Here is a 55,949-nt window from a genome sequence, read left to right on the forward strand (position 1 = left end):
TGGGATACAAGAACGGGTTGGCACACAGCTTCCGAAAATGATCGATCAGCGCATCGTAATAGAGGTCGGCCCGTTCCTCTCCCCACTGAGCAAATCCGAATTCATAAAGGATTGCCAAATCACGGTCGGCCGATGCGCTGATCTTGAGTTTATACGCCCGCGGCATTCTTGAGCTTTGCCTTGGCGTCGGCGCGGATCTGTTCCGGCGTACGGTCGGAAAAACCGCTTTCTTCCGCCGCGATCAGTTTCTTGCGGATTTCTTCCATCTCCCGCGCCTTGCGGATGAGGTCGTTCACCACTTCGCTCTTGCTCGAATATTCTTCACTTTCAACCTGTGCCTTGAGCCACTCGTCGTTCGGGCGGGTCAGGGAAATACTCTGTCTCGGCATTATCCGAATCCCGTTCGGTGGAATATTTAGTTGGTGTGATTATGCACCAATTATGCATCAATGTACAGAAAACAACCGAGGGACACGACCGTAGCAGGGTCCGTTTGGCTCTCCTCGGTATGCGACCGCCACCATTGGCATTGCCTCGGAAACAGTCTAGGAAGTTTCAGGAATCGGAATGCGCATTGGCGGCCGTTATCTCAGGTCGTGCGCAGGACAGGTAGGAACGTTTCTTGATCTCGCTGCGCCCAGTCCTCAATGTGCTCGGGTTCCTTTATGTCGGTCTGGCGACCGCCATGCTGGTGCCTGCCATCGTCGATGTGGCGTCCAGGAACGCCGACTGGCGGGCGTTCGTGTTTTCAGCTCTCTTTACCGGCCTTGTGGGCATGCTCCTGTCGATCGCGGTCGGCGGATCCCTGAAAGAGGGGCTCAATATCCGCCAGACCTTCCTGCTGACGACCCTTGCCTGGGCGACGCTGCCTGCTCTCGGCGCGTTGCCCTTCATGTGGCTGGGGATCGGCTATGCGGATGCGGTGTTCGAGGCCGTGTCCGGGGTGACGACGACCGGCTCCACGGTGCTTTCAGGTCTGGACGGGCTGCCGCCGGGGCTTCTCGTCTGGCGTTCGCTGCTGCAATGGATCGGCGGCATCGGCATCATCGTCATGGCGATCGTACTCCTGCCGTTCCTCAGGATCGGCGGCATGCAGCTGTTCCAGACCGAAGCCTCCGACCGCTCGGAAAAGGTCGTCAGCCGCTCCATCGAACTGATCCGGCTGCTCGGGCTGGCCTATGTGCTTTTGACCGCCCTTTGTATCATCGCCTATCTGGCGACCGGGTTTGAGCTTTTCGACGCCTTCAATCATGCGCTGACGACGATCTCGACCGGCGGCTTTTCCACTCACGACATGTCCTTCGGCTACTACACCAACCCGGTCTCGGGCTGGGTCGCCATCTTTTTCATGGTGGTGGGCGCATTGCCGTTCGTGCTGATCGTTCAGGCCTTGCGCGGCCAGCCGCTGTTGCTGTGGCGCGATCCCCAGGTGCGTGCCCTTGTGGGCTTTCTGGCGGTCGTCTCCCTGATGATGACGGTCTACCTCGGCGCCACCATGCAGTTTTCGTTCGGCGAGGCGTTGCTCAGGGCGACCTTCAATGTGGTTTCGATCGTGACCGGGACCGGCTATGCGCTTGGCGACTATACCGAATGGGGCGGGCCGGTGGTCGGTATCGTGCTCCTGCTCAGTTTCGTCGGCGGTTGTACCGGGTCCACCACCGGAGGCATCAAGATGTTCCGCTTCCTGGTCTTCTTCGGGACGGTCAGGGCCCATTTCCGTCGCATGGTCCGGCCGAACCGGGTGATGTCGGAGGAATACGGCCGGACGCGGCTGACATCGGAGCTGTCCTTTTCCGTTCTGGCCTTCCTGGTCGTCTACATGGGGGCGGTCGGCGCCGTCACCCTCGGCCTGTCCATCTTCGGGCTCGACCTGACAACGGCCCTGTCGGCGGCGGCCACGTCGGTCGGCAACGTCGGACCGGGGCTCGGTCCCGTCATCGGCCCGTCCGGCAATTTCGCGCCGTTGCCGGATAATGCGAAATGGCTGTTGTGCGCGGCCATGCTTTTCGGGCGGTTGGAACTGTTCACCGTGCTCGTCCTGTTCGATCCGGATTTCTGGTCGCGGTAAGGGCATCTCTGAAATGGCGCCGGCAGATTTTCGTTCCGGCTCTGCAAATCAGGCTTGTTTACCTTTTGTTCTCGCGCTATTCAGGTGCCATGAAATTTTCAACACCCCTTGTCAGCGGCCGTCTGGTCAAACGATACAAGCGCTTCCTGGCCGATGTTGTCCTCGATGAGGACGGCACGGAAATCACCGCTCATTGCGCCAATCCCGGGTCGATGCTCGGCCTGAAGGAGCCCGGATCGCGCGTGTGGCTGTCGCTGTCGGACAATCCCAACCGCAAGCTCAAGTATTCCTGGGAAGTGATCGAGGCGGACGGGGCGCTGGTCGGGATCAACACCGCCCATCCCAACGGTCTGGTTGAGGACGCGCTGAAGGCCGGCATGGTTCCGGAACTCAACGGCTTTGCCAGCCTGCGCCGGGAAGTGAAATACGGCAAGAACTCGCGAATCGACATCCTGCTGGAGGGCACGGACGGTGGCCTCACCTATGTGGAGGTCAAGAACGTCCACCTGATGCGGGAACCGGGCCTTGCGGAATTCCCCGATTCGGTCACGGCACGCGGCGCCAAGCATCTGGCCGAGATGTCCGACATGGTGGCGGAAGGTCACCGGGCGGCGATGGTGTTCCTGGTGCAACGGCCGGACTGCGAGCGCATGGCGCTGGCCCGCGATATCGATCCGAATTATGGCAAGGCCTTCGATGCCGCCCGCAAGGCCGGTGTGGAGGCCTATGCGGTCGGCTGTTCGGTGACAGTCGAGGGTATCGACGTCGACAAGCCCGTTCGCATCCTGGATTGAATACGGACGGGCTGCCTGACAGAGGACGCCCGCTCAGATCAGCTTTGGAGGACGACGATCCTGGTGCCGACGGGAACGCGGCTGTAGAGATCGATGATGTCCTGGTTGAGCAGGCGGACACAGCCCGAAGACACCGCATTGCCGATGGACCATGCCTCCGCCGTCCCGTGGACCCGGTAAAGCGTGTCTCGATTGCCTTCGAAGATATAGAGCGCGCGGGCGCCGAGCGGGTTGTCGAGGCCCGGCGGCATGCCATTGCGGTACTTCTCCAGATCCGGCTCGCGGGCGATCATTTCCGAAGGCGGCGTCCAGGTCGGCCATTCCTTCTTGCGCGCGATTCGCGCCTTTCCGCCCCAGCTGAAGCCGTCGCGCCCGATACCGACGCCGTAGCGCATCGCCTTGCCGTTTTCCATTGTCAGGTAGAGAAAGCGGTTCGGCGTATCGACGATGATCGTGCCGATGGTTTCCGGGCTCGAATAGTTCACGATCTGCCGATAATAGCGCGGGTTGATCTTGCTGAGATCGACGGCGGGTATCGGAAACCGCTCCTCCGGCATGGCGCGGTACATGCGCAGGACATCGGGTGGATACCGCCGGACGGTGCCGGGCGCGGTCCGCGGGTTCGCGGGGTAGGCCCCTTGTGCCGGGTAGGTGCCGTACTCGGACGGATACCGGGCCATTTGCTCGGGTGTCGGATAGGGAATGCGTTCCCGGTTGCCAGTGGAGCAGCCGGCGAGGATGGAGCTTCCGGCTCCGATCAGGAACGAACGTCGGGTAAATTGCATAGTCTAGCCTGTTTCCAAACACGTCAGGGGGGCGCTGTGGAAGTTTCGCTTCTGAAACTTTCCCGTAGCTTTGCTGAAAGATTCAACGCATGAAGCGCGATCTGGTTCAGGAGACGGCATTCTTTGGAGGCGGTGAGGCGACGCGAACGGTCACACCGCTGACGGCTTTGCCGTTGCGTTCTCGCGCCGGGGCTTGTGCTGTCGGACGTTTCGTATCCGGCAAGAATGCAAGATGAAGGGCCGGCTGGAGGCAGATTCGTCCCTTGCACCGGCTTGAGGCGGACTTGTCGGGGTGTTTTTGCAGGGGGCCGGCCAGGGCTTGATGAAACGCGTCTGAGGACTGCGTGTTCTGGACGAGCGCAGCAGTTCCGGCGCTTTCAAGCGACCGCGTGCCGGCCAGGGAAGGACCGCAGGCCATGACAATGAGCGCGGCCAGCGTGAGTGCCCGCGCTATCATTCTGCCCATACTGAAAAATCCTGACCGATGCATGCTGTCTGCATGACCTCAAATTGTGGCCAGTCTGTGTATCGGCCCCGATCACATCCGCGTGATGGTCAGCCGGCGGAATCTTTCGCCAGCGGCGGCTGGAACTGCCAGCCCATGTCCCACGGGAAATAGATCCAGGTGTCCTGGGACACTTCGGTGACGAAGGTATCGACCATCGGGCAGCCGATCGGCTTGGCGTAGACGGTGGCGAAATGGGCCTTGGGCAGCATCTCGCGCACGACCTTGGCCGTCTTGCCGGTGTCGACCAGATCGTCGATCACCAGAACGCCGCTGCCCTGGCCTTCCTCCAGATCGACCACCTTCGGATCGACCGGTTTGATCACCTCGAGTTCACCCTGGTTTTCGTAGTCGTGGTAAGAGGCGATGCACACGGTCTCGATGGTGCGGATGCCGAGTTCGCGGGCGACAATGGCCGCCGGCACCAGGCCGCCGCGGGTGATGCAGACAATGGCTTTCCATTCGCCCTGGCCGGACAAGCGCCAGGCCAGAGCCCGGGCGTCCCGGTGGAACATGTCCCAGGAGACCGGGAAGGCTTTGTTCTGTTGGTTGGATTCCATGGGTTTTCCTTCAATTATTGTCCGGCAGCCTCGCGGACCGCGTCCGCCACGGCATCGGCTGCCCGGTTCATAACGGCTTCGTCCCGCGAGCGGACGACGATCTGGGTGGTGAAACGGCCGTCGGTCGTGCGCGGATAAGAACCGATCAGCGTTTCGGGAAACTCGTTCTGGATGTCGCGCAGGCGTTCGGCGATCCGGCTTTCGGGCAGGTCCGCATCGACCGTGCGCGACAGCATCTTCCGGCCGGTCTTCAGGGTCGGCGCGATCGCATCGAGCATCGCCTGCATGATGGAGGGAACGCCGGCCATCACGTGGACGTTTCCGATCCGGAAACCGGGCGCCTTGGAGACCGAATTGTGAATCAGGTCCGCGCCGTCGGGGATCCGCGCCATGCGCAACCGAGCCGGGGTGAGTTGGCCCGGGGGAAAATGCGCTTCGAGGATCTCTTTCGCCCTCGGGTCGACGTCGATGCCGACGCCGAAGGCTTCGGCGATGCTGTCGGCGGTGATGTCGTCGTGGGTCGGGCCGATGCCGCCGGAGGTAAAGACGTAGGTGTATTGGCTGCGCAACGCGTTGACGGCCTCGACGATCCGGGCCGTCACGTCGGGCACGATCCGGACCTCGCACAGGTCGATGCCGATCGCGGTCAGGTAATCGGCCAGAAAACCGATGTTCTTGTCCTTGGTCCGACCGGATAATATTTCGTCGCCGATGACGAGAAACCCGGCTGTGACTTCGTCCTCTGCCTTATCCGCCGCCATGGCAGACCTCCCGGAGATTGTTGGCCGGAATGTGTTGGCCGGAAATTTGTTGGGGGAAGCCTTTAGCCCAGACTGAGGTCCGGCTCAAGGTTTCGGTAGGCTAATCCTCGTTCCGCCGTGTCAGCGGGGCGGTGTCCAGCCGTAGATCCAGTCCAGGCGGGCGGACAGCCGGTCAGGGGGCATGAGTTTCATCACCATATCGCGGCCGATCGCCAGCGGGCCGCTCAAGTGATAGATGCGACCGTTCTCGGCGGCCGTCTCCTGTACTTTTTTCACCCGCTTCCTGCGCGCCGTCTCGTAAGCCTTCAAAACGGCCGGGACATCGGTGGCGGACGGCGTGAAGAGATGGGCGAGGACGGCCGCATCCTCGATCGCCATCGCCGCACCCTGGGCGGCAAAGGGAAGCATGGCGTGGGCGGCATCCCCCAGGAGGGCGATCTTGCCATCGCTCCAGGGGCCGTTCGCATCGACGCCGCACAGCGCCCATTTGAGCCAGGTATCCGGTTTCTCCAGCAAGGATAGGACGCCGAGGGCCCAATTGGCGAAGTGACCGAGCAGGGCGGCGCGGTCCGCTGTTGCCGACCAGCCTTCCTCGGTCCATTTTTCGGGCACAAGAGCCACCAGGTTGAATTCCCGGCCGGCGCGGATCGGATAGTGAACGAGATGCGCGTTCGGGCCGAGCCAGAGACCGGTGCGGGTGAGCAGGTCGTCATCGACCTGTTCGGCGGGCAAGGCCGCCCGATAAGCCGTCAGGCCGGTATATTTCGCCTGCTTGTGGCCGGGAACCCGTCCGCGGACTCTCGACCAGACGCCATCGGCGCCGATCAGGGCCTTGGCAGGGATCTGGCTGAGGATGTCGCCCGTCTGGACGTGGCATTGCACGATGCCGTCGGGGGTGTCGCCGACCTCGATGATCTCGCTTCCCAGCCGAACGTTGATCCTGCCTTGCTCCATGGCGTGGTCGAACAGGGTCTTTTGCAGATCCGCACGATGGACAACGAGGTAGGGAGCGCCATGACGTTCCGCGACCCGATCGCCGAGTTCGATACTGGCGATTTCCCGGCCCGTGCGGCCGGAACCGATGCGGACGGTGCGGGGTGCGACCGCAAGGGGCATCAGACGGTCCAGGACGTCCAGATCGTCCAGGACGCGGCACGCATTGGGCGAAAGCTGCAATCCGGCCCCGACCTCGGCAAGCTCGTCCGCTCTTTCGACGACGAGCACATCGTGTCCACTGGCGCTGAGCGCCAGGGCGGCACTTAATCCGCCGATTCCGGCACCGGCGATGACGACTGGAAGGTCCATGCTCGTTCCCGGGGAAGGGTACCGGAGGTTTCCGGTCAGGCTGCTTCCGGGGTCCAGATGCAGTCGTTCGGTGAGGATTCGGTTGGTTTCAGTGTCGCGTCGTACTTGTAGAGCGTGGAGCAATACGGGCAGACGACTTCATCGCTGTCACCCATGTCGAGGAAGACATGCGGATGGTCGAAAGGGGGATTTGCACCGATGCACATGAACTCATGTGCGCCGATCGCAATCGAATCGTGACCGCTGGTGTTCTGGAAGTGCGGGACGACATGATCCGCCATGGGGGCAATCCATTCCGTTCGTGAGTGGCAATTCGCTGCGGACCATACTGGTTTGTTCGGCAAAAGGGTAGGGGGCTGCGAGGGGAAAAATCGGTTGTCCTGTCTTCGGATTGGGGCGCGTCGAAACGGCCTTCGAGAAGGGGAGATGTGAAGAAGGCTTTACCGGACCGCCCCATTGGTCATAAGCTAACAGGCAACAAGGTTCCCTTTACGTAAGAGTAAATTCAGACGATGCCGCACTTTCACCTGGACGGACTCGATATCGCCTATCTGGACGAAGGCGCCGGCGATCCGATCCTGCTCATTCACGGGTTCGCTTCCAACAAGACGATCAACTGGGTCTATCCGGGGTGGGTCGATCTTCTGGCGAAATCGGGCCGGCGTGTGATCGCCGTCGACAACCGTGGTCATGGCGAAAGCAGCAAATTCTACGATCCGGCCGCCTACGGGGCGCCGATCATGGCGGAGGATGCCCGCAAGCTGCTCGATTATCTCGGCATCGAGCGTACGGACGTCATGGGCTATTCCATGGGTGCGCGCATTTCCGCTTTCCTGACGCTCAACCATCCGGACCGGGTCAACCGGGTGATTTTCGGCGGCCTCGGCTATGGCATGATATCCGGCGTCGGCGATCCGGAACCGATTGCGACGGCCCTGGAGGCGGAACGGCTGCAGGACGTGACCGACCGCACGGGCCGCGCGTTTCGCGCCTTCGCCGACCAGACCGGGTCCGACCGGCTGGCACTGGCCGCCTGCATTCGCTCCTCGCGGCAGAAAATTTCCGAGGCGGATGTTGCGGGTATCAAGAGGCCTGCCTTGATCGCGGTCGGAACCAAGGACGATATTGCCGGTTCGCCAAAACGGCTGGCAGACCTGATGCAGGATGCGCGGATCCTCGAAATTCCGAACCGGGATCACATGGTTGCGGTCGGTGACAAGGTCTACAAGCAGGGCGTTCTGGATTTTCTGGACGGGAGTGAGGCATGACGGGCGAGCGCGTTGAATTCATCGGAAATGAAGACAACAGGCTGGTGGCGGACCGGTATGGACAGAGAGGCCAGCCGGTCATCCTGCTTCATGGCGGCGGTCAGACCCGGCATTCCTGGGATGCGGCAGCTGAAAGCATCGCCCGCCAGGGCCACGTGGTTTACTGCCTTGACCAGCGCGGCCACGGTGAAAGCGACTGGGTGCCGTCCGGGAACTACGAGTTCCACGATTACGCCATGGATCTGATTGCTGCGGCGGATCGGGTGGCGGCGCTCCACGGTGCGCGGCCGGTCCTTGTTGGAGCCTCTCTTGGCGGACTGGCCGGAATGATGGCGGAGGGCGAACGCCAGCCCGGCGCTTTGGCGGCACTTGTCCTGGTGGACGTCACCCCGCGCATGGATCTGGGCGGGGTCAGCCGGATCCTGGGCTTCATGGCCGAGCGGGTCGAGGAAGGCTTTGCGACGGTGGAGGAAGCCGCCGATGCCATCGAGCTTTATCTGCCCAACCGCAAGCGGCCGAAGGACCTCTCGGGCCTGCAGAAGAACCTGCGTCTGCACGACGACGGCCGCTATCGCTGGCACTGGGATCCGAAGTTCATTGCTTCAAAGCATGGCAATGACAACGGGCACGCAATCGAAACCCAGCAGATCATGTTGAAGGCGGCGGCCAACCTGAAACTGCCGGTCCTTCTGGTGCGCGGACAGAATTCAGAGCTTGTCTCGCAAGAACATGTTCAGGAATTCATCGAGCTGGTTCCTCATGCGCATTTCACCGATATCAAGAATGCGGGACATATGGTTGCGGGCGACCGGAACGATATTTTCGCGGAAGCGGTGCAGTCGTTCCTGGACAAGCTTTTCAGGAATGCCGCTGCGTCCTGAAACCTTCCGGTTTCAACGCCTTAAGTCCTGTTTTTGAAATCGGGATTCCGATTTCCGGATATGGCTGGCCGATAGGACGTCGGGTTTTCATGCGCTTGTCGATATCCGTATTTTCGACGGTGTCTTCAGATTTTGCTTCAAGTCCTGGGTGCGGCCGCGTCTGGGGTCGTGGTTCGGGAAAGCAGAGTCTTTTCAACGCCTAAAGTGAAGACTTTGAGGCGTTGAATCCCCTGTTTCAAACGGTGATTCAAGAGCGATCTGAAAACGGGTCTACTGTCCCGAAAACCGCGGCACCCGTTTTTCCAGGAAGGCGTCGCGGCCCTCAACCATGTCTGCGCTCTCGAAACAGTCCAGGGCGGCTGCTTCGGACCGGGCGAGAGCGTCGCTGTCGCGTCCGGCGGCGAAGGCGTTGATGGCGCGTTTGGCGGCGCGGATCGTTAGCGGCGCATTGTCGGCAAGGGTTCGGGCGAGGTGTTCGATGCGGGCCTGCAGCGTCTCTTCGGCAACGGCCTCATCGACCAGGCCTATGCGGAAAGCCGTTGTGGTGTCGATCCGCTCCGCGGTGAAGAGCAGCCGCTTCGCCGCCGATGGACCGATAGGTTCGAGAACGTCGGCGATGGCCTCCAGCGGATAGGCGATGCCGAGGCGGGCGGCGGGAATGGCGAACAGGGCGCCTTCCGCCGCGATGCGCAGATCGCACGCAAGGGCGATCCCGAGGCCGCCGCCCAGGCAATGCCCCCGGATCATCGCCACGACGGGTTTGTCCGCGTGCTTGAGTGCCTTGAAGGCGGCGACGTTGATGGCGTCGTAAGCTCGTGCCTTTGTCCCGTCAGATCGGGTTTGTGCGAATTCGGATATGTCCGCGCCGGCACAGAAGCTGGTGTCGCCGGCACCGCGTACTACGATCACGCGGACCTGGTCATTCCGGACGAGGTCATCGATCGCAGCCGGCATGTCCTGCCACATGGCAAGGCTCATGGCGTTGCGTCTCGGCGCGTTGTCGATGACGAGCCAGCCCGTCGATCCGGTCACTTCGGTCCTTAGGGACCCGGAGGATTTCGGGGCGGTTTCAGCGGTCGGCATGGTCATTTGGGGAACTTTCACGAAAGGGCGGTATCAGGATCAAAGAAACCAGTCTGAAGGTGCTCCGGCAAGTTTGACTTTGGAATTAGCCGCAATGACCCTATTTTAGGGCAACCACGTATCACGGCTTGAAAAGGAGACAAGCCATGTCGAACCCGTCCCCTCGGCAGAATGCGGCCAATCTGGCGCTTCACGATCCCGTCTGGCGGCAACTGCGGGAAGAAGCTCAGGCCATGGTCGTCAGCGAGCCGGCCTTGTCTTCATTCGTGTATGAGACCGTCCTGAACCACGAAACGCTGGAGGAAGCGGTCGTCCACCGCCTCGGTGACCGTCTTGGGCGCGATATCGTGTCCGCGTCCCTGATCCGGCAGACCTATCTGGAAGCGCTGGCCTCTGAGCCGGAGCTTGCGGAAATCTTCCGGGTCGACATCGTCTCCGTCTACGACCGCGATCCTGCCTGCCACCGGCTGCTGGAGCCGGTGCTTTATTTCAAGGGCTTTCATGCGCTCCAGACCCACCGGCTGGCCAACTGGCTGTGGCGGCAGGGCCGTGAGGATTTCGCGCTCTACCTGCAAAGCCGGTCTTCCGAAGTCTTCCAGGTGGATATCCACCCGGCGGTTCCCGTCGGCCGCGGCATCTTCATCGACCACGGCACCGGCGTTGTCGTCGGCGGGACGGCCTCCATCGGCGACGATGTCTCGATCCTGCAGGGCGTTACCCTCGGCGGGACGGGCAAGGAGGGCGGTGACCGTCATCCGAAGATCCGCAACGGCGTCCTGATCGGGGCCGGGGCCAAGGTTCTCGGCAACCTGGAGATCGGCCATTGCTCGCGCATCGCCGCCGGATCCGTGGTGCTGAGCCCGGTTCCGCCCAACACGACGGTCGCAGGCGTACCGGCAAGGATCGTCGGCAAGGCCGGCTGTGCGGAGCCCTCGCGTTCGATGGACCAGCTCATCCAGGAAGAGAACGCAGGCAAGCCTGCCGTCAAGGAAGACGGGGAAAGCTGACGAAGACGGTTGGCTTGAGGCAAAACTTCTGTAGGGTCCGCGTCGGAACCCACCCATTGATTGCGCAGGAGATGCGACGTGAAACCCGATGAAATCCGAAAGCTCGAAGCCTATCTGAAACAGAAATTCGAGCTGGATCGCATTCAGGTCAAAGCCCGGCCGCGCAAGGACGACTCCGCGGAAGTCTACATCGGGGACGAATTCGTCGGCGTTATCTTCCGTGATGACGAGGATGAGGACCTGAGCTGGAATTTCCAGATGGCGATCCTGGAGATCGATCTGGACGAGGTCTGAGGACTTTCCGGTCCGGAACCTTACTTTTTCCTGATTTCGAGCGCGTGGACCAGCTCAATGGCCCGCCGCTCAAGCCTTCCCCAATTGGCCAGATGCGCCTCTTCGAAGCGGTAGGTCAGCAACAGCTCTCCGGACAGCACCCGCTGGGCTGTGCAGACGGCGATCGTATCGCTGAGCGACTGGCGGCAACGGGCGATGAACCCTGTCTCGCTGCCCGGTTCATAGACAATCTGATCGCGGGCGCCGATCGGGCTTGAAAGCGTCAGGACCCTGAGGCCGGCCGGCCCGGCCCCCTCTTTTCCCCTGGCCAGGCGCCGGTAGACCGGATCGAGCCGGTCGCGCATGGTTTCGCCGCGGGCGTTCCTGCTGATATCCAGAAGCACCACGTTGGAACCTTCGCCGAAGGCCGCGAACTGGTCCGCCTTGTTCTTGTCAAAGCCGGACATGGAGGGCCACATGACGCCCAGATGCAGGGTCGACAGGTGATCTCCCGTCTGTCTCAGGCCGAGCCTCTGGGCCGGGGCCCTGATCATGTTCACGGGGACTTCGAACGCCTGGTCGCCGACGAAAACGGTCCGGCTTCCCGGCTCGTCGGCCCATTCCATGTCCCCGTTCCAGTATCCCGTCCAGCGGGCGGCCAGATACGACACGTAGACCATGGCCAGCGCCGCCATGGCGGCGGTCAAATAGGTGAAAAACCTCGGGCTGACACCGCTCGAAGCGGGGAGCACAAGCACGGTCAACGACCGGCTCCCGGCGTTCCATATTGGCCGGACAACGTGCCTGATCCGTCTCGATGGGAGACGTTTGTCCCGAAACGGGATGGGATATCGCTCATCATTTTTAGCATGGGCCAGGATTTCTGTCCGGATTCGCAGGCGGGCTGGCCGGGACTCAAAACGGCACGGCGCTTGCACTTGACCCTTAACAAATTCTAAAGCAGCTTCAGCTTGTAAAAGTTAACAAAGGGTTAATGTTGTGTTGTTCCAGCTTATCGTCGCGCTGTACATCGGTTGTGCGGGGTTTGTCGCAGCAGGCGTAATTGGCAGCTTTTACCAGTTGGTCACCGATCAGCCGCCGCGTTTCAATTTTGCCGTGGATAGCGTGATCGGCACGATCGCTTCCGTTGGTGTGTGTGTGCTCGCAGGTCCCTTCATCATCATGCGCAATGCCATTCGGGGCCGCCGAATCGAAGGCAGGCCGATCGGATGGCTGGTTGCCTCGTCGACGATTGCGGGCATGTGGAGCATCTGTTCCGGCCTTCTGGTCATGCAGTGCGCGTTGAGTATTGCCGGGAAGCTGTAATCAAGACGATGTAGGAGGGGAGAGAGGCGCATGCCAATTTACAGCCTCGACGGCGTTCAGCCGGAATTTCCCGAGGACGGCCGCTACTGGGTCGCCCCGGATGCCGACGTGATCGGCCGTGTCCGGCTCGATCGGGACGCAAGCGTCTGGTTCGGTGCGGTGTTGCGCGGCGACAATGAACTGATCCATATCGGGGAACGTTCGAATGTGCAGGACGGCAGCGTGTTTCATACCGACATGGGGTATCCGCTGACCATCGGACCTGATTGCACAATCGGCCACAAGGCAATCCTGCACGGCTGCACCATCAAACGGAACACCCTGGTGGGCATGGGCGCCACGATCCTGAACGGGGCGGTGATCGGCGAGAATTGCATAATCGGTGCGAATGCGCTGATCGCCGAAGGCAAGGTTATTCCGGATAATTCCCTGGTCGTCGGCATGCCGGGGAAGGTGATGCGCCAGCTGGATGCGGCGGCGGCCAAAGGGAACACCAGGTCCGCCGAAGGCTATGTGCGCAACTGGCAGCGCTTCAAGGCGGGGCTTTCGCCGGTCTGATCGGCTGAACCCTGGAATTTCGCTCTGACGCGACCGAAAAAAGGACGGGAGCCGGCTTGCGGGGGCTAGCCGACTCCCTGGATCCGGTCGTGGTAGGGATGGGGAGGGTGGGGACGCGACCGGATCTTCCCGTTGCCCCGAAGGGCAATCCTCCAATTTCTGTTGCCTGACGTCGGGTCGGCCCGTCGGACCGAAGCGCCAGGGCTAATCGTTCACGCTGCTCACTGCCGTGACCCGCGTGTCCGCGATACCTGTCCATTTCGCCGGAGCGCGTGTGGACTGGCGCTTGATGTATCTGTACGGCGTCGAGTACCAGGGCAGGACCGCTTCGATCTGATTGTCGAGGATCATGTCCCCCTGATCGGTGCGCACGGTCAGGACCGCATGGCCGGCATTCTTCACGTCCTTGGCGACCGTGATCAAAAGAGCGCTTCTCGGCCAGCCCGCGGCGATGAGTTCGCGCTGCTTTTCGAGGACATATTCCTCACAATCGCCCGAACCGTTCACCGGATAGGTCCAGTATTCCGGCTTCCCGAAATTTTCTTCGTCGGTGACCGGCCTTATCTGGCTGTTGACCTTGTGATTCAGCGCGATCAGCTCGTTCCACCTTTCTTCCGTCAGCTTGACAACCACCGGCGCGTTGGTGCCGCCCTGGCATTCCCTGCGGTTCTCCCTACAGAACTGCACATGCCCGATCGGCGCCTTGACGATGGTGTCCATGGCCATGAAACGGCTCGGCGAAGCTTCTGCCGACCAGGACCCGACTGCCCCTATAAGAAGTATTGCAGGTAAGTAAGTGTATTTCTGATGTAGTTTCATCGTAACGCCCTCCCCAAGGCTGGCGAAACAATGACATGATCGATTTTATTTCTTGAAAATTTAAAATATCAATCAAGAATAAATCTTGAGATAGATTTGATCATTACTTGAATAAATCTGTATTCAACTTTTAAATAAATTTGCATCTAAGTTGAATAAAATTGTCTGTATCGTCTGCAAGTCTATGAAAAATAGCCAGAGTTTCCAGAAATGACGGGGACGGGGCCTTGCGTCGGAACATCAAAGGATGTCGCGGGCGTCGGTATTCGACCGTTCCGTCCCGACGATACGGGGCACTTTTTCCGATGGTTTTTGGGAGAGAAAATTAGCTGCCAGGCGTGCGCAGGGTTATCAAATTCCGAAGGAAACGCCTTTCCGGTTTCCCTTAAGGCAGATTTGCGCGTGCGGAAACGCAGGAAGCCGAAGCGCTTCTACGTAACGTTCGGCCGCTGAGCCGCTCATGATACGAGTAAAAGTGAAGCCGACCCGGTCAGTCGTCGCTGGAAATATGATGTTCCAGCAGTTCCCGGTTCTGGATGGCCGCGAATTCCACGGCGATGCCACCTTCGATGCGACGAACGACACGGGCGCGCATCTTGCCGAGCGCGATGCTGTCGCCGGGTTCCGGCTGTACGTCGGTGGCAAGGGCGGCACCGGACAGGGACACGTCGATGATCCGGCACATATGTTCCGAACCGTCCGGAAGGACGATCTTGGTGATCGGATTTTTCGGGACGAAGCGATCGTGCCGCCGGTCTTCGGGCAGATTGAGTTCGTCGCGGTTGGCAAGCCAGGTCAGGACGTTGGCGATCTTGTCGCGCTTGCGCGGCGTGTTGCGCAGTTCGACGGCGAAGCCACCGTCGAACAGGCGGGCGATCCGGCCTTCCACGCGGCTCAGGTGATCGAGATAGGCAACGACCCGTTCGCCGACACGGCCGGAAACGGGTGTGATCATGGCCATGCCGCCCGGCGACATGTCGATGACCTGGCAAGGATATTCGCGCCGGTCTTCCAGCATGAAGCGGCCGAGAATATTTACGGATACGCGCTGATGCCGACGCCGGTCCGTCGCATGAAGCGTTTTGCTTCCATCGGTTGCTGTAGCCAATCCGGCGCCCATGCGTCTAATACCCGTTTGCCCCTACGTCTGACACGTATTCCGGGAACGGGCCTCGTAGCACACGTCCCAAGGACTCGCAGTTTACGGACGTGGGGTTAACGATATGTAAGGCGCCGACACTTCGACCTACGATTTTCCACCCGAATAAACCGTCAGGTGCCCGACCTGCCGTTCTGCGCCTTGCGGAAGGCCGGAAGGCGGCAGGCTCATGCCTTCCGCGGTAAAGCGCGGCAGGATCGGATTGACGCCTTCGCCGGGCTTAAGGAAATACGGGCGCTCGTCAGGCCAGACAAGACGCAGGCTGGTGATCGACTGGCTCAAAATGGGATGCAGGCCGAGCCAGTAGGGGCGTTCCATCGGGGTGGAGGAGCCCAGGATCCGAATGCGGCCCTCTCCGGGGACATTCAGCGGCAGAAGCAGCATTTCCATGTTCAGCTGTTGTTCGCGTTCTGTGTGGCCGGCCACGCCAATGACGGCCGCGGCCGCATCCTCGGTGATGGCGGCGATCAGGCTGGCGAGCGCCTCACGGTCCTTCTCGTTCCAGCCGCGCAGGAAATTCCGGCCTTTCAGTTCCCGGCAGTGGGCCGAGCAGAGGCGGGTTCCGGCGAGCCGGTAGCGCACGTCATGCGGAGAATTCACTTCCAGGATGAAGGTATCTCCCAGGAGCGAGCGAATCCGGCCGGGATCGATTTCGCTGCGGTTGGGGGCAGGACGCGCTTCGCGCAGATCATTCCAGTACTTGTAGAGTGTTTTGGATACGCCGTTCTTCATCTGATTATGCCCCTGTCCTAAAGAGCGGTGCCGAAATCGGGCGGGTTATGGCCGCTTGTCCAAAATCGGGACACCTTCGCTTCTATCTCCGTGTTTGGGTCCTGTTAAGCAGAGGGCGTGCCAAATGGCGGAAATCCGGAACGACGGGCAGGCGCTACGCTTAATTAAGGTTAACGATTGCTTATCGTTGCCAGGGAGGCGGGGCTGCGGCACCTTAATGTTGCGTTAGGCAATCGGGGCCGTCGGGGGCTGGCCCCTTCGAAGGCCTGACCGGTGGAGTTTCCATAAAGGTTGCTCCGGGGGAGCGTGGGGACGCGACCAGCCATCGTCATGTTGGCACAAACGCCTGTCACCGGACCCGGTGGCAGGCGTTTTCTTTTGGGACTCGGGCTGTCCCGCCGCACTGTCCGTGCCCGCATGCCTTGCCAGCGCCTTCATTTGCCGTACATGTTTGTCGCGATACCGAGAAGGATTCAGATGAACCATCACGTTTTCGAGCCCGGACAGGGCGAGCCTGAAGAGAAGGGGCCGGAACCGGTCTTCAACCTGCCCAAGGTGGTGGTTTGGCTTGCAGGGATCATGATCGTCGTATTCGTGCTGCAGGCCTATGTGTTTTCCACGGCGTTGAACAATGACATCATCATCTATTTCGCTTTCTGGCCCGTGCGCTACCAACCGGATGTGTTTGCAACCGGGCTCGCTCCCGGTGGGCTTGCTGCAGATATCTGGACTTTCGTCACCTATGCGTTTCTGCACGGCGGCGTCGCCCATATAGCCTTCAACATGCTGTGGATGATCGTTTTCGGAAGTGCGGTCGCGCGCCGGTTCGGGACCTTTCGGTTTCTGATTTTCTCTGCGCTTTGCGCCGCGGGCGGCGCAGCAATGCATCTGGCCACCCATTTCGACGGACAGGCGCCGATGATCGGTGCTTCGGCCGCGATTTCCGGCCACATGGCGGCAGCCGCGCGTTTTGTGTTCGAGCTGGGCGGCCCCGTGGGCGTGATCCGGCGAACGGACGATGCGGCCTTCCGGGTGCCTGCGGCCCCGTTGCTGCAATCCTTCTCCAACAGGTCCGTGGTGGCCTTCCTGGGCGTCTGGTTCGGAATGAACTTTGTGTTCGGCCAGATCAATATGCCCATGGCCGGTGGCGCGGGCTCGATTGCCTGGGAGGCGCACATCGGCGGTTTCCTGGCCGGACTCCTTCTGTTTCCCCTCATCGATCCCGTGCCGCGGCGGCGATATTAGAGCATCGGGCGAAAACTTTGCGGCATTTGACCGGCGCGCTTTTGCCTGCTGACAAGGCGGGTCGCGTGCCGTGGTGTTTCCCGCCACAAACGCGAGCTCCACAAGCGCAAACGGCGGCGGTCAGCGGGCGAAAGAGCCCGGCCCTTCGGGTGTCAGAAAACGGCCCATCGGTTGCGTTACGCCGCTTGCACGATGTACCGCATCGCGCTTTACGGCGCTCCTGACCGAATGAACTGCTTTCTGTCATCAAATGCTGCAAAGTTTTCGCCTGGTGCTCTAACAATCACCTCATGCGACACTTTGCCTCGTTCGATTAATTTGCCATGATACCGGACCGGACGCCGTGCGTCGGTGTTCCCTCGACAAAACGGGAGGAGTTGGCAAATGACCGTTGGTATTATCTTGCAAGGCAAAGGAAGCGACGTGATTACGGCGCGCGGGACGACACCGCTGCGCGATATTTGCTCCACCCTGGCGGAAAAGGGAATCGGTGCCATCCTTGTGACGGATGCGGCCGATCACATCGAAGGCATTATTTCCGAACGCGATATCGTCAAGACGCTGGCAGCCAAGGGGCCGGAGGCCCTCAATCTGCCGGCATCGAATGTCATGACCACCGCTGTCGTTACCTGCGGGGAAGACGATGCGATCATGGATGTCATGTCCAAAATGACCTCGGGCCGGTTCCGCCATGTCCCCGTCCTCCGGGACGGCAAGGTCGTGGGTCTGATCTCCATCGGGGACGCGGTCAAATACAGGATCGCTCAGGTGGAGATGGAAGCCGAACAGATGCGAACCTACATCACGATGACGTAACCGGCCACGCCAGGGCGAATTCGGAAAACGTCATGCTGCGCCAGACAGCACGGCCGTCGTTACGGCCGTGTTTTTTTTATGGGTCTGCGACTTACGCGCCGTAGACGTCCTTCGGGTCGTAGACGCGGTCCTTTTCCACGCGTTCCAGACGAAAACCGCCATCGGCGTCCTGGACGATCTTGCGGAAGAAGCAGGAATTGAAGCCGGTGTGACAGGTGGCGCCGTTGCCGGCGACTTCGACCTTGAGCCAGATGGCATCCTGGTCGCAGTCGGTGCGGATTTCCTTCACATGCTGGACCTGGCCGGAGGTTTCGCCCTTTTTCCAGTAGGCTTGGCGGGAGCGGCTCCAGTACCAGGCTTCGCCCGTTTCGATGGTCCGGCGCAGGGCTTCGGCGTTCATGTAACCGACCATGAGGACGTCGCCTGTGGCATGATCGGTCACGACGGCGGCAATCAGGCCGTCGCCGTCGAATTTCGGCTGGAGAACCGCGCCGGTTTCGATTGCGGTCTTGTCGCCGCGCTCTGCGAAGATGGAGGTCGTCACTGGTAAACCCCTTGGCCTTTCAAAGAAGGCGGGGCTTTACCGGCTCCCGCCGCGGACCAGGCTCATGAACTTGGCCTGCTCGGCCGGCTCGTCCTGGAAAATTCCGGTGAACTGGGTGGTGATGGTGGACACACCCTGTTTCTGCACCCCGCGCATGGTCATGCACTGATGCTCGGCCTCGAGCATGACGGCAATCCCGCGCGGCGCGAGCGTGTCGTCAATGGCGGAAGCGATTTGCGAGGTCAAGTGTTCCTGGGTCTGCAGCCGCTTGGCGAAGATGTCGACCACGCGCGCCAGCTTGGACAGGCCGACGACGCCATCCGCCGGATAATAGGCGATATGCGCCTGACCGATGAACGGCAGCATGTGGTGTTCGCAGAAGGAGTTAAAGGGGATACCGCGCACCATGACGATATCGTGGTAGCCACCGACATCCTCGAAAACCCGTTCCAGATGGGAGAACGGGTCTTCGAAATAGCCGGAATAAAGCTGTTCGAATGCCTTGACGACGCGCCTCGGCGTGTCCTGAAGGCCCTCGCGCTCCGGATCGTCGCCGGTCCATGCGATCAGTGTGCGCACAGCGGCTTCCGCTTCCTCGCGGCTCGGGCGCTTGAGCTGATCGGGAGCCTTGCGCTCGAATTTCTTGCCGACTTGCTTGAGGACTGCGTCCATTTCGATCCCCGCTAATTTGCCCTGGTTACCCGTCATACGCTTTTCCCGGCAAAGCAGATCACTCCGCCGTATCTTTTCTTTTCCGGTTGTCCGGCCGTGAAAAACGCCCAGGGCGAATCCACGGAGGATTTGATCTCAGCCGGCTTGTGCCGCGGTGCTCTGAAGCGGATGATACGCCTATCTGGCTTACAGGGCGATTAATTCATGCTCTTGCAGAAAACCGACAACGCCTGATCTATATAGGGAAAGACGTGTGGGCTGCAATGCAGACGGTCATCACCCGGTTTCACGAAGAGGCGAGTATGCTTGACGATATCTACAATGCCAGGATCCTGGAATTCGCGGGAAACATTCCGCGGATCGGGCGTCTGGAGCATCCTCAGGCGACGGCAAAGGCGCATTCCAAGTTGTGCGGTTCCACTGTGATCGTGGACCTTTGCCTGGAAGACGGCGTCGTGTCGGACTATGCCCATGACGTAAAAGCCTGCGCGCTGGGCCAGGCGTCCTCGTCGGTCGTTGCCCGGCATGTCATCGGGGCCACGCCGGAAGAGTTGCGCGAAGTTCGCAAGACAATGCGCGCCATGCTGAAGGAAGGCGGCGAGCCGCCCACGGGCCGCTTCGAGGACCTGAAGTTCCTGGAGCCGGTGCGCGAATATAAAGCGCGCCATGCCTCCACCATGCTGGTCTTCGACGCCATCGCCGATGCGCTGGACCAGATCGAGGCGGAGCATGCCGGGTCCGGTGCGAAAACTGTTGCGTGATCACGAAAGCTTGTAAAGAAAACCATCAATCGGTTGCAGGGCGGCAGACTGTTGATTGTTATAAGATCCCGGCGATGACCATTCTCAAAGACCTGCCGAAATTCGTCGGGATCGGGCTGATCCGACTGTACCGGTATACGCTGTCGTCCTTCATGGGGCGTGGATGCCGCTACGCGCCGACCTGTTCGGAATATACCGAAGAGGCGATCCGCACCTACGGCATGTGGGCCGGTGGCTGGATCGGGCTTGCCCGGATCCTGAGGTGCAACCCGTGGGGGGCGTCGGGTTACGATCCCATCCCCGACCATCTTCCGAAGGGGAGAAACTGGTTCCGGCCGTGGCGGTACGGCCGTTGGACGGGCGGGCATATCGAGCAGGGGCAGCGCCTGGATTAGACATGGCCGGATACGGCCGATCCGACTGGAGAAATCCGTTTTATCCATTGACCCTGCGGCAGTCGAATGCGAGGGTCGCCCGGGTAAAATCCAACAACCCCGCAAGGGTGGAGAATTGCACGTGGAAGACTTCCATTTCGTCATGATCAAGCCGACGCATTACGACGACGACGGCTATCCGATCCAATGGCTGCGTTCCGCAATCCCTTCCAACACGCTCGCCTGCCTGAACGGCCTTGCAGAGGCCGCGATCGAGCGGAAGGCGCTGGGGCCCGATGTGCGCATCCACCTGCACACCTTTGACGAGACCAACACGCGGGTAAAACCGGCAAAGATCATCCGCATGATCCGGCAGTCCGGCGGGAAGGCCCTGATCGGGCTGGTCGGGGTGCAGTCCAACCAGTTCCCGCGTGCGGTCGACCTGGCTCAGAAGTTCCTGAAGGCGGACCTGCCGGTCGCCATCGGCGGCTTCCATGTTTCGGGCTGCATGTCCATGCTCAAGGAAATGCCGCAGGAGATGGTCGACGCCCAGAAATTGGGGATTTCCTTCTTCGCAGGCGAGGCTGAGGATTTGCGTCTGGACGACGTCTTCCGTCATGCCTATGCGGGCGAGCTGAAGCCGGTCTACAATTTCATGTCGGACCTGCCGTCGCTCGACGGCGAGCCGACGCCGATCCTGCCGTCGAAGCACATCCAGTTCACCGCCGGTTCCCATTCCAGTTTCGATCTGGGACGCGGCTGCCCGTTCCAGTGTTCTTTCTGTACCATCATCAACGTGCAGGGTCGAAAGAGCCGTTTCCGGTCCGCCGACGACCTGGAGCGGATCATCCGCGACAACTACGCCCAGAAGATCAACCGCTTCTTCATCACCGACGACAATTTCGCCCGTAACCGGCACTGGGAAGAACTGTTCGACCGGCTGATCTACCTGCGCGAGGAAGAAGGCTTCGACATCAAGTTCATCATCCAGGTCGATACGCTGTGTCACCGGATCAAGAATTTCATCGAGAAGGCGACGCGCGCCGGGGTCAACCGGGTGTTCATCGGGCTTGAGAACATCAACCCGGACAACCTGCTGGCCGCCAAGAAGCGGCAGAACAAGATCACCGAATACCGCGAGATGCTTCTGGCATGGCGCGACCATGGCGCGACCACCTATGCCGGCTACATCATCGGGTTCCCGAACGACACCAAGGAATCCGTCCTGCGGGACATCGAGATCATCAAGAAGGAACTGCCGCTCGACCTGTTGGAGTTCTTCTTCCTGACGCCGCTGCCCGGATCGGAGGACCACAAGGTGCTTCTGGAAAAGGGCATCTGGATGGATCCGGACCTCAACAAATACGACCTTAACCACCGGGTCAGCCATCATCCGACCATGTCGGACGAAGAGTGGGAGGACGCCTACCGTGCGGCCTGGGACAGCTATTACAGCATGGATCACGTGACGACGGTTCTGCGCCGGGCCGCGGCCCACCCGAGGGGGCGTCCGGGCAACAAGCTGTTCCTGATGATGTGGTTCTGGCTGATGGTCCGCTACGAAGGCGTCCATCCGCTTGAAGGCGGCTATTTCCGGATCAAGGTGCGCACCGACCGCCGGTCCGGCATGCCGATCGAAAACCCGCTGGTCTTCTATCCCCGTTACCTGACCGAGATCGTTTCCAAGCACTGGGCGATCGTCAGCAACGTCGCCAAGTTCTACTGGCGCTACAAGGCGATCAAGCGGGCATCGGATCGCAAGACTTATACGGATCTGGCGCTGACGCCGGTCGATCAGGACAATCAGAACGACCTGTCGATGATGACGGAGACCCGCGGCGGTCAGGAAGCCGTTGCCAAGGCGAAGCGCGACGCCGAATTGCGCCAGACGGGCAAGGACCGCGCGAAGGTCGTCGGCTGAGGTTCCGAATTGATCCGTGACGTTGCGGACCTTGCGTTTTTTGCAAGACAGAGCCGCGCGATAGGAGTATTGAGGCTGTCGCTGCGGCGGCAGCGGTCGAGTCTTTTTCCGGCCGCTTAACCGCCGGATCGAAGGTTCAATTTACCGGCGCCTGGACGCCGGGCTTTCGGGGCCGAATGATTGCCCGACGATGTTGCTGATCCAATCATAATCCGGGAAGCCGATCCGACCGATCTGGACGGTCTGGTTGCACTGGAAAACCGCTGCTTCGAAACAGACCGCGTGTCGCGGCGCAGTTTCAGGCGGTTTCTGGAGCGTTCGACCGCGCGGCTTCTAGTTGCCGAGATCGCCGGCAGGATCGCCGGCTACGCGCTGATCCTGCTGCGCAGCGGCACCGCGCTGGCCCGGCTCTATTCGCTTGCGGTCGATCCGGACAGCAGAGGTTCCGGGCTTGCCCGACGCCTGCTTGCGGCCAGCGAGCGCGCGGCCTTCGAGGAAGAGAGGATCGTGCTTCGCCTGGAGGTGCGTGAGGACAATGAGGCTGCGATCGGCCTTTACCGCGCCTCCGGGTACCGCTCTTGCGGGCGGGTACCCGAGTATTACGAGGACGGCTGCACGGCGCTTCGGATGGAAAAGCTGCTGCACGGACCAGGTCATGAACCGGGCCTTGGGCGCGGACGTGCGCCCTATTACGCGCAGACCACCGAATTCACCTGCGGCCCGGCCTGCCTGATCATGGCGGCGAAGCAGTTCGACAGCACCTTTCCGACCGATACATTGACCGAACTCTCGCTCTGGCGTGAGGCGACCACGATCTATCTTGCCTCAGGGCACGGCGGTTGCGGGCCTTTCGGACTGGCAACGGCGGCAGCGCGGAAGGGGCTGACGGCGGAGGTGCGGCTGTCGCCGGACGAGCCGCTGTTCCTGTCCTCCGTGCGCGATCCGGAAAAGCGGGAGGTGATGCGGCTGGTGCAGGAGGGCTATCGGCGGGACGCGCAGGCGCTGGGCGTTACCGCGTCCGATCAGCCGCTGGGCGCCCGGGATCTGGCTGCGGAGGTCGCCAAAGGGGCGGTGGCGATCGTGCTGATCTCCGGCTACCGCATGTTCGGCCAGAAAGTCCCGCACTGGATCCTTGTGCACGATCAGGACGAGCGCCATCTGATCGTTCACGATCCGTGGCTGGAACACGAGCGGCACGAAAGTCCGGCGGATGCGGCCAACCTGCCGATCCCGGATGCGGAATTCGAGCGCATGGCGCGATGGGGCCGGACGGCGGTCCGGGCTCAAATTCTTCTCAAGAAGGTATAACTGGCGATGCCGACCTGGGTCATTCTCGTCGACAATCTGAAAGACATCTCCAACGCGGATACGGCGCACAAGGTCATGACCGTCAGGGACTACCTGATGCGGCCGAAGCTGTTTACCGGCATCAATCCGAATATCCTGAACTTCTCCCGCTCCTATGCCTACCAGGGCGCCGGCTACTATGCCTCGCTGTTGGCAGAAGCGCGCCAGCACCGGGTGCTGCCGAGCGTGGAGACCATGATCGAGCTGTCGCGCAAGCAGCTCTATAACCATGCCTTGCCGGAACTGGAAAACAGCCTGAACCAGTGCTTCCGCAAGATCGGCGAGGCGGCGGCGGAAATTTCCAGGATCACCGTCTGTCTCGGGCAGACCGGCAACGACCAGCTGGAACCCTTCGCGCGGCTGTTGTTCGACTGGTACCGGACCCCCATCCTGGAGGTTACGGTCGAGCCGGGCGAATGGCGGGCGATCCGCAGGATCCGGCCGCTGGCGATCACCGAGCTGGACGCGCCCCGCCGCACCTTCCTGATCGAGGCGCTGGAGCGCTACACGCACCGCCCCTGGCGCGCGCCGAAGCAGCGCGCGGTGATGAAATATGCGCTTGCCGTGCTTTCCGATCCGAAGGAGGAGTTGCCGCCGTCAAGCCTTTCGTCGCTGAAATACATGGCGAAGGTTGCCGCGCGCCACGGGGTGGAGCTGGTGCCGATCGGTAAGGGGGATCTCGACCGGCTGGCCCAGTACGACGCCCTGTTCATCCGCGAGACCACCAATATCGACAATCACACCTATCGTTTTGCGCGCCGCGCGGTGCAGGAGCGCATGCCGGTCATCGACGATCCGGTCTCCATGATCCGCTGCACCAACAAGGTCTACCTGGCGGAGCTTCTGGAGGCGCACGGGGTGCCGACGCCGAAGACCGTGATCCTGTCGTCGCTGAAGGAGGCAGACCAGCTGGAAGACCGGCTCGGGTCTCCCGTGGTCTTGAAGATCCCGGACGGATCCTTCAGCCGGGGCGTGTTCAAGGTGACGGGCGAGGAGGCGATCCGGGACAAGCTGAAGGAGCTGTTCGAGGACAGCGATATCATCCTGGCCCAGGAATACTGCCCGACCGAGTTCGACTGGCGCATCGGCGTGCTCGACGGCGAGCCGCTGTTTGCGGTCCAGTACCTGATGGCGAAGAAGCACTGGCAGATCGTGCGCCACGAGGACGGCAAGAAGTCGGTCGAGGGCAGCTTCCGTTCCACCTCGCTCGCCGAGGCCCCGCCCGCGGTGGTGGAAACCGCCATCCGCGCCGCGCGTCTGATCGGCGACGGGCTTTACGGCGTCGACCTGAAACAGATCGGCGACCGGGTCGTGGTCATCGAGGTCAACGACAATCCCAACCTGGATCACGGCTGCGAGGATTCAGCGGAAAAGGACATCGTCTGGGACCAACTGATCCGCTGGTACCTGAAGCGGCTGGAGAACAGGTGAGGGGCACGGCGTTTCGTCATGCGAAAGATCATCGTCATCCTAAATGCAAAACTCAGAGACGGACTCGCAAAACAGAGTTGATGACGGATCATAGACTGAAGTGAACCTCCAAAGGTTGCCCCTCCCGTCCAAATCGCTTATGTGAAAGCCCGTCAATCAAACGAGAAACGCTTACCTGCCTTGTCTGCAGGAGTGAGCTGGAGAAAAGATATGATCAGCCTGACTTTCCCCGACAATTCCGTGCGCGAATTCGAACCCGGTATCAGCGGTGCCGAGATCGCCGAAGGCATTTCCAAATCCTTGCGGAAAAAGGCCGTGGCCGTCTCCATCGACGGCGAGCTGAGGGATCTCTCAGATCCGATCACCGAAAACGCCAGCATCGAGATCGTCACCCGTGACGAACCGCGCGCGCTGGAACTGATCCGGCACGATGCGGCCCATGTCATGGCCGAGGCCGTGCAGGAGCTGTGGCCGGGCACCCAGGTGACCATCGGTCCGGTGATCGAGAACGGTTTCTACTACGACTTCAAGCGCGTTCATCCGGACACCCGCGAGGACTGGCCGTTCACGCCGGACGACCTGACCGTCATCGAAAAGAAGATGCGCGAGATCATCGCCCGCAACGAGCCGTTCACCAAGGAAGTCTGGAGCCGGGAGAAGGCCAGGGACGTGTTCGCCGATATGGGCGAGGCCTACAAGGTGGAACTGGTCGACGCGATCCCGGAAGATCAGGATCTCAAGATCTATCGCCAGGGCAAGTGGTTCGACCTGTGCCGCGGTCCGCATATGGATTCCACCGGCAAGATCGGCAATGCCTTCAAGCTGATGACGGTTGCCGGCGCTTACTGGCGCGGGGATTCCAACAAGCCGATGCTGACCCGCATCTACGGCACCGCCTGGGCGAGCGACAGCGACCTGAAGAACTACCTCCACATGCTGGAGGAAGCCGAAAAGCGCGATCACCGCAAGCTCGGCCGGGAAATGGACCTGTACCATTTCCAGGAAGAGGGACCGGGCGTCGTCTTCTGGCACGCCAAGGGCTGGAGCCTGTTCCAGAAGCTGGTGGCCTATATGCGCCGCCGGCTGGACGCCGACTATGACGAGGTCAATGCGCCGCAGGTGCTGCACACCTCGCTGTGGGAAACCTCCGGTCACTGGGGCTGGTACAAGGAGAACATGTTCTCCGTGCAGTGCGCCGACACGGAAGCCGAGGACGACCGGGTGTTCGCTCTGAAGCCGATGAACTGCCCCGGGCACGTTCAGATCTTCAAGCACGGACTGAAGTCCTACCGCGACCTGCCGCTGCGACTGGCCGAGTTCGGCGCGGTGCACCGCTACGAGCCGTCAGGCGCCATGCACGGGCTGATGCGCGTGCGCGGCTTCACCCAGGACGATGCGCATATCTTCTGTACCGAAGAGCAGATGGCGGCGGAGTGCCTGAAGATCAACGACTTGATCCTGTCGGTCTACAAGGATTTCGGCTTCGACGAGATCGTGGTCAAGCTGTCGACCCGGCCGGAAAAGCGCGTCGGTTCCGACGAGCTGTGGGATCACGCCGAAGCGGTGATGGAAAAGGTGCTGAAGCAGATCGCCGACCAGTCCGGCGGCCGCATCAAGACCGACATCCTTCCGGGCGAGGGCGCCTTCTACGGGCCGAAGTTCGAATATACGCTTCGGGACGCCATCGGCCGGGAATGGCAGTGCGGCACCACCCAGGTGGACTTCAACCTGCCCGAACGGTTCGGCGCCTTCTATGTGGATCGGGACGGGGAGAAGAAGACCCCGGTCATGATCCACCGGGCCATCTGCGGCTCCATGGAACGGTTCCTCGGCATCCTGATCGAGAACTACGCCGGGCATTTCCCGCTGTGGCTGGCGCCGCTGCAGGTGGTTGTCGCGACGATCACCTCGGACGCCGACGACTACGGCCAGGAAGTCGCCGAAAAACTCCGGGCAGCCGGTCTCAAGGTGGAAACCGATTTCCGCAACGAGAAGATCAACTACAAGGTCCGCGAACACTCGCTGGCCAAGATCCCGGCGATTGTCGTCTGCGGCAAGCGGGAAGCGGAAGAGCGGACCGTCAACGTCCGCCGCCTTGGGTCCAAGGACCAGACCTCCATGGGTCTGGACGAGGCCATCGCGGCCTTCGCCGACGAAGCGGTCGCGCCGGATCTCAAGTAAGGCTTCAGGCATTCCAAGGGGAATTTGCGCTCACATCGAGCGTGAATTCCCCGTGCTGCCGGGTACGTCTTTAGACTGAAAGTGATTGCCGGACCGGATATCTTCGACGGTTCTACTGGGTCATGCTGGCGGGAGCCGCGTCGCTCGCGTTCGCCAGGACTTCCACTTCCTTGTCATCGCCCGATGCGACCTTGAACTTGCGCTGGAACAGCCTGCCGTTGTTCCGCGCGACCACCTCATATTCGCCGGCCGACAGGACGAAGGCCGGAAACGCGCCGTTTGCCTCCACGACCACGTCGCCGCCCGGGCTGAGCACGGACCAGGAGGTGTTCGCGATGGCCTCGCCACCCGGATCGTTGACGAGCTTCAGCGTGATATCTGCGGCCTGGTGATACATGGTCGCTTCGGTCAGTTTGCCGGGAAGCACCTGGATATCGGCGCGGACGACCGCATTGGCGCCGCCGTAACGGCTGACCACATGGTAGGTATCGGAATTCAGCCGCACGATCGTGCCCGGCTTGATGTCCTGGGCCACGAGATTGCGCTCGCCGCGTTCGTTGAACTCCGTGCCGTAGATGTCGAACTCGACCGAGCCGTTCTTGATCGGCTGGTCCTGGGTCAGCATGGCGTCGAGTTTTACGCCGCCCGCGTTCAGGATCACCATCTTGGACATGACGTCCCGGCCGATAACGATCCGGTTGGTGGCCGTCGCGTGGCCATAGGCGGTGTGGATCAGATAGGCGCCGGGATCGAGACGGAACTCGGCATCGCCGCCGCGGGAGGTGGCAACCAGTTCCAGTCGGCCGTCCTCGTTTGTGGTCTCGCTGTAGATGCGCCAGACCAGACCGCTTTCGAGCGCCTTGCTGTCGCGGGTCAGTTTCGCCATCAGATAGAGCGCGCCCTGCTTGGTCCCGGCAGGGAACGCGTCGCCGGGCAACTGGGTCGGCGCGTAGGGAACCAGAGCGTCGCTGAACAAAGGTTCCGGATCACGGTCGAGCAGGTTTTCGATCGGATTTGCCGATGCGGCGGCCGGTGCATTGGGATCGGGTTTTGCTCGTGGCGGCATCGGCGCGGTCTGGGCATACGCTGCGTCCGTGAAACCGGGGAGACTTCCGGCTGAAGGCGCAAATACGAGACCTGCAATGACTGCCAGGCCGATTGCTGCCGCTTTGCAAGATCGCTTCACGATTCCGAACTTGCCCATTCTTACCCCGATACCCTACGGCGGTTTCTTTTCATGACTGCCATGTCATGCATACGCTATTTTGTGCCCTTGTCTTGTGTGCCGAAAAATCGGGCAAATTCAAGACCTATTCGTTAAAAGTTGACAACCGCGTTCGATGAATTACCTCAATGCGGCAGATACTTCCACAACTCACCCCCCAAAGACAGGCGATCCCCGACATGTCGAATTTTGCGCCCCGTTGCCAGGAGGCTCTCGATTTCCTTCTCAGGCGCCGCTCGCATCCCTCCGTCACCCTGGCGGCTCCGGGGCCTTCTGAAGCGGAGCTGACGGATATTCTGACCGTTGCCGCCCGTGTGCCGGACCATGGCAAGCTTGCCCCCTGGCGCTTCGTCATCTATCGGGCGGAACAGGGCGAGCGGATTGGAGCGAAGCTGCTGGAAATCGCCGAAGCGAAGGAAGGGGCGCCGCTGGATGAAGCGCGCCGGCAGCAGGAACTGACACGTTTTACCCGGGGACCGCTCGTCGTCGGTGTCCTCAGCTGTGCCAAGGTCCATCCGAAGATCCCGGTCTGGGAACAGGAGCTATCCGCAGGTGCGGTGTGTATGAACCTGGTGAGCGCTGCCACCGCATCGGGCTATGCCGCCCAGTGGATTTCCGAATGGTATGCCTTTGACGACGAGGCAAGCCAATTCCTCGGAGCGAAGGCGGGCGAGCGCTTCGCCGGCTTCATCCACATCGGTACGCCGACCCAGGCACCGTTTGAACGCCCGCGTCCGGAACTGACGCAGATTTGCACCGACTGGTCAGAGAGCTGAAGCCCATGTTTTACGAAACGTCCAAGAACGATCACGGATTGCCGTTCAATCCTTTCAAGGCCATCGTCGCCCCCCGGCCGATCGGCTGGATCTCCTCCCTCGACAAGGAAGGCCGGCCGAATCTGGCGCCCTACAGCTTCTTCAATGCGGTCGCGGATACCCCGCCGATCGTGATGTTCTCGTCGAATGGCTACAAGGACAGTGTTGCCAACATCGACGAGACCGGGGACTTCGTCTGCAATATGGCGAGTTACCACCTGAAGGACGCCATGAACGCGTCGTCGGCGCCATTGCCGCATGGCGAGTCGGAATTCGATCACGCTGGCCTCGAAATGGCCCCGTCACGGCTGGTCAAGGCTCCGCGGGTCGCCAAGGCCTACACGGCATTGGAGTGCAAGCACCTGAGAACCATTCGCCTGCAGGACGTCGACGGCAAGGACGCCGATAACTGGATGGTGCTCGGCCAGGTGGTTGCCGTTCATATCGACGACAGCGTTATTGTCGATGGCCGACTGGACATCACCCGTGTCCGGCCGCTGACCCGTCTCGGATACAAGGATTACGCGGTCACCGACGAAGTCTTCGAGATGACCCGCCCGCAGGGCTGATTTTCGCAAAATGCGAAAACCGCCGCCAATTCGTCGAGTCGGCCGGGATCATCTTCAGGATGTTCCCGGCCGTTGTTTTGGGGCTTGTTCACAGCGCCATGCCCTTCATCTTGGTAAATCTGACAGGTCATTCGTGTGAAAGGGGTGACTTCCCTTCCGAATATCTTCCTGAATGATGGCTGTTAAGATTTTGTTAACCATTCGGGCGCGAAGTTAACAAACTAGTAACGGTTTCATCGGGGAGAAGGGATCATGCGAGTAGCTGACTCCGCCTCGATCGCGTCTCGGATCGAGCAGGCATTCCAGTCCGCAAGTACATCGACCGGTACTTCCTTCGAGTACCTGGTAAAGACGGCGGCGCGGGAATCGTCGTTCAATCCTCAGGCCAAGGCCAGCACATCGAGCGCGACCGGGCTTTTCCAGTTCATCGAGTCCACCTGGCTTGAAACCATGAAACAGGCCGGGCCGGAACACGGGCTGGCCAAGTATGCGGACCAGATCGAGCAAACCAGAAGCGGTAAGTACCGGGTGAAGGACCCGGAGATGCGCCAGGAGATTCTCGACCTGCGCAAGGATCCGGAGATCGCATCCGTCCTGGCCGGGGAACTTACCCAGAAAAACGCCACTCAACTGAGCAAGAAACTCGGACGCAATCCGACCGACGGCGAATTGTATATGGCGCATTTCCTGGGGGCGTCGGGCGCAAACCGGCTGATCAGCGCGACCCAGGACAATGCGGATATGCGCGCCGACAAGCTGTTCCCGACCCAGGCGCGGGCCAATCGGTCGATCTTCTATGATCAGAACGGCTCGCCCCGTTCGGCATCGGAAGTCTATGACGCCATCGTTTCCAAACACGATGCCGTCACTATGATCGCAAGCCTTTCCGGTTCCGCGGCTGTCCCGAGTGCCAAGCCGGGGACCGGGACGCCGGTCGCCAGTGCGCAGCCGGTGGCCGATAGGGGCATGCCGGAGAGCCTGCCGGAGAACCTGGACGAGGCGACGCAACGGGTCTTGAACGCTTTCCGAGCCGCGGAAACGCAGAACCCGTTTGAGGCCTTCTTCCGAAATGACGCCGCTTCGGCGTCGACCGGTGTCAACACCGCCTATACAACGGCTTTCACGGCCGTTTCCGACAGCCGCTATACCAGCAGTGCATCGTCGCAGGTTGCCGCCCAGGAACTGGCGGCAACAGAACGGCATCGCCCGTTGGATCTGACGCGTTTCCTGCGCTTCAAGGACGATGACGATCAGAAGGATCTGCTGCCGCCGGCGTGAGTGGATCCATGCGCCGGCTCACGGATCCGGCCCACGGATGCGGCTTGTCATAATTATGGTGAACCGATCGTTAAGTCTTTGATGTCAGGCTTGAACCTGAACCGAAGACCAGTTGTGCGTCACCATGATCATACGAGAGTTTCTGAATTGGGTTGAAAGTGCTCCGGACGCGCCGCGCGCGGATGCCGCCGGCGCACTTGCCCGTGCCTGGCTTTATTCCGACTTGAGCGAAGAAGATCGCAGGGGCGCCGCCGCTGCGCTGACCTTCCTTCTGGACGATCCCTGTCCTGAGGTGAGGGAGGCTCTGGCGCGAAGCCTGGCGGAACACAGCCAGGCCCCGCGGCACGTCATTCTCAGTCTTTCAGAGGACGTCGAGACAATTGCCGAGATCGTCCTCAAGTCCTCACCGGTCTTTACCGAGGTCGAACTCGTCGATGCCCTGGCTCAAGGATCGGACAGGATCCAGTGCGCCATCGCCGGACGGAAGGGGCTTCAGCCGGTCGTAGCCGCGGCCCTTGCCGAGGTCGGCTGTGCCCGGGCGTGCCAGGTGATGCTGGAAAACCGGTCGGCCGAAATCCTCAGGTCCAGCCTGGTTCGCATTGCAGAGCGCCACGAAGCGGTCCTGCCGGTGAGCGAGGCGCTCCTGAACCGGCCCGGTCTTTCCCTGACCTTGCGCCACAAGTTGTTGAGCCGGTTCGCGGAGCGGCTGGAGAGCCATCCCATGTTTGCCGAAAAGGTTCCCGATCATCTGAAGGAGGAGTTCCTGGCGGACGCGGCCGACAAGGTGACCCTGCATCTCGCCCTGGAAGCCTCCGATGCCGAGATGCCGGACTTCGTCGAGCACCTGCGTGCCGAGGCCCTGCTGACGACGAAATTCCTGTTGCGCGCCGTGTGCTGCGGCCGGTTGCGGCTGTTTGCAGCCGCGCTCTCCCTTCTCGGCAACGTGCCGCCGGACCGCTTGAGACATCTCCTGATGTCGGTCCGCCTGCCGGCGCTGAAGGCGGTCCTGCGCAAGTCGGGGCTGCCGCTCAGGTCCCATCAGGCGTTTCTGCTGGCCATCGAGATCGCCCGCAGCGCCGAGGCGGATTTTACCCGGGACATGAGCCTGGAGCAGGCCCGCACGCTGACCGAAGCCCTGTTGTCGGAAATCCAGGACGGAGCACTCGGAGCGGACGAGGATATTGCCGCGTTCCTGCGCCGGTTCGCGGTCGACGTGGCGCGGCTGGAGGCGAGGGCCTTCGTGAAAGGCCGGATGCAGAAAGCCCTGAAGGCCGCCTGAGGAAACAAGCCGGGAGGCGATGACCTCCGAGGCGGCTCAGCCGATCATCAGCTCTTCGTCTTCCGCTTTCGATGGAAACTGGGCAAGATAGTCTTCGGTCACTTCCGAAAGCCTGTCGGCAAGCGCCGCACCGGTCGGGTTGTCCGTGTCGCGGGCGCCTTCGGCGACCATCGCCCGGATCGCCTCGACATATTGCTCTACCAGGGAAAGCGGCAATTTTTCCGGGCCGGGAACATGTTCCAGCAGGCGGCAGAAGCTGGAGGCAACGGAGCCGACAAGCGGGTAGCCCAGCGTGAGCGCCTGACCCTTCATGTTGTGAACCGCCTGATACAGCGTTTCCAGGTTCGCCTTGTTGAGCCCCTCGGCGCGGATCGTGTCGTAGGCGTCCGTCAGCTCGTTTGCCTCATTGCTCATCCAGCCGTCGAATTTTCCCGAAAGCCGTTCAAGGGCCTGTTCGGCAGCCTTCACAGGATCGAAGTTCTTCGCCTCGCGCTTGCTCAAGACACGTACCTTCTTCCGGAGATCCGCCGGCGGCGAGAGGATCTCCCGCTCTTCTTCCTCAAGGGGGGCTTCAGCCATGGTGATACCTTTGCCTTCCCGATGTTCGCAGGTTTTATCCGCAACGGCCGGGATTGTCCCCTTGTCCAACGTACCAGGGGTTTAAATTCGAGTTTCAGTATGCGGAGTTCTGCTTAACAGTCTGTTAGTCGCATTTGCTGACGGGGGCCGTCAGTAGCGGAACATTTCCGTCAGGATGCGCTCGTCCCAGCCGTGTTCCCTGTCGAACATGATCAGGCCCTCTACGCTGCCGTCCTCGTGAACGGACACCTTGGCCACATCCCTGATTTCCCTGTGATCGGCCGATGCGCTGACCGGGCGCTTTTTCGGCTCGAGAATATCTATGTCCACGCGGGCGTGATTGGGCAGAAGGGCGCCGCGCCAGCGCCTCGGCCGAAAGGCGCTGATCGGGGTCAGCGCCAGAAGCGGCGAGGAAATCGGCAGGATTGGTCCGTGGGCAGACAGATTATAGGCGGTGCTGCCGGCCGGGGTGGAGATGATGATGCCGTCGCAGATCAGCTCTTCCAGGCGCACACGACCGTCGATCGAAATGCGCAGGCGGGCGGCCTGGGACGTTTCGCGGAGCAGCGAGACCTCGTTGATCGCCTGGGCCGTGGAGATCTTTCCCGACTGGTCGACCACTTCCATCGACAGCGGATGGATCGGGTTGGCGTCGGCCTCGGCGACCCTTTGGAGCAGGTCGTCCTCCCGGTATTCGTTCATGAGAAATCCGACCGAGCCGCGGTTCATGCCGTAGATCGGCTTGCCCGAGCCCATGAACCTGTGGAGCGTCTGCAGCATCAGGCCGTCGCCGCCGAGCGCGACGATCACATCGGCGTCTTCGGCGCTGACTTCGCCGTAGCGGGCCGCCAGAAGCCCCCGAGCCTCCAGCGCTTCCGGCGTGTCGCTGGCGACGAAATAAAGCTTTTCGACCTTTTCAGGCGTGTTGCCGGAGGCCTTGTCCGAAGGCGTCGCAATGGTCATCGTGAACTCGCAGGCGTTTGCCGATTGGCCCGGCCCCGTCCGGGCATAAGGCTCCTCACTTCTCCTTAATAGCAGGAAGTGACCGGCCGCCAAGGCCGATTCAGGCCGAAGGCGCTGGTTTTTGCCTCGAGCCATGCGCGTTGATTTTTCAGGAATAATAGTCCCAGACCGGTTTCCGGGCCAGCGTATCGTCATTGTGGCGCATGCGCAGGGACAGGAGGTCGGACAGACAATCCCGCAGGACCGGCAGCATCTCAGGATCGTTCGAAAGGTCTTTTATCGCCCCTCCGGGTCCTGCAGGCTTGAAGAGCAGAGGCGGCAGTTCGGGGAAGTGGACGTATTGCCAGTCCGGCCCGCGCATGGCGAGGAGCGTGCGGTCCCGTCCGTCCACGTGCTCGGGCAGGATCGCTTCGGTCGCCGAAATATTGCGGTAGTCGAATTCGAAGATCGCGCCCTTGCGCCAGCGGACCGGGGTCTGGGCATTGAGGAAGGGGCGAAGCGAGGCACCGTCGGGAGCGTGTGCCGGTTCCACGCCGATCAGGTCTATGAGGGTCGGGAAGATATCGGCGGCCGAAGTAAAGGCGGTCACCCGGTTGGCCTTTGCCCTGCCAGGCGCGCGGATCATCAGCGGAATATGGTAGCTCTGTTCGAAGAAGCCGCCTTTTCCGAGCATCCAGTGGTCGCCCATCATCTCCGCGTGGTCGGAGGTGAAGATCACCAGCGTGTCCTTTTCCGCATCGGCGGCGCTCAGGCCGGACAGCAGCCGTCCGATCTGGGCGTCCACTTCCGAAATCATGCCGTAGTAAAGCGCACGGATGCGGCGGAAGTCGTCGCGGGTCAGGTCTTTCACCAGGCCATCCGCGCCGGGGATGTGGCTGGAGACTTTCTGAGTGGCGAGGGCCGTCGCGACCAACGGATGGAGGTTAGCCTCCTCGTCAGGGCTGGCGGCGCCGAGAAAATCCGGACCGTCTTCGGGACCGTACATCCGGTTATAGGGTTCCGGAACCGTGATCGGCGGATGCGGACGCAGGTAGGAGATATGGGCAAACCACGGCCGCTCCGCTTCCTGTTCGCCGAGCCAGGACAGGAAGGCGTCGGTCAGGAACGCGGTCTGGGTCTCTTCCGCGCTGTAGGCGGGCGCGTTTCGGGAAATCCGCTCGCCTTCCTCCGATGCCACATGGTGAATCGTCGGGAACGTTGCCGGATCGTGGCCCCTGGCGGCGAGCCAGGAGAGCCAGGGCTTGTCGTCCTCCGGCAGCATCTGGCGCACGGCAAAGCCGGGCAGCACGCCTTCGTAGGTCGAAAGTGCGGGATCGTTCGGATCGTGGACGCGAGGATCGGGCGAAGTGTCCGTATAGCCGAACAGGGTCGGGACGTAGCCGGCCCGGCGCGCGGCACGGGCGATGTTGTCGAAGCGGTTGTCCAGCGGCGCTCCGTTCCAGACGACCCGGTGGTTCATCTGGTAGAGCCCGGTATAGAGCGAGGCCCGGGCAGGCGAACACGGCGCGCAGGTGGCATAGTGGCGTTCGAACACGGTTGCCTGCTCGGCGAAGGCGTCGAGGTTCGGCGTCTTCACCACCGGGTGTCCGACGGTGCCGAGGCAATCGCCGCGCCACTGGTCCGCGGTGATCAGGAGGATGTTCGGCCGGGAGTTCATTCCGTTTCCAGTTTTTCCATCAGGGCCGGAAGATCGGCAACCGTGTCGATGACATGGTCGGCACCCGCTGCCTTGAGCTGTTCCGTCGCATATTTGCGCAAGGCGTCCACTTCCTCTGGCGACAGGGCTGCCAGTTCCTCCGGCGTGCGGCCGGCGAAATTGCCCGACAACGCCAGGCCGACGGTGAGACAACCGGCGGCAACGCCCTCGGCGATGCCGGGCTCGGTGTCGTCGACCTTGATGACGGCAGCGGGCGGATAGGCGACCAGATCGACGAAGCACTGATACATGCCGAGCGGTCCGGGGCGGCCTTCGGGAAGATCGTCGGCGCAGATCAGGTTGTCCGGCGCATAGCCTTGTTCGGCGGCAACCGGCAGGACACGCTCCATGATGGAACGGGTGTAGCCGGTGGTGGAGCCGATCCTGATGCCCTTGCCGCGCAAATATTTGACGACGTCGATCGCGCCCGGCACCAGATCCGCATAGTCGGCGACGACCTCCTCGTTCATGGGAACGAAGACCTCGTAGACCTTGTTTACATCCGCGTCGGTCGGCGCGTGGCCGTATTTGGCCTGCCACTGGGCCGCGATATCCGGATCGTCCATCATGGCGCGGATGTGGTTCCACTTCGGCGCCCCCATCGGCGCGCGTGCCTGTTCGATGCTGGCGGTGATGCCGAATTTCTCGAACGCCTTCACGAAGACGCCCATGGGCGCGAAGGAGCCGAAGTCGATCATGGTACCGGCCCAGTCGAACACGACGGCCTTGAACTTGGTCATAATAAGAATCCTTTGTTAGGCGGCGAGGCGCGCGCGTTCGATCAGGGCTTCGGCCGGCGGGGCGGCGCTTTCCACGCCCATTTCCGCCAGAACGTCGCGGGCGGCGGCGACCACCTCACGCATGACGTACTCGTCCATCTGGCCGATGCAGCCGACGCGGAAACTTTCCACGACGGTGAGCTTACCCGGATAGAGAATAAAGCCGCGGGCCTTCATCAGGTCGTAGAAGCGGGAGAAGCAGAAAGCCGGATCGGCCGGGCAGAAGAAGGTGACGATGATCGGCGACAGCCACTGCGCGTCGAGCAGGGTCTCGAAGCCGAGCTCGCGCATGCCGGCGACCATGACATCCCGGTTGTCGGCATAGCGCGCGCCGCGACCGGTGACGCCGCCTTCCGCCTTGTGGGCTCTGAGCGCCTCCAGGAAGGCCGCGACCACGTGGGTCGGCGGGGTGAAGCGCCATTGGCCGGTCTTTTCCATATGTGACCACTGGGCGTGGACGTCGAGGCTCAGGGAATGGCTGTTGCCCTTGGCCGCTTCCAGCGCGGATTTTTTCGCCAGAATGAAGCCGAAGCCGGGTACACCCTCGATGCACTTGTTGGCCGACGACACCATGGCGTCGAACCGCAGCCTGGCCGGCTCCAGCGGTACGGCGCCGAAGGCGGACATGGAATCGATCAAAAGCGTGCGACCGGCGGCGGCGGCGGCATCGGAGATTTCCTCGACCGGATTGAGAATGCCCGAGCTGGTCTCGCAATGGACCACCACCACGTGGGAAATCTCCGGGTCTTCGGCCAGAAGCCTGGCCACCTCGTCGCCACGCGGCGGCAGGTAGTCGCCCTTGTCCAGAACGGCCACGGGACGGCCGAGATACTTCATGGTCTCCACGGCCCGCTTGCCATAGGCGCCGTTGCTCAGGATCAGGGTCTTTTTGTCCTTAGGCGCAAAGCTTGCCAGCATGGCTTCCACGGCAAAGGTTCCGCTGCCCTGCATGGGGACGCAGTCATAGGCCTCTTTGCCGTCGCCTAGCAGCTCGACCAGACCGGACCGCATTTCGGCGGTCATGGCGCGGAAGTCGCCGTCCCAGCTGCCCCAGTCGCGCAGCATGGCCTCCTTGGTTTCGATCGACGTGGTCAGAGGACCGGGGGTCAGGAGATAGGGTTCACCGAGTTTGGGGCGGGGCAGTGCCGGTATTTCTGTTGTCATTGTAGTTCCAGGACAGGTCTTGAGAGAGGCATTACGCGTGCGGACGTGAAAAATCGAATTCTTCGGCGAAATGGCAGGCGACGTGATGATCGGGTGCGATCTCCCGCCATTCGGGAGCGTCTTCCGAACATCGTTCCCGGGCAAACGGGCAACGGCTGTGGAACCGGCATCCGGAGGGGGCATTCAGCGGATTGGGGATCTCGCCGTCGAGCCTGATCGGATCGAACTCCACGTCCGGATCGGCTTGCGGGATCGCGGACAGCAGGGCGTGGGTATAGGGGTGGCGCGGATGGAAGAACAAGCGTTCCGTCGGCGCGTATTCCACGAACTTGCCCACATACATCACCGCGACCCGGTGGCTCATCTGGGCGACCACGGACAGGTCATGGGCGATGAACAGGAAGGCGACGCCCATTTCCTCCTGCAGATCTTTCAGGAGATTGACGATCTCCGCCTGGATGGAAACGTCCAGCGCCGAAACGCTCTCGTCGCAGACGACGAAATCCGGGCGGGACACCAGGGCGCGGGCAATGCAGATGCGCTGGCGCTGGCCGCCGGAAAAGGCGTGCGGGAAACGACGCAGATGTTCCAGGTTCAGCTTGCAGCGCCCGGCGATGTCGCGCACACGGGCGTCGATGGCGTCCCGATCCTTCATCATGCCGGAGGCGATCAGCGGCTCGGCGATGATGTCGCGCACGGTCATGCGCGGGTTGAGCGAGGAATAAGGATCCTGGAACACCAGGCTCATCTTCGAACGGAACAGGCGCAGCCGGTCCGCGGTCATGGTGGACAGTTTCACCGAGCCTTCGGAAAACACCATGTTCATGTGCTGGCGGAACTTGCGCAGCTCCTCGCCCTCGGCGTGGGCGATATCCGTGTTGTGGCCGTTGGTGTGGAAGATGACTTCGCCGCCGGTCGGATCGATCGCCCGCAGGATCGCCCGGCCGACGGTGGTCTTGCCGGAACCGCTCTCACCGACGAGGCCAACGGTCTCGCCGCGTTTGATGTCGAAAGAAACATCGTCGACCGCCCGAAGCTGGCGGACTTCGGAACTGAACAGTTTCTTCTTGCGGATGGGGAAGCGCACCTCGAGGTTCTTCACCTCGATCAGGACATCCTGTTTCATGCGGCCGACCTCCCTTCTTCGGTATGCAGCCAGCAGCGCACGCCGCGGGCAGGAGCGGGCGATATTTCGTCCGGAACGGTCCGGTCGCACAGGCCGGTGACGGCTTCGCTGCAGCGGGTGTGGAACGGGCAGCCGGACGGGCGTTCCGTCGGACTCGGGATATCGCCCGGCACCGGGCTCAGCCGGTCGTGCAGCTTGTCGACGCTCGGGATCGCCTTGAGCAGTCCTTGCGTATAGGGGTGGCGCGGCGAGCGGATCACGTCGCGGGTGGGGCCACGCTCGACGATGGTGCCGAGATACATCACCGCCACTTCGTCGGCGATCTGGGCAATGACGCCGAGGTCGTGGGTGATGAAGATCATCGCCATGCCAAGATCGCGCTGCAGGTCCCGCATCAGTTCCAGGACCTGGGCCTGGATGGTGACGTCGAGCGCGGTGGTCGGCTCGTCGGCGATCAGAAGCGCGGGGCCCGCTGACAGGGCGAGCGCGATCATGGCGCGCTGGCGCATGCCGCCGGACAGTTCGTGGGGATACTGATCGATCCGCTCCGGAGCATTGGAGATACCGACCTTGTCGAGCATCTCGATGGCCTGGTCGCGGGCTTCCCGCTTGCCGACGCCCCGGTGCAGGCGGATGGTCTCGATCATCTGGTTGCCGACGGTATAGACCGGACTGAAGCTTGCCATCGGCTCCTGGAAGATCATGCCGATTTCGCCGCCGCGCAGCTTGCGCAGGGCGCGGGCGCCCGGCTTGATCTCGTCGATCCTGATCTCGCGGCCGTCCTTGGCGGTGTAGCGGATACGGGTTTCCGGAGAGAGTGCCGAGTTGCCCGGCAGCAGGCGCATCAGGGCCTTGGTGGAGATCGACTTACCGGAGCCGCTTTCGCCGACGAGGCCGAGTGTCTTGCCTTTCTCCACCGAGAAGCTGACCTCCTGCACCGGCGTGATCAGGCCTTCGTCGGTGCGGAAGGAAATCGACAGGTTTTCGACTGTGAGCATGACCGTTTCCTAACTCGCTTCGCTGTAGGGGTCGGCCGCATCGCGCAGGCCGTCGCCGATCACGGTGAAGGCAAGCACGGCGCCGACCACGAAAATGGCGGGAATGAACAGCCAGGGCGTCTGTTCGATCACCCGGACCGACTGGGCCTGCTGCAACAGCACGCCCCAGGAGACGGTGGGCGGGCGCAGGCCGAGGCCGACGAAGCTCAATGCCGTTTCCGACAGGATCATGTAGGGGAAGGAGATCACCAGATCGACGATGATGAAGCTGGTGAAGCTCGGCAGCATGTGCTGGCCGATGATCCGGCCCGGCCGGGCGCCGGCTAGCCGGGCGGCAACCACAAAGTCCTCATTTCGGATGGACAGCAACTGGGAGCGGATGCGCCGCGCCAATGTCGGCCAGCCGAACAGGCCCAGGATCAGCGTCATGGCGAAATAGACCTGGGTCGTGGACCATTCCTTCGGCATGGCGGCCGCCAGCCCCATGTAGAGCGGGATGATCGGCACGACGCGCACGACTTCGGTGACGCGCTGGATCACATTGTCGGTCATGCCGCCGGCATAGCCGGCGATGCCGCCGATCAGGAGCGCCAGGACGAAGGAGATCAGCACGCCCAAAACGCCGATGGAGAGCGACGTCCGGGTCGCGTACATGGTGCGGGAGAACACGTCGCGGCCGAGATCGTCGGTGCCCCACAGGTGCAGTTTCGCCTTTTCATCGTCCAGGCCGAACAGGTGCCGGTCGATGGGAATGAACCCGAGCAGGTCGGTCGCCTCGCCTTTGGCGAAGAAGCGCACATAGACCCGCTTGTCGGGGTCGGGCACCGAAATTGCCCTGAGCGTGATCGGATCGCGCTTGGTCGAGACGCCGTGGATGAAGGGCTGAAACGAACAGCCGTTCCGGTCGCAGAACATGGGCATCTGCGGTGCGCCGTCGATATAGCTGGTATCGCGGGTGGTTTGGCCGTAAGGGGCGACGAATTCGGCGAACAGGCCGAGCACGGCCATCAGGGCGAGGAAGACGCCCGCGACGATTGCCGCCTTGTGCCGTCGGAACCGCCACCAGATCAGCGTCCATTGGGAGGCCGAATAATATTTCAACCGCTTTTGGCGTTCTTTTTCCTCGGCGGCGCTGAGAATGTCGGGGGTTGCGTCGACCATGGCTCAGGCTCCCAGCTTGATGCGCGGGTCGAGCCACGCGAGCAGAATGTCGGACACGAAGTTCATGAACACGATGATGAAGGTGAGCAGCAGCAGGATCGCTCCGGCCACATACATGTCGAGATCGAGATAGGCCTTGAGCAGCAGTTCGCCGAGTTCGGTGAGGCCGAGCACAGCGGCCACGATCGGCAGTTCGGAAAAGATCCGGTTCACGTCGAAACCGATGGTGGAGACGATCGGGTTGATCGCGAGCCGGGCCGGATATTTCAGAAGCAGCTTGGTCTCCGGCACGCCGCGGGCGCGTGCCGCGGTGACCGACAGCCGGTTCAGCTCGTCGGACATGGTCGCGCGCATGGTCTGGATCTGATAGGCGACCGCCGACCAGGCGAGCACAACTGCCGGCAGCCACAGGTGCTTGATCAGGTCCCAGAACTTGGCCAGCGACCAGGGGGCATCGGCATAGCTCGAGGAGAACAGGCCGCCGATATCGGCGCCGAACCAGCTGTTGGCGAAATAGAGCATGATCAGCGCAAGCAGAAAGTTCGGTAGCGCCAGGCCGAGATAGGAAAAGATCGTCAGGCTGTAGTCGACGGCGGAGCCGCGCCGGATGGCAGCGTAGATGCCGATCGGGATGGAGACCACGTAGGTCAGGATCAGGGTTGCGAACAGGATGCCGAGGGTCAGCCACGCCTTGTCGCCGATCACCTTGGTCACGGAGGTCTCGAAGGCGAAGGCCTGGCCGAAGTCGCCGTGGAGCACGATGCCGCCGATCCAGTCGAAATAGCGCAGGACCATCGGCTTATCGAGGCCGAGATCGTGGCGGATCGCCTGAACGTCCGCATCGGTCACGCTGATACCGGTGCCGGAGAATTTCCGGAAGGCATAGCGGTCCGCATAGTCGCCGGGCGGAATTTCCATGATGACGAACACCATGACCGACACCAGCGCCATGGTGACGATCATGCCCACCAGCCGTTCCAGGGTGAACCGAAGCATCTTGACCTCTCCTTCAAAATGGCTGGGGCGGATCGGTCCGCCCCAGCCGGCTTGCTCAGGCAGGACTTACTGGTCCAGGAACCACTGCTGCGGGCGGTAAGGATAGGTCCAGTAGAAGTCGTAGCTCTTGGCCTTGATCGGCTTCACGTTTTTCAGGTCGTTGCGGTACATGAAGGGGGCAACGATGTCGCCGACCGTGCCGATCTTCAGCAGGTTGTCGACATGGATCTTGACGATCTCGGCACCCAGCCTGTTGCTTTCATCGGAGCCCATCTGCACCTGAAGGAACTTCTCCGAGAGATCCCACAGCTGCTTGATGTCCGCCGGCGGCTCGGTGCCTTCCTTGCCGCCCGATTCCTTCCAGGCGGCCCAGCCGAAGCCGGTGCCCGGATTGAAGTAGTCGCCGAACGGCGGGATGAAGGCGGTCACGTCCTGGGAAATGGCCGGCCCGGAGGTGCCGTCGTATTTCCAGGTGGTGATGTCGAGGTCGTTGTTGTTGCCGGCCGACCGGTATTCGTCGGAGGTCACTTCCTTCAGGTCGACGCGGACACCGACGGCGGACCAGTAGTCGCGCACCAGTTCCATGATCTTCACCGGAACGCCCTGGGTGGAATAGATCATGCGGATGACCAGCGGCTTTCCGTCCGGACGTTCCAGGGTGCCGTCGCCGTCGCTGTCCTTCAGGCCCATTTCGGCGAGCAGGGCCTTGGCGCCTTCGACGTCATGGGCGATGTCGGTATTCAGAATCTCGTCGGAGACGAAGGACACGGTCTTCGGTTCCGCCGGAACACCCTGCATCGGCTTGCCCTGGCCGAGGTAGACGATCTCGTTGATCTCGTCGCGGTTCAGTGCGATCGACATGGCCTTTTCGAAACGGATGTCGTTGAAGATGTCGGCCAGGACCGGGTCCTTGTGGGTCCGGTTGAAGGAGAAGAACACGTTCTCGCCGAAGGTCGGGGCGAAGCTGACGGTGTAGTTGCCCTTGGCTTCGTTTTCTTTCAGCAGCGGGAAGTCTTCCAGGAAGAGCGCCTGCTGCTTCCAGACGACGTCGCCGTTCATGATCTTCAGGTTCTGGACTTCCTTGTCGCCGATGTAGGTCTCGGAGATTTCCGGAATGTAGGGAAGCTGGTTGCCGGCCGTGTCGACCATGTGGAAGTACGGGTTTGCGACCAGCTTGCGGCCTTCGGAGTTTTCCTCGACCACGATGTGGCTTTCCAGCGTCGGCACGACGGCGCGGCCGATCCTGGCTGCCTTGTCGCCATCCTTGAGAAGCGGGGAGGGAACGTCCTTCCAGTCGGATCCGCCGTAGTAGAAGTCGACCGCGGCCTTGGCGCTTTCAAAGCCGTATTCCTTGGCCACGTCCTCTGCCTTCGGATTGTATTTCGGCATGAACTGCGACAGGAAATGCTTCGGCTGGAACGGCTGGCCGTAGTCCACGGCGAAGCGGTTCAGAATGCCCGGGGTCGGAACCGGGAAGGTGAAGGTGACGGTGGTCGGGTCGACCGCTTCGACCTTGACCGGCTTGCCGGCGAACAGCCAGCGGCCCGGGGTCTTTTCGTAGACGTCCGGGTTCATGATCAGGTCATTGTACCAGAAGACGACATCGTCGGCGGTGAACGGTTCGCCGTCGGACCACTTGTGACCTTCGCGCAGGTTGATGGTCAGGACCGTGAAGTCGTCGTTCCAGGACCAGCCCTTGGCAATGTTCGGAACGACGGTCTGGAGATCGTCGGCATAGCGCACGAAGTTGACGTGGCGGACGGAGAGCAAGTCGGAGGTGCCCGACTCGGTGCCCTTGGAGATGCCGGTGATGACGCCGCCGTAGTGGCCGATCTTGTCATAAGGGGCGACGACCAGCGGCTCGGACGGAAGGCGTTCGGCCAGCGCCGGCAGATCCTTGTTGCCGAGGATCTTCTTGTTCAGATCGGCGATGGAGGGATTTTCGGCGAATGCGAGCTTACAGGTGCCCTTTTCCTCGAATTCGGCCAGCTCGAACTGTTCCGGATAGGCGGAGGTCAGGCCCTTCATGTCGGCGACGGTGACGGCCGGACAGGCGGCGAAGGCAGGTGCGCCGAGGACAGCCAGCGCTGCACCGGACAGGAGAATGGATTTGAACTTCATGACGGAGCTCCAAGAATGGAATGAAAGCGCCGCCTATAGAAGTATTTCCGATTACAGTTTTATGAAATTTAGAAAACTATAGCTTTTCATTATAAATTAACAAACGTCACAGAACCGTCAAATCTGCGATCGCACCGTGTCGAGGAAGGCCTGGATGACGGCCACCTTGGCCATGTCCTTGTGCCAGACCACGAAATGGGGCGCGACCAGGGACGGGTCGTCGATCTGGACCGGCACGAAGCCGTCCTGTTCGGTGACTTCGGCTTCCATGCACACGCCGATGCCGACGCCGGCATGAATCAGGCTGGCGATCGAACCCCATGAGCCGAGCGCCAGCAGCGTCTTCGGCTTGATGCCGGCAAGGGTTGCAGCGGCCTCGAAGATCTTGCGGGTGCCCGATGAGCCTTCGCGCTGGATCAGCGGCAGGCCCTTGATTTCCGACCAGGAAACCGTGCCCTTGTCGATCAGCGGATGGCCCGGCGGAACGGCGAGCACGACCCGGGTCGTCACGAGGCGGAAACCCTCCAGATGGGCTGGAATTTCCTTGCCCGTTATGAAGCAGACATCGACCTTGCCGTCGTCAAGCAGGCGCAGAAGGTCCTGGGTGGCAAGGGCCCGCGCCTCGATGGAGATATCCGGATATTTCGTCATGAAATCGGAAATCAGAGGAATTGCCAGCTGGAAGGTCGAATAGCCGATACGCAGCTCGCCGGCCGCCAGGTTCTTCTGTTCGTCCAGATCGGCTTCAAGGTCGGTGCAAAGGGCCAGGATCGCCCGGATGCGGGGCAGGAGGGCGGCAAGCGCCGGGGTCGGGCCGGTCGTATAGCCGGCCTTGGCGATCAGCCTGGTCTTGAACCGGCTCTCAAGCGCCTGAACGTGGTTGGAAATCGACGGTTGGGAGACGCCCAGTTCCTTGGCCGCGGCCGAAAAACTTCCCGTTCGGGCTACGGCTTCCAGCGCCCGCAACTGGCTCAGACTCAGCTTGCTGATCGGTTTTTTCGCCATGCTTCCCTGGCCATGCCCAACGCCGGTTCCGTTCTCCGGTGTTGGGAATTCATAGCTCTCGGAGTGTTGGAAGAACAGGGTTTGTGGCCACGCCGCACGAGATATTGTCTGCCGCCAGCGTCAGGCGTCATCTTCCAGGCGGGAGATCAGGGTGCGTAGGACGCGCTTCAGCGTTGCCATTTCCTCAGGCGTGTAGGAAGCGGTGACCCTGGCTTCATGGGCCTTGGCCGCGCCAAGCAGATCGTCGACCACGGAGCGGCCTTCTGAGGTGATGAAGACAAGGGCCTTGCGGCGGTCCTTCTCGTCCTGGCGGCGCTCGACCAGTCCGCTTTCCTCCAGACGGTCGATGATCTTGGTGGTGGTTGGCTGATTGTAGAGGCCGATGCGGGCGAGGGCGCCCACGGTCATGCCGTCGCCGCCCGACAGCGTTGCGAGCAGGCGCCAGATGGACACGCTGATACCGCGCGCGCGCAGATGATCGTGGAACTGGCCGCTGATCAGATGGCTGGCGTGGGCCAGCAGATAAGGCAGATAGTCGGCAATGAACGAGGCGTCGCTTGCCGAGGCGCCGTTCTCAATCGATTTCGAAGCGGTCTTCGGCATGGCTCAGGCCGAGTCCGGATGGGGACGGGCAACGCCGTAACGTCCGTCCAGATAAAGCAGGGGCTCGCCTTCGTTCAGGTCGAAATTTTCCACCTCGCCGACGAAAATGATGTGGTCGCCGCCCTCGTAGCAGAATGCTGTCTTGCAGTGGAACGTGGCAATGCAGCCGGGGATGACCGGCGCACCGGTCCTGCCGCTTTCCCAGGTGACATCGGAAAACTTGTCGCCGGGACGGGCGAAGTTGTTGGACAGCGTGATCTGGTGTGAGCCGAGCACATTGATGGTGAAATGGCCGGCTTCCTCGAAATCCGCCCGGCTGGGGGAATTCCTTCCAATGGACCACAGCACCATGGGAGGATCCAACGAGACCGAATTGAAGGAATTGATCGTCAGCCCAACGGGCGAACCGTCCTCCTTGCAGGTGGTTGCGATGGCGATGCCGGTCGTGAAGCGGCCAAGGGCCTGGCGGAATTTTTTCTCGTCGATCATGACCGTCATGAGGCGTCTCCCGTTTTGCTGGCCCCCGATCCGCTAACGGCCGTTTCCACCGGCCGGGCTCGGAATTAGTTTAAGCATAAATATATTCCAATTGATATAATTTCAAATGCTTGCTACACAGTGAATGTGGAGGAGACAGGAATATGCCGCCATGGCTCCGCTTCCTCCAGGGGCAACAGGGAAACCGTGACGCCCATTGTGCGATGGGCGACGGCAGGGAGGAACGATGCTTTCGGATCGTATTGAAGGCAAGTGGATCGACACTTTCACCAAGGCGCTTGAATTCTGCAAGGTGGCCGAAGGCGAGGAGGTGGCGATCCTGTCGGAAACCCAGTCCCGCGATCTCAACGTTCATCTGACCGAACTGGCGCTGTTGCGCCTTGGCGCGCGGCCTTTCCATGTGGTTCTGCCGACCCCGCCGCAGCGCAGCCCGGTTCCGGTCCGCTCCACCGGCGCCAGCGACAGCGTGCGCGGCCTCGGTCCCGTGATCAAGGCGCTCAAGTCGAGCTCCATGGTCGTCGACCTGACCGTGGAAGGCATGCTGCATGCGCCGGAACTGCCGGAGATCATCTCCGACGGCGCGCGTCTGTTCATGATCAGCAACGAACATCCGGACGCGCTGGAACGCCTGCTGCCCGATCCGGCGCTGACGCCCAAGGTCAAGGCCGCGGTCAAGATGCTGCGCGCGGCGGAAAACATGACCGTCCTTTCCAAGGCCGGTACCGACCTCAAGGTCGATCTGCGCGATGCGCCGACCGCCGGTGTCTGGGGCTATTGCGACCGGCCGGGCACCGTCGCCCACTGGCCGGGCGGCGTGGTGGTCAGCTTCCCCGGAGCGGGCACGGTCAACGGCACGCTGGTGCTGGATGCCGGCGACATCAACCTCACCTTCAAGCGCTACCTGCAGGATCCGGTCAAGCTCACCCTTGAAAACGATTTCGTGGTCGATATCGAGGGCCGGGGCACCGATGCGGAGCTGCTGCGCCGCTACTTTGCCGCCTGGAACGACAAGAACGCCTATGCCACCTCCCATGTCGGCTGGGGCATGAACCCGGGCGCCCGCTACGAGGCGCTGACAATGTACGACCAGCGCGAGACCAATGGCACGGAAGTGCGTGCCTATGCGGGCAATTTCCTCTATTCCACCGGCGCCAACGAATTCGCCAAGCGCTACACGCTCGGCCATTTCGATCTTCCGGTCGGTCACTGCGACATTGCCCTCGACGGCAAGCTGGTGATCGAAGACGGCAAGCTGCTTGGAGAGCTGGCGTGAGCGCGGTCTCCTTTCCCATCGCCTGGGAAGAAGCGGGAAGCGGCGATCCGGTGATCTTTCTGCATGGCGTCGGCGGTGGGGCGGCAAGCTGGAAGTTCCAGCTGGATCATTTCGGTCGGACCCGGCGCGCCATTGCCTGGGATATGCCCGGCTACGGCGGTTCGAAACTGCTTGATACCACGACCTTTTCAGGTCTCGCAGATGCTTTGTTACGCCTGATGGACCATCTCGGTCTGGAAAAGGCGGATATCGTCGGTCATTCCATCGGCGGCATGGTGGCGCAGGAATTCATCGCAGCTCATCCCGAGCGCGTGCGTAAACTCGTGCTTTCCGCGACCAGCCCCGCCTTCGGTAGCCCGGACGGGGATTTTCAGAAAAAGTTCGTCGCCGCCCGTCTTGGTCCGCTCGATGCGGGCAAGACCATGGCCGACGTGGCCGAAGAGGTGGTGCCCGAACTGATCGGCGACGATGCCGATCCGGATGGGGTGGCGCTTGCCCGCCAGTGCATGTCGCGGGTGCCGAACGAGACCTACCGCGCGACCATGCAGTGCCTGGTGACCTTCGACCGGCGCGATACGCTCAAGCAGATCGCCGTACCGACCCTGATGCTGGCCGGCGAGAAGGACACCAACGCGCCGGCGCCGATGATGGAGCGTATGGCCGCCCGCGTTCCCGGCGCCCGCTACGTCTGCCTGGAGGGGGCGGGGCATCTGGCCAACATGGAGTGTCCGGCGCGTTTCGACGCCGCCGTCGAAGAGTTTTTAGATCTAGTCTGAGGAGAGCTGGATATGTCCGTATCCGATAACGAGCGCTACGCTCCGATTTTCGACCCCGAGGCCTTCCGGCTGACCGAAAAGCAGAAGAAGCTGACCGCCCTTGCCCGCAAGATCGGCGAGGAGAAATTCGCGCCGCGGGCCGACAAGTGGGACCGGGAAGCCATCTTCCCGATGGAAAACTACAAGGACATGCACGAGGTCGGCTTGCTCGGCATCTGCGTGCCGGAAGAACACGGCGGCTTCGGCGCCGACTACAAGACCTACATGATGACGGCTGCCGAAATCGGCCGGTTCTGCGGAACCACGTCGCTGACCTGGAACATGCATGTGTGTTCGTGCCTGTGGACCGGGCCGCTGGCCGACGACCTGACCATGACCGACGAGCAGCGTGCCGATCATGAAAAGAACCGGGCGGTGCATTACGAGCGCATCGTCAAGGAAGGCAAGATCTATGCGCAGCCCTTCTCCGAGGGCGGGGCTGCCGCTGCCGGCTTCCAGCCGTTCGGCACCACGGCCACCCGCGTCGATGGCGGCTGGCTGATCAACGGCAAGAAGATCTTCGCCTCGCTCTCCGGCTCTGCCGACTACTACGGCGTGCTGTGCACGGAGAAGAAGGAAAAGCTGAGCCGCAAGGACACCATGTATGTGGCCGTGCCGGCGGACGCGGAGGGCGTCGAGGTCTACGGCGACTGGGATCCGCTCGGCATGCGCGGCACGGTCTCCCGTAACTTGCAATTCAAGGACGTGTTCGTGCCGGACGATGCCTCGCTGATGCCCAAGGGCGTCTATTTCGAGGCGGCGACGTCCTGGCCGCACATGTTCATGACCCTGACGCCGACCTATATGGGCATCGCCCAGGCGGCTTACGATTTCACCGTGCAGTATCTGCGCGGCGAGATTCCCGGCATGCCGCCGGTCAAGCGGCGCATGTACCCGACCAAGCAGCACGCGGTCGCCGACATGCGCATCATGCTGGAAATGACCAAGGCGCTGTGGTTCCAGGTGATCAGCGAAGCCCGCCCCAATCCGACCAAGGAGCAGGTGCTTCGAGCCTATGCCGCGCAACACACGGTGATGGAAAACGCCAACGAGCTGTGCCAGCTTGCCATCCGCACCTGCGGCGGCCAGTCCATGCTGAAGAGCCTGCCGCTGGAGCGCCTATACCGCGACAGCCGTTGCGGCTCGCTGATGCTGCCCTGGACGGCGGAACTGTGCGTCGACCGCATCGGCCGCGAAGCGCTTTACGAAAAGGGTGAGAGCGACGACTGATGGAGCTTTCCGCCTGGATTGACCGGCACGCCGACTTCACGCCGGACAAGACGGCCCTCAACTATGAAGGCCGGGCCATCAGCTATGGCGACTTTGCCGCAATGATCCATGCCCATGCCCGGGCGCTCAAGGGCGTCTACGGCATCGGGCGCGGCGACCGGGTGGCCTATCTGGGGCTCAACAGTCCGGAATTCCTGGCGCTGATGTTTGCCTGTGCCCGGCTCGGCGCGCTGTTCATTCCGCTCAACTGGCGTCTGGTGGCGCCCGAGCATGTGTTCATCCTGAAGGATGCCCATGCCAAGGCTCTGTTCTGTGAAGCGGAATTCCGGGAGCATGCGGACAGCATGCGCAGCGCGTTGCCCGATTGCGACTTCGTTTCCTGCGGTTTCGAAGGCGAGGGCTGGCAGCCGATGGCGGAGGCTCTGGCTTCGGCAGAAGGCGATGACCGCAACCCCCATGTGGATCTGAAGACGCCGCTGTTGCTCGTCTATACCTCCGGCACTACCGGCCATCCAAAGGGCGCGGTGCTGACCCAGGAAGCCGTGCAGTGGAATGCGCTTAACAGCCTGCACATGCATGGCATGACCGCTGCCGACCACGTCCTGACGGCCCTGCCGATGTTTCACGTGGGCGGGCTGAACATTCAGACCACGCCGGCGCTTTATGCCGGCGCCACGGTGACGCTGCACCGGAAATTCGATCCGCGCGCGGTTCTGTCCGACATCGTCTCCGGGCGGCCGAGCCTGACCGTCCTGGTTCCGGCCACCCTCGATGCGGTCCTTTCCCTTCCCGAATGGCCGGAGGCGGATATCTCAAGCCTGCGATCCGTGAGCACCGGTTCTTCCTACGTGCCCGTACCGCTGATCGAGGCGATCCATGCGCGAGGCATTCCGGTCCTGCAGGTCTACGGCTCCACGGAAACCTGCCCGATCGCGATCTATCAAAGGGCGGAGGACGCGTTCGATAATGTCGGCTCGACCGGCAAACCGGCGCTTCATTGCGAGGTCCGTGTCGTCGACGAGGCGGGGGTGGATGTACCGGACGGAGTGTCCGGAGAGATCCTCGTTCGTGGCCCGAGCGTCATGTACGAATACTGGGGCAACGAAGCGGCGACGGAGCAATCCCTGCGCGACGGCTGGTTTTTCACCGGTGACATCGGCTACCGTGGTGAAAACGGCTATTACTTCATCAACGATCGAAAGAAGGATGTGGTGATCTCCGGGGGCGAGAACATTTATCCGGCCGAGCTGGAAGTGGTCCTGAACGGCATGGCGGAGATCAAGCAGGCGGCCGTCGTCGGCCGCGATGACGAGAAATGGGGGCAGGTCCCGGTCGCCGTCGTGGTGCGTGTCGAGGGCGCAAGCATAGACAAACAGACCATTCTTGATCGCTTCAATGGTGTGCTGGCACGGTTCAAACATCCTAAGGATGTCGTCTTCATGGATGCCATGCCGACAAATGTCATGGGCAAGATCCAGAAATTCACCCTGCGCACGCACGTGAATGAAATTCACCTTGTTAAATAGGCTAAGGAAACAGCGAAAAAGGTTGCAAATGAAACCAAAAGGCACTTAGTTTAGCCCTGAACGAGGAGGTTTGTCTGACAGGACTTAAGCTTGCGGGGCTTGGATCCGGTCGTCCGACAATAATCGGGTTTTAAATCCCAACGATGCCGAACAAACGGCAGGAGGAGGTTGAATGTTTGCAAAGTTGAAATATCTGGCACTGGGCGCAGTTGCTCTCGGAGCGATGGGCCTTTCCGGTGCCGCGAGTGCCGAAACGACCCTGACGCTATCGTCCTGGCTGCCGCCGAAGCATCCGATCGTCGAAAACATGATCGTGCCGTGGGCGGCTGAAGTGGAAAAAGCCACCAACGGCAATGTGACGGTCAAGATCCTTCCGAAAGCCATGGGCAAGCCCCCGGCACACTTCGACATCGCCAAGGATGGCCTGGCCGATATCAGCTATGGCGTGCACGGCTACCAGCCGGGCCGCTTCCTGATGACCAAGGCCGTGGAAATGCCGTTCCTGGGCGATAGCGCAACCGCGTCTTCGGTCGCCTACTGGCGTATTTACAAGAAGTACCTGGAACAGTTCGACGAGCATAAGGGCACGGTTGTTCTGGGCGTGTTCACCCACGGCCCGGGCGAAATGTTCAATGCCGTTCGTCCGGTCGAAAAGCTCGCCGATCTCGATGGCCTGAAGATCCGCGTCGGTGGCGGTGTCGTCAACGAGGTCACCCAGGCGCTCGGCGTGACCAGCCTGCTGAAGCCGGCCTCGAGTTCCTACGAACTGATGTCCAACGGTGTTGCCGACGGTGTCTTCTTCCCGAAGGAATCGATCGCTTCGTTCAAGCTGAGCAAGCTTGTTCGCTATGCCACGTTCGTTCCGGGCGGCCTGTACAACACCAGCTTCTTCCTGGTGATGAACCCGGCTTCCTTCAACAAGCTGTCCAAGGAAGACCAGGATGCCATCATGTCGGTGTCCGGCGAGAACTTCGCCCGCATCGCCGGCAAGGGCTGGGATGATGCCGACAAGGCCGGTGTAGCCACGATGGAAGCCGACGGTGTGCAGATCATCACCGCTTCCGACGATCTTGTCTCCGCGATCAAGGACAAGACGTCTCCGATCGAGGAAGCCTGGATCGCCGAGGTCAAGGAAAAGGGCCTCGACGGTGCGCAGGTCATGGCTGACCTGCGGGCTGAAATCGCGAAGGTGGACGCCGAACAGTGACAACCGCTTCCGCCAATAGTGGCAAGGTAAGCGACCGGGTCGTCCTCTGGACGACCCGGGCACTGAGTGTCCTGGCCGCATTGCTTCTGATTTCGATGATGGTTCTCACCTTCGTCGACGTCTGGGGGCGCTACATCTTCAATTCACCGGTTCCCGGTGGCTTTGAGTTGACCGAGCTCATGTTGGCGACGCTGATCTTCGCCGGCCTGCCGTTGGTCACAATCGGCGGCGAGCATATCACTGTCGACCTCATCGAATTCAGCGTGTCCCCGACGCTGGAGCGCGTTCGCGAAGGCGTGGTCAGTCTCGTCTGTGCGTTCATGACCGGCGTCCTCAGCTACCAGATGTGGCTCAAGGCTCTGGAGCAACTGGACTACGGCGATGAAACCGCTGTTCTCCAAATTCCGGTCTATCCGGTGACTTTCTTCATGTGCTTAACCGCAGCTCTTACCTGTCTGGTGCTCGTGGTTCTCGCATTTCAGCAGGTCTTCGGATCGCGGAACGCTCCGGCTTCGGTGGCGCACTAACGGCAGACGGCCGCCGATGGCCGACGCGGTTTGAAACAAACACTTCAACGAACAAGGTATCCCCGTGCAGGAATCGCTCGTCGGCTTTGCCATCCTCCTTGTCCTGATCCTCTTACGCCTGCCCATCGCCTTCGCCATGGGCCTGGTGGGGACGGTCGGTTTTGCCTATCTGGTCAACTGGAATGCCGCCCTGGCCATGATCTCGTCGGTCACCTACGAGACCGGCCTCGCCTATGACCTGTCCGTGGTGCCGCTGTTCATTCTGATGGGCAACTTCGTCACCCGGGCCGGGCTTTCAGATGAACTCTACATGGCCGCCAACGCGTTTCTCGGCCATCGCAAGGGCGGACTGGCGATGGCGACCGTGGTTGCCTGCGGCGGCTTCAGCGCGGTCTGCGGCTCGAGCCTTGCCACGGCCGCGACCATGGCGAAGGTCTCCATGCCGTCCATGCGCAAGTACGGTTATTCCGACAGCCTTGCGGCCGGTTCCATTGCCGCGGGCGGGACCCTCGGCATTCTGATCCCGCCGAGCGTCATTCTCGTTCTCTACGGTATCATGACCGAACAGGATATCGGCCAGCTGTTCATGGCGGGCATTCTGCCAGGCATGCTCGGTATCCTGTTCTATCTGGGTGCTGTGCGGGCCACCATCTGGCTCAATCCGAAATCCGGACCTCCGGGGGAGCGTCTGCCCTGGAACGAACGCTTCAGGGCATTGCGCGGCGTCTGGGGCGTGATGCTGCTGTTCCTTCTGGTCATGGGCGGGATCTACGGCGGCATCTTCACGCCGACCGAAGCAGCCGGCATCGGCGCTTCCGGCGCATTCCTGTTCGCCCTGGCGCGGCGCAAGCTGACCTGGCCCGTCCTGTTCGACGTTCTGCTGCAGAGCGTCCGCTCCACGGCAATGATTTTCAGCGTGCTGATCGGCGCCCTGATCTTCTCAAACTTCATCAACTATGCTGATCTGCCGACCATCCTGACCGAATGGGTGGCCAATTCCGGCCTGCAGCCCATCGGCGTAATGCTGCTGATCATGGCGGTCTATCTGGTGCTGGGCTGTATCCTGGAAAGCCTGTCCATGATCCTCTTGACCGTGCCGGTCTTCTACCCACTGATCTCGGAACTGACCTTCCCCGGCGTACCGCCGGAAATGATCCTGATCTGGTTCGGGATCGTCGTGGTGGTGGTCACGGAGATCAGTCTGATCACGCCTCCGGTCGGCCTCAACGTCTTCGTGCTGCGCGGCGTGCTTCCGGACGTCAAGACGGGCACGATCTTCAGGGGTGTGGGACCGTTCTGGATCGCCGACATCCTCCGGCTGACCCTGCTGATCCTGGTGCCCTCGATTACCTTCCTGCTGCCATCCCTGATGGGGCGTTAGCGAGGCTCAGCGAGCATAAACGACACAAGGGCGAAGCCGGAAAACGGCTTCGCCCTTTTCTTATCTGAAAGCTGTTCAGACCTGGCAGAAGCTGCCGGCGAGATAGCCGAAGGCGATCGCGGTGAGCAGGCCGTTGCCGGAGAGATAGCCGGAGACCTCCGGCCCGGAGACGCCACAGGCAGCCCCGCCACCGGCAAAGAGGTTCGGAAACGGTTTGCCGGCGCGGTCGAGGACGCGGGCCTCATCGTCGATCATCAGACCGCCCTGGGTGTGAAACAGGGCGCCGGTCACCTTGACCGCGTAATAGGGCGGGGCGAGGCCCGGCTTGCCGGTAAAATCGCGGCTGAAGGGATCGTCAGCTTCGCCTGACTGATAGCGGGCAATATCGCCCAGCGTTTCAGCGAGGGCGGCTTCCGGAAGTCCGGTCACCTTTGCCAGGCCGGAGACATCCGAAGCCTCGCGGATCGCGCCCGCCTTGACCGCTTCCGCGTAATCCGGAAAGCCCAGGGCGAAAGCGTGGATACGGGCATCGTAGATATCCCAGGCAACGCCGTCCGGCTGGCCGAGCACATGGACGGCCTGTTCGGAATAGCCGCCGTGCTCGTTGGAAAAGCGGCGGCCTTCCAGATTTACCTGGATGCCGCCTTCCATCATCAGCGCCCAGGAGATCAGAATGCCGTGGGGATGGGCAAGCGAACCGTGCCCCTGATAGCCGGAAAGGTGCTTCAGCTCCGCACCAAGCGCTTCGCCCCACAGGATAGCATCGCCCTTGTTTCCCTCGTGGCCGTAGTACATGCCCTCGGCGATTTCCGGGATGTGCCGGGCGACCAGCTCCCGGTTGCCGCCATAGCCGTTGCAGGCAAGGATCAGGGCCTTGCAGCCCAGGGTCTCGGTATGCCCGTCCGGGCGGGAGATTTCGACCGCGGTGATGCGGTTGTCTGTATCCGCAAAGAGCTTGGTCACCGGTGCGTCGGTGACGACCGGGATGTCCGCCTGTTCCACGGCGGTCAGCAGGCGGGCGAGCAAGGCGGCGCCGGTCTTTTCCGGCACCGCGTGCATGCGATGGCGCGAATGGCCGGGATAAAGGAAATCGTCGAGCACGATCCAGTCGAGGCCATGTGCGTCGGCAAGCCATTCCAGGGCCGGGCCGATGGTGCGGCTGGCGAGCCGGGCAAGGCGCTTGTCGGATTTGCCTTTGGACTTGGCGAGAAGATCGGCTTCGAAAAGCTCCGGTGTGTCGTCTTCGACGCCGATAGCGCGCTGGAATCGTGTGGCCGGGGCCGGAACGAAGCCGGAGGACATGGAGGTCGAGCCGGATGGCGAGGCGTCGCGTTCGAGGACAAGCACATCAGCCCCGGCGGCTTTCGCCCGAAGGGCTGCGACCAGACCGCAGGCGCCGGCGCCGATGATCACAACATCGGCTTCCGCGTCGATGCGCGGCGGGGTGTCCCTTGAGATTCCGCCCAAAGTCATGTCAGAGCCCGGAAATCAGGGTCTGGGCCTCGGCGCAGGTCATCACCTTGGAGACGGTGCCGAGATCGCCGATGGACCGCTCGTGGGTTTCACGCGAGAAGGCGGCACAGCCGTCGGAGAGCACCATGGTCTTGAAGTCGCGCACATGGGCGTCGCGCACGGTGGAAGCGACACCGCCGTTGGTGACGATGCCGGAGAAGATCAGCGTGTCGATGCCGGCCTTTCGCAGCACCCATTCCAGCCGGGTCATGTAGAAGGCGGAATAGGCGACCTTTTCGACCGTCAGGTCCGCCGGCTGCAATTCGTCGACCAGTGAATGGCCCCAGCTTCCTGGCGCGAAATCGCCCTTGGCCAGAAACGGGCGCAACTCCTTCAGGTGCGGCGAGATGAAGGGCTCGCGGTCCTTGCCGGGCACCAGGGTGAAATGGGTCGAGACGATCCAGCCGCCCTTTGCCCGCAAGGCCTCGGCCAAAGGCAGGACACGTG

General features: G+C 61.7%; 57 protein-coding genes (2 of these 57 cut by a window edge). 27 read left to right on the plus strand and 30 right to left on the minus strand.

The genetic code is table 11. The features are described from left to right. Positions 1-166 carry the 5' portion of a type II toxin-antitoxin system RelE/ParE family toxin gene (locus tag ACN0SO_RS20200; RefSeq protein ID WP_417680532.1) on the minus strand. It extends 119 nt beyond the left edge of the window, so only the first 166 of its 285 coding nucleotides appear in the window; the start codon lies at positions 164-166; its stop codon lies off the left edge, out of view. After that, on the minus strand, positions 150-389 hold the full coding sequence (locus ACN0SO_RS20205) for a ribbon-helix-helix domain-containing protein (RefSeq protein WP_417680533.1): 240 nt from the start codon (positions 387-389) through the stop codon (positions 150-152). The genes ACN0SO_RS20200 and ACN0SO_RS20205 overlap by 17 nt, the downstream gene beginning before the upstream one ends. A gap of 233 nt (positions 390-622) precedes the next feature. Between ACN0SO_RS20205 and ACN0SO_RS20210 the strand changes: the two genes are divergently transcribed. Both ACN0SO_RS20210 and sfsA read left to right on the plus strand, forming a co-directional pair. Further along, entirely contained in the window at positions 623-2,068 is a 1,446-nt protein-coding gene (locus ACN0SO_RS20210; RefSeq protein ID WP_417680534.1) for a TrkH family potassium uptake protein, read from the plus strand. Positions 2,069-2,157: 89 nt separating this feature from the next. Beyond that, complete coding sequence (gene sfsA / locus ACN0SO_RS20215; protein ID WP_417680535.1) at positions 2,158-2,862, plus strand: DNA/RNA nuclease SfsA; 705 nt, start codon at positions 2,158-2,160, stop codon at positions 2,860-2,862. Positions 2,863-2,900: 38 nt separating this feature from the next. Here sfsA and ACN0SO_RS20220 read toward each other — a convergent pair whose 3' ends face one another. The 5 genes from ACN0SO_RS20220 to ACN0SO_RS20240 form a co-directional block, all read right to left on the minus strand. Then, positions 2,901-3,647: a L,D-transpeptidase gene (locus ACN0SO_RS20220; RefSeq protein ID WP_417680536.1), complete on the minus strand. Its 747-nt coding sequence runs from the start codon at positions 3,645-3,647 to the stop codon at positions 2,901-2,903. A 555-nt stretch (positions 3,648-4,202) separates the two neighbouring features. Continuing rightward, on the minus strand, positions 4,203-4,712 hold the full coding sequence (gene gpt, locus ACN0SO_RS20225) for a xanthine phosphoribosyltransferase (protein ID WP_417680537.1): 510 nt from the start codon (positions 4,710-4,712) through the stop codon (positions 4,203-4,205). A 14-nt stretch (positions 4,713-4,726) separates the two neighbouring features. Continuing rightward, positions 4,727-5,473 carry a competence/damage-inducible protein A gene (locus tag ACN0SO_RS20230; RefSeq protein WP_417680538.1) on the minus strand — a complete coding sequence of 249 codons (747 nt, stop codon included), beginning with the start codon at positions 5,471-5,473 and terminating at the stop codon, positions 4,727-4,729. A 120-nt stretch (positions 5,474-5,593) separates the two neighbouring features. After that, positions 5,594-6,778 carry an FAD-dependent monooxygenase gene (locus ACN0SO_RS20235; RefSeq protein WP_417680539.1) on the minus strand — a complete coding sequence of 395 codons (1,185 nt, stop codon included), beginning with the start codon at positions 6,776-6,778 and terminating at the stop codon, positions 5,594-5,596. Positions 6,779-6,813: 35 nt separating this feature from the next. Then, entirely contained in the window at positions 6,814-7,059 is a 246-nt protein-coding gene (locus ACN0SO_RS20240) for a zinc-finger domain-containing protein (RefSeq protein WP_417680540.1), read from the minus strand. 231 nt (positions 7,060-7,290) lie between these two features. Between ACN0SO_RS20240 and ACN0SO_RS20245 the strand changes: the two genes are divergently transcribed. Then, positions 7,291-8,046, plus strand: coding sequence for an alpha/beta fold hydrolase (locus ACN0SO_RS20245; RefSeq protein WP_417680541.1), 756 nt, complete (start codon positions 7,291-7,293; stop codon positions 8,044-8,046). Continuing rightward, positions 8,043-8,927 (plus strand): alpha/beta fold hydrolase, encoded by an 885-nt coding sequence (locus ACN0SO_RS20250; protein WP_417680542.1) that lies wholly within the window; start codon positions 8,043-8,045, stop codon positions 8,925-8,927. Before ACN0SO_RS20245 ends, ACN0SO_RS20250 begins: the two co-directional genes overlap by 4 nt. 270 nt (positions 8,928-9,197) lie before the next feature. On the opposite strand, the gene ACN0SO_RS20255 is transcribed toward ACN0SO_RS20250, so the two are convergent. After that, the gene (locus ACN0SO_RS20255) at positions 9,198-10,016 is read right to left on the minus strand and encodes an enoyl-CoA hydratase (RefSeq protein WP_417680543.1); all 819 of its coding nucleotides are present in this window, start codon (positions 10,014-10,016) and stop codon (positions 9,198-9,200) included. A gap of 140 nt (positions 10,017-10,156) precedes the next feature. On the opposite strand from ACN0SO_RS20255, the gene cysE reads away from it, so the two are divergent. After that, positions 10,157-11,017 (plus strand): serine O-acetyltransferase, encoded by an 861-nt coding sequence (gene cysE, locus ACN0SO_RS20260; protein ID WP_417680544.1) that lies wholly within the window; start codon positions 10,157-10,159, stop codon positions 11,015-11,017. Between the two features lie 78 nt (positions 11,018-11,095). After that, on the plus strand, positions 11,096-11,311 hold the full coding sequence (locus ACN0SO_RS20265) for a DUF3126 family protein (RefSeq protein WP_190292886.1): 216 nt from the start codon (positions 11,096-11,098) through the stop codon (positions 11,309-11,311). A 20-nt stretch (positions 11,312-11,331) separates the two neighbouring features. Here the strand turns inward: ACN0SO_RS20265 and ACN0SO_RS20270 are convergent, their stop codons facing one another. Further along, a complete protein-coding gene (locus ACN0SO_RS20270) occupies positions 11,332-12,054 on the minus strand; it encodes a hypothetical protein (protein ID WP_417680545.1) in 723 nt (240 codons plus the stop codon). Positions 12,055-12,289: 235 nt separating this feature from the next. On the opposite strand from ACN0SO_RS20270, the gene ACN0SO_RS20275 reads away from it, so the two are divergent. Together ACN0SO_RS20275 and ACN0SO_RS20280 are read left to right on the plus strand one after the other, a co-directional pair. Next, positions 12,290-12,616 (plus strand): DUF6949 family protein, encoded by a 327-nt coding sequence (locus ACN0SO_RS20275; protein ID WP_417680546.1) that lies wholly within the window; start codon positions 12,290-12,292, stop codon positions 12,614-12,616. A 30-nt stretch (positions 12,617-12,646) separates the two neighbouring features. Next, positions 12,647-13,174, plus strand: a complete 528-nt coding sequence (locus ACN0SO_RS20280; protein WP_417680547.1) for a gamma carbonic anhydrase family protein — start codon at positions 12,647-12,649, stop codon at positions 13,172-13,174. A gap of 204 nt (positions 13,175-13,378) precedes the next feature. Here the strand turns inward: ACN0SO_RS20280 and ACN0SO_RS20285 are convergent, their stop codons facing one another. The 3 genes from ACN0SO_RS20285 to ACN0SO_RS20295 form a co-directional block, all read right to left on the minus strand. Continuing rightward, on the minus strand, positions 13,379-13,900 hold the full coding sequence (locus tag ACN0SO_RS20285; protein WP_417680548.1) for a transglutaminase-like cysteine peptidase: 522 nt from the start codon (positions 13,898-13,900) through the stop codon (positions 13,379-13,381). Between the two features lie 583 nt (positions 13,901-14,483). Continuing rightward, positions 14,484-15,113, minus strand: coding sequence for a PilZ domain-containing protein (locus ACN0SO_RS20290; RefSeq protein ID WP_417680549.1), 630 nt, complete (start codon positions 15,111-15,113; stop codon positions 14,484-14,486). Positions 15,114-15,239: 126 nt separating this feature from the next. Next, on the minus strand, positions 15,240-15,884 hold the full coding sequence (locus ACN0SO_RS20295; protein ID WP_417680550.1) for a PAS domain-containing protein: 645 nt from the start codon (positions 15,882-15,884) through the stop codon (positions 15,240-15,242). Between the two features lie 477 nt (positions 15,885-16,361). On the opposite strand from ACN0SO_RS20295, the gene ACN0SO_RS20300 reads away from it, so the two are divergent. Both ACN0SO_RS20300 and ACN0SO_RS20305 read left to right on the plus strand, forming a co-directional pair. Then, complete coding sequence (locus tag ACN0SO_RS20300) at positions 16,362-17,129, plus strand: rhomboid family intramembrane serine protease (protein WP_417680551.1); 768 nt, start codon at positions 16,362-16,364, stop codon at positions 17,127-17,129. A 384-nt stretch (positions 17,130-17,513) separates the two neighbouring features. Continuing rightward, positions 17,514-17,945 carry a CBS domain-containing protein gene (locus ACN0SO_RS20305; RefSeq protein ID WP_417680552.1) on the plus strand — a complete coding sequence of 144 codons (432 nt, stop codon included), beginning with the start codon at positions 17,514-17,516 and terminating at the stop codon, positions 17,943-17,945. A 91-nt stretch (positions 17,946-18,036) separates the two neighbouring features. Here ACN0SO_RS20305 and hisI read toward each other — a convergent pair whose 3' ends face one another. Both hisI and folE read right to left on the minus strand, forming a co-directional pair. Beyond that, the gene (gene hisI, locus ACN0SO_RS20310) at positions 18,037-18,489 is read right to left on the minus strand and encodes a phosphoribosyl-AMP cyclohydrolase (RefSeq protein ID WP_417680553.1); all 453 of its coding nucleotides are present in this window, start codon (positions 18,487-18,489) and stop codon (positions 18,037-18,039) included. A 36-nt stretch (positions 18,490-18,525) separates the two neighbouring features. Further along, entirely contained in the window at positions 18,526-19,161 is a 636-nt protein-coding gene (gene folE, locus ACN0SO_RS20315; protein ID WP_417680610.1) for a GTP cyclohydrolase I FolE, read from the minus strand. 302 nt (positions 19,162-19,463) lie between these two features. Here folE and ACN0SO_RS20320 point away from each other — a divergent pair, with 302 nt between their 5' ends. The 6 genes from ACN0SO_RS20320 (at position 19,464) to thrS (ending at position 27,176) form a co-directional block, all read left to right on the plus strand. Continuing rightward, the gene (locus tag ACN0SO_RS20320; protein ID WP_417680554.1) at positions 19,464-19,922 is read left to right on the plus strand and encodes an iron-sulfur cluster assembly scaffold protein; all 459 of its coding nucleotides are present in this window, start codon (positions 19,464-19,466) and stop codon (positions 19,920-19,922) included. Between the two features lie 74 nt (positions 19,923-19,996). Continuing rightward, the gene (gene yidD / locus ACN0SO_RS20325) at positions 19,997-20,317 is read left to right on the plus strand and encodes a membrane protein insertion efficiency factor YidD (RefSeq protein ID WP_417680555.1); all 321 of its coding nucleotides are present in this window, start codon (positions 19,997-19,999) and stop codon (positions 20,315-20,317) included. Between the two features lie 142 nt (positions 20,318-20,459). Continuing rightward, complete coding sequence (locus ACN0SO_RS20330; protein ID WP_417680611.1) at positions 20,460-22,217, plus strand: B12-binding domain-containing radical SAM protein; 1,758 nt, start codon at positions 20,460-20,462, stop codon at positions 22,215-22,217. Between the two features lie 180 nt (positions 22,218-22,397). Then, positions 22,398-23,525, plus strand: coding sequence for a GNAT family N-acetyltransferase/peptidase C39 family protein (locus ACN0SO_RS20335; RefSeq protein WP_417680556.1), 1,128 nt, complete (start codon positions 22,398-22,400; stop codon positions 23,523-23,525). Positions 23,526-23,531: 6 nt separating this feature from the next. Beyond that, entirely contained in the window at positions 23,532-24,995 is a 1,464-nt protein-coding gene (locus ACN0SO_RS20340; RefSeq protein ID WP_417680557.1) for a RimK family protein, read from the plus strand. 210 nt (positions 24,996-25,205) lie between these two features. Next, positions 25,206-27,176 (plus strand): threonine--tRNA ligase, encoded by a 1,971-nt coding sequence (gene thrS, locus ACN0SO_RS20345; RefSeq protein ID WP_417680558.1) that lies wholly within the window; start codon positions 25,206-25,208, stop codon positions 27,174-27,176. 112 nt (positions 27,177-27,288) lie between these two features. Here thrS and ACN0SO_RS20350 read toward each other — a convergent pair whose 3' ends face one another. Then, positions 27,289-28,242 (minus strand): hypothetical protein, encoded by a 954-nt coding sequence (locus tag ACN0SO_RS20350; protein WP_417680559.1) that lies wholly within the window; start codon positions 28,240-28,242, stop codon positions 27,289-27,291. Between the two features lie 338 nt (positions 28,243-28,580). Here ACN0SO_RS20350 and ACN0SO_RS20355 point away from each other — a divergent pair, with 338 nt between their 5' ends. The 4 genes from ACN0SO_RS20355 to ACN0SO_RS20370 all read left to right on the plus strand — a co-directional run bounded on the left by ACN0SO_RS20355 (position 28,581) and on the right by ACN0SO_RS20370 (position 32,342). Next, positions 28,581-29,177 carry a nitroreductase gene (locus tag ACN0SO_RS20355; protein WP_417680560.1) on the plus strand — a complete coding sequence of 199 codons (597 nt, stop codon included), beginning with the start codon at positions 28,581-28,583 and terminating at the stop codon, positions 29,175-29,177. 5 nt (positions 29,178-29,182) lie between these two features. After that, a complete protein-coding gene (locus ACN0SO_RS20360) occupies positions 29,183-29,785 on the plus strand; it encodes a flavin reductase family protein (protein ID WP_417680561.1) in 603 nt (200 codons plus the stop codon). Positions 29,786-30,037: 252 nt separating this feature from the next. Then, positions 30,038-31,063 (plus strand): transglycosylase SLT domain-containing protein, encoded by a 1,026-nt coding sequence (locus ACN0SO_RS20365; RefSeq protein ID WP_417680562.1) that lies wholly within the window; start codon positions 30,038-30,040, stop codon positions 31,061-31,063. A 124-nt stretch (positions 31,064-31,187) separates the two neighbouring features. Continuing rightward, positions 31,188-32,342 (plus strand): DUF2336 domain-containing protein, encoded by a 1,155-nt coding sequence (locus tag ACN0SO_RS20370; RefSeq protein ID WP_417680563.1) that lies wholly within the window; start codon positions 31,188-31,190, stop codon positions 32,340-32,342. Between the two features lie 36 nt (positions 32,343-32,378). Here ACN0SO_RS20370 and ACN0SO_RS20375 read toward each other — a convergent pair whose 3' ends face one another. From ACN0SO_RS20375 to ACN0SO_RS20435, 13 genes are all read right to left on the minus strand, one after another. Further along, on the minus strand, positions 32,379-32,921 hold the full coding sequence (locus ACN0SO_RS20375; RefSeq protein WP_417680564.1) for an Hpt domain-containing protein: 543 nt from the start codon (positions 32,919-32,921) through the stop codon (positions 32,379-32,381). Positions 32,922-33,071: 150 nt separating this feature from the next. After that, the gene (locus ACN0SO_RS20380; protein WP_417680565.1) at positions 33,072-33,884 is read right to left on the minus strand and encodes an NAD kinase; all 813 of its coding nucleotides are present in this window, start codon (positions 33,882-33,884) and stop codon (positions 33,072-33,074) included. Positions 33,885-34,032: 148 nt separating this feature from the next. Next, positions 34,033-35,541: a sulfatase-like hydrolase/transferase gene (locus ACN0SO_RS20385; RefSeq protein ID WP_417680566.1), complete on the minus strand. Its 1,509-nt coding sequence runs from the start codon at positions 35,539-35,541 to the stop codon at positions 34,033-34,035. Continuing rightward, the gene (gene phnX / locus ACN0SO_RS20390) at positions 35,538-36,320 is read right to left on the minus strand and encodes a phosphonoacetaldehyde hydrolase (RefSeq protein WP_417680567.1); all 783 of its coding nucleotides are present in this window, start codon (positions 36,318-36,320) and stop codon (positions 35,538-35,540) included. Before phnX ends, ACN0SO_RS20385 begins: the two co-directional genes overlap by 4 nt. Before the next feature lie 15 nt (positions 36,321-36,335). Next, entirely contained in the window at positions 36,336-37,523 is a 1,188-nt protein-coding gene (locus ACN0SO_RS20395) for a 2-aminoethylphosphonate--pyruvate transaminase (protein WP_417680568.1), read from the minus strand. Positions 37,524-37,554: 31 nt separating this feature from the next. Then, positions 37,555-38,649: an ABC transporter ATP-binding protein gene (locus tag ACN0SO_RS20400; RefSeq protein WP_417680569.1), complete on the minus strand. Its 1,095-nt coding sequence runs from the start codon at positions 38,647-38,649 to the stop codon at positions 37,555-37,557. Then, on the minus strand, positions 38,646-39,647 hold the full coding sequence (locus tag ACN0SO_RS20405) for an ABC transporter ATP-binding protein (RefSeq protein WP_417680570.1): 1,002 nt from the start codon (positions 39,645-39,647) through the stop codon (positions 38,646-38,648). Before ACN0SO_RS20405 ends, ACN0SO_RS20400 begins: the two co-directional genes overlap by 4 nt. A 9-nt stretch (positions 39,648-39,656) precedes the next feature. Next, positions 39,657-40,808, minus strand: a complete 1,152-nt coding sequence (locus ACN0SO_RS20410) for an ABC transporter permease (protein WP_417680571.1) — start codon at positions 40,806-40,808, stop codon at positions 39,657-39,659. Positions 40,809-40,811: 3 nt separating this feature from the next. Continuing rightward, a complete protein-coding gene (locus ACN0SO_RS20415) occupies positions 40,812-41,804 on the minus strand; it encodes an ABC transporter permease (protein WP_417680572.1) in 993 nt (330 codons plus the stop codon). 66 nt (positions 41,805-41,870) lie between these two features. Next, positions 41,871-43,925: an ABC transporter substrate-binding protein gene (locus ACN0SO_RS20420; protein WP_417680573.1), complete on the minus strand. Its 2,055-nt coding sequence runs from the start codon at positions 43,923-43,925 to the stop codon at positions 41,871-41,873. A 117-nt stretch (positions 43,926-44,042) separates the two neighbouring features. Continuing rightward, positions 44,043-44,930 carry a LysR family transcriptional regulator gene (locus ACN0SO_RS20425; RefSeq protein ID WP_417680574.1) on the minus strand — a complete coding sequence of 296 codons (888 nt, stop codon included), beginning with the start codon at positions 44,928-44,930 and terminating at the stop codon, positions 44,043-44,045. A gap of 120 nt (positions 44,931-45,050) precedes the next feature. Continuing rightward, positions 45,051-45,533 (minus strand): MarR family winged helix-turn-helix transcriptional regulator, encoded by a 483-nt coding sequence (locus ACN0SO_RS20430; protein WP_417680575.1) that lies wholly within the window; start codon positions 45,531-45,533, stop codon positions 45,051-45,053. 3 nt (positions 45,534-45,536) lie between these two features. Next, the gene (locus ACN0SO_RS20435) at positions 45,537-46,031 is read right to left on the minus strand and encodes a flavin reductase family protein (protein ID WP_417680576.1); all 495 of its coding nucleotides are present in this window, start codon (positions 46,029-46,031) and stop codon (positions 45,537-45,539) included. Between the two features lie 226 nt (positions 46,032-46,257). On the opposite strand from ACN0SO_RS20435, the gene ACN0SO_RS20440 reads away from it, so the two are divergent. From ACN0SO_RS20440 to ACN0SO_RS20470, 7 genes are all read left to right on the plus strand, one after another. Next, a complete protein-coding gene (locus tag ACN0SO_RS20440; RefSeq protein WP_346894925.1) occupies positions 46,258-47,304 on the plus strand; it encodes a peptidase M29 in 1,047 nt (348 codons plus the stop codon). Then, positions 47,301-48,080 (plus strand): alpha/beta fold hydrolase, encoded by a 780-nt coding sequence (locus tag ACN0SO_RS20445; protein ID WP_417680577.1) that lies wholly within the window; start codon positions 47,301-47,303, stop codon positions 48,078-48,080. The genes ACN0SO_RS20440 and ACN0SO_RS20445 overlap by 4 nt, the downstream gene beginning before the upstream one ends. A 12-nt stretch (positions 48,081-48,092) precedes the next feature. After that, the gene (locus ACN0SO_RS20450; protein WP_417680578.1) at positions 48,093-49,349 is read left to right on the plus strand and encodes an acyl-CoA dehydrogenase family protein; all 1,257 of its coding nucleotides are present in this window, start codon (positions 48,093-48,095) and stop codon (positions 49,347-49,349) included. Next, positions 49,349-50,875 carry a class I adenylate-forming enzyme family protein gene (locus tag ACN0SO_RS20455; protein ID WP_417680579.1) on the plus strand — a complete coding sequence of 509 codons (1,527 nt, stop codon included), beginning with the start codon at positions 49,349-49,351 and terminating at the stop codon, positions 50,873-50,875. The genes ACN0SO_RS20450 and ACN0SO_RS20455 overlap by 1 nt, the downstream gene beginning before the upstream one ends. A 172-nt stretch (positions 50,876-51,047) precedes the next feature. Next, the gene (locus tag ACN0SO_RS20460) at positions 51,048-52,082 is read left to right on the plus strand and encodes a TRAP transporter substrate-binding protein (protein WP_417680580.1); all 1,035 of its coding nucleotides are present in this window, start codon (positions 51,048-51,050) and stop codon (positions 52,080-52,082) included. After that, positions 52,079-52,609, plus strand: coding sequence for a TRAP transporter small permease (locus tag ACN0SO_RS20465; protein ID WP_417680581.1), 531 nt, complete (start codon positions 52,079-52,081; stop codon positions 52,607-52,609). Before ACN0SO_RS20460 ends, ACN0SO_RS20465 begins: the two co-directional genes overlap by 4 nt. 64 nt (positions 52,610-52,673) lie before the next feature. Then, positions 52,674-53,990, plus strand: coding sequence for a TRAP transporter large permease (locus ACN0SO_RS20470; protein WP_417680582.1), 1,317 nt, complete (start codon positions 52,674-52,676; stop codon positions 53,988-53,990). 75 nt (positions 53,991-54,065) lie between these two features. Here ACN0SO_RS20470 and ACN0SO_RS20475 read toward each other — a convergent pair whose 3' ends face one another. After that, positions 54,066-55,463 carry an FAD-dependent oxidoreductase gene (locus ACN0SO_RS20475; protein WP_417680583.1) on the minus strand — a complete coding sequence of 466 codons (1,398 nt, stop codon included), beginning with the start codon at positions 55,461-55,463 and terminating at the stop codon, positions 54,066-54,068. 1 nt (position 55,464) lies between these two features. Further along, on the minus strand, positions 55,465-55,949 hold the 3' portion of the coding sequence (locus tag ACN0SO_RS20480; RefSeq protein ID WP_417680584.1) for a cysteine hydrolase family protein. It continues 130 nt past the right edge of the window; the window shows 485 of its 615 coding nt (coding positions 131-615); its start codon lies off the right edge, out of view; the stop codon is at positions 55,465-55,467.

Source organism: Roseibium sp. (assembly GCF_048260565.1).
Classification (GTDB): domain Bacteria; phylum Pseudomonadota; class Alphaproteobacteria; order Rhizobiales; family Stappiaceae; genus Roseibium.

Coding starts and splice junctions, on each gene's coding strand:
- ACN0SO_RS20205 (WP_417680533.1), bottom strand. CDS start 389: ATGCCGAGACAGAGTATTTCCCTGACCCGCCCGAACGACGAGTGGCTC.
- sfsA (WP_417680535.1), top strand. CDS start 2,158: ATGAAATTTTCAACACCCCTTGTCAGCGGCCGTCTGGTCAAACGATAC.
- ACN0SO_RS20220 (WP_417680536.1), bottom strand. CDS start 3,647: ATGCAATTTACCCGACGTTCGTTCCTGATCGGAGCCGGAAGCTCCATC.
- gpt (WP_417680537.1), bottom strand. CDS start 4,712: ATGGAATCCAACCAACAGAACAAAGCCTTCCCGGTCTCCTGGGACATG.
- ACN0SO_RS20230 (WP_417680538.1), bottom strand. CDS start 5,473: ATGGCGGCGGATAAGGCAGAGGACGAAGTCACAGCCGGGTTTCTCGTC.
- ACN0SO_RS20235 (WP_417680539.1), bottom strand. CDS start 6,778: ATGGACCTTCCAGTCGTCATCGCCGGTGCCGGAATCGGCGGATTAAGT.
- ACN0SO_RS20240 (WP_417680540.1), bottom strand. CDS start 7,059: ATGGCGGATCATGTCGTCCCGCACTTCCAGAACACCAGCGGTCACGAT.
- ACN0SO_RS20245 (WP_417680541.1), top strand. CDS start 7,291: ATGCCGCACTTTCACCTGGACGGACTCGATATCGCCTATCTGGACGAA.
- ACN0SO_RS20250 (WP_417680542.1), top strand. CDS start 8,043: ATGACGGGCGAGCGCGTTGAATTCATCGGAAATGAAGACAACAGGCTG.
- ACN0SO_RS20255 (WP_417680543.1), bottom strand. CDS start 10,016: ATGACCATGCCGACCGCTGAAACCGCCCCGAAATCCTCCGGGTCCCTA.
- cysE (WP_417680544.1), top strand. CDS start 10,157: ATGTCGAACCCGTCCCCTCGGCAGAATGCGGCCAATCTGGCGCTTCAC.
- ACN0SO_RS20280 (WP_417680547.1), top strand. CDS start 12,647: ATGCCAATTTACAGCCTCGACGGCGTTCAGCCGGAATTTCCCGAGGAC.
- ACN0SO_RS20285 (WP_417680548.1), bottom strand. CDS start 13,900: ATGGCCATGGACACCATCGTCAAGGCGCCGATCGGGCATGTGCAGTTC.
- ACN0SO_RS20290 (WP_417680549.1), bottom strand. CDS start 15,113: ATGGGCGCCGGATTGGCTACAGCAACCGATGGAAGCAAAACGCTTCAT.
- ACN0SO_RS20295 (WP_417680550.1), bottom strand. CDS start 15,884: ATGAAGAACGGCGTATCCAAAACACTCTACAAGTACTGGAATGATCTG.
- ACN0SO_RS20300 (WP_417680551.1), top strand. CDS start 16,362: ATGAACCATCACGTTTTCGAGCCCGGACAGGGCGAGCCTGAAGAGAAG.
- ACN0SO_RS20305 (WP_417680552.1), top strand. CDS start 17,514: ATGACCGTTGGTATTATCTTGCAAGGCAAAGGAAGCGACGTGATTACG.
- folE (WP_417680610.1), bottom strand. CDS start 19,161: ATGGACGCAGTCCTCAAGCAAGTCGGCAAGAAATTCGAGCGCAAGGCT.
- ACN0SO_RS20320 (WP_417680554.1), top strand. CDS start 19,464: ATGCTTGACGATATCTACAATGCCAGGATCCTGGAATTCGCGGGAAAC.
- yidD (WP_417680555.1), top strand. CDS start 19,997: ATGACCATTCTCAAAGACCTGCCGAAATTCGTCGGGATCGGGCTGATC.
- ACN0SO_RS20330 (WP_417680611.1), top strand. CDS start 20,460: ATGATCAAGCCGACGCATTACGACGACGACGGCTATCCGATCCAATGG.
- ACN0SO_RS20340 (WP_417680557.1), top strand. CDS start 23,532: ATGCCGACCTGGGTCATTCTCGTCGACAATCTGAAAGACATCTCCAAC.
- thrS (WP_417680558.1), top strand. CDS start 25,206: ATGATCAGCCTGACTTTCCCCGACAATTCCGTGCGCGAATTCGAACCC.
- ACN0SO_RS20350 (WP_417680559.1), bottom strand. CDS start 28,242: ATGCCGCCACGAGCAAAACCCGATCCCAATGCACCGGCCGCCGCATCG.
- ACN0SO_RS20355 (WP_417680560.1), top strand. CDS start 28,581: ATGTCGAATTTTGCGCCCCGTTGCCAGGAGGCTCTCGATTTCCTTCTC.
- ACN0SO_RS20360 (WP_417680561.1), top strand. CDS start 29,183: ATGTTTTACGAAACGTCCAAGAACGATCACGGATTGCCGTTCAATCCT.
- ACN0SO_RS20365 (WP_417680562.1), top strand. CDS start 30,038: ATGCGAGTAGCTGACTCCGCCTCGATCGCGTCTCGGATCGAGCAGGCA.
- ACN0SO_RS20370 (WP_417680563.1), top strand. CDS start 31,188: ATGATCATACGAGAGTTTCTGAATTGGGTTGAAAGTGCTCCGGACGCG.
- ACN0SO_RS20375 (WP_417680564.1), bottom strand. CDS start 32,921: ATGGCTGAAGCCCCCCTTGAGGAAGAAGAGCGGGAGATCCTCTCGCCG.
- ACN0SO_RS20380 (WP_417680565.1), bottom strand. CDS start 33,884: ATGACCATTGCGACGCCTTCGGACAAGGCCTCCGGCAACACGCCTGAA.
- ACN0SO_RS20385 (WP_417680566.1), bottom strand. CDS start 35,541: ATGAACTCCCGGCCGAACATCCTCCTGATCACCGCGGACCAGTGGCGC.
- phnX (WP_417680567.1), bottom strand. CDS start 36,320: ATGACCAAGTTCAAGGCCGTCGTGTTCGACTGGGCCGGTACCATGATC.
- ACN0SO_RS20395 (WP_417680568.1), bottom strand. CDS start 37,523: ATGACAACAGAAATACCGGCACTGCCCCGCCCCAAACTCGGTGAACCC.
- ACN0SO_RS20400 (WP_417680569.1), bottom strand. CDS start 38,649: ATGAAACAGGATGTCCTGATCGAGGTGAAGAACCTCGAGGTGCGCTTC.
- ACN0SO_RS20405 (WP_417680570.1), bottom strand. CDS start 39,647: ATGCTCACAGTCGAAAACCTGTCGATTTCCTTCCGCACCGACGAAGGC.
- ACN0SO_RS20410 (WP_417680571.1), bottom strand. CDS start 40,808: ATGGTCGACGCAACCCCCGACATTCTCAGCGCCGCCGAGGAAAAAGAA.
- ACN0SO_RS20415 (WP_417680572.1), bottom strand. CDS start 41,804: ATGCTTCGGTTCACCCTGGAACGGCTGGTGGGCATGATCGTCACCATG.
- ACN0SO_RS20420 (WP_417680573.1), bottom strand. CDS start 43,925: ATGAAGTTCAAATCCATTCTCCTGTCCGGTGCAGCGCTGGCTGTCCTC.
- ACN0SO_RS20425 (WP_417680574.1), bottom strand. CDS start 44,930: ATGGCGAAAAAACCGATCAGCAAGCTGAGTCTGAGCCAGTTGCGGGCG.
- ACN0SO_RS20430 (WP_417680575.1), bottom strand. CDS start 45,533: ATGCCGAAGACCGCTTCGAAATCGATTGAGAACGGCGCCTCGGCAAGC.
- ACN0SO_RS20435 (WP_417680576.1), bottom strand. CDS start 46,031: ATGACGGTCATGATCGACGAGAAAAAATTCCGCCAGGCCCTTGGCCGC.
- ACN0SO_RS20440 (WP_346894925.1), top strand. CDS start 46,258: ATGCTTTCGGATCGTATTGAAGGCAAGTGGATCGACACTTTCACCAAG.
- ACN0SO_RS20450 (WP_417680578.1), top strand. CDS start 48,093: ATGTCCGTATCCGATAACGAGCGCTACGCTCCGATTTTCGACCCCGAG.
- ACN0SO_RS20455 (WP_417680579.1), top strand. CDS start 49,349: ATGGAGCTTTCCGCCTGGATTGACCGGCACGCCGACTTCACGCCGGAC.
- ACN0SO_RS20460 (WP_417680580.1), top strand. CDS start 51,048: ATGTTTGCAAAGTTGAAATATCTGGCACTGGGCGCAGTTGCTCTCGGA.
- ACN0SO_RS20475 (WP_417680583.1), bottom strand. CDS start 55,463: ATGACTTTGGGCGGAATCTCAAGGGACACCCCGCCGCGCATCGACGCG.